The organism is Pseudomonas sp. E1BtOHC1 (assembly GCF_058744285.1).
In genome coordinates this window covers 6,243,138-6,300,042 of sequence record NZ_CP196023.1, presented here as the reverse complement: position 1 = coordinate 6,300,042, position 56,905 = coordinate 6,243,138, and the positions used below count along the sequence as shown (strand labels likewise).

Annotated in this window: 51 protein-coding genes, 1 tRNA gene and 1 pseudogene (1 of these 53 running past the window's edge); 37 read left to right on the top strand and 16 right to left on the bottom strand. The window is 60.6% G+C overall.

The window, feature by feature from the left end; genetic code table 11:
• Window positions 1–32: 32 nt before the first annotated feature.
• Window positions 33–407 carry a histone-like nucleoid-structuring protein MvaT gene (mvaT, locus tag ACSSVC_RS28425; protein ID WP_102860539.1) on the bottom strand — a complete coding sequence of 125 codons (375 nt, stop codon included), beginning with the start codon at window positions 405–407 and terminating at the stop codon, window positions 33–35.
• Window positions 408–753: 346 nt separating this feature from the next.
• Between mvaT and purU the strand changes: the two genes are divergently transcribed.
• Together purU and ACSSVC_RS28415 are read left to right on the top strand one after the other, a co-directional pair.
• Window positions 754–1,602, top strand: coding sequence for a formyltetrahydrofolate deformylase (purU, locus tag ACSSVC_RS28420; RefSeq protein WP_346632455.1), 849 nt, complete (start codon window positions 754–756; stop codon window positions 1,600–1,602).
• Between the two features lie 67 nt (window positions 1,603–1,669).
• Window positions 1,670–1,840, top strand: coding sequence for a hypothetical protein (locus tag ACSSVC_RS28415; RefSeq protein ID WP_346632454.1), 171 nt, complete (start codon window positions 1,670–1,672; stop codon window positions 1,838–1,840).
• A 79-nt stretch (window positions 1,841–1,919) separates the two neighbouring features.
• Here ACSSVC_RS28415 and ACSSVC_RS28410 read toward each other — a convergent pair whose 3' ends face one another.
• Together ACSSVC_RS28410 and ACSSVC_RS28405 are read right to left on the bottom strand one after the other, a co-directional pair.
• Entirely contained in the window at window positions 1,920–2,684 is a 765-nt protein-coding gene (locus ACSSVC_RS28410; RefSeq protein ID WP_371826169.1) for a methyl-accepting chemotaxis protein, read from the bottom strand.
• Between the two features lie 93 nt (window positions 2,685–2,777).
• Window positions 2,778–3,809, bottom strand: a pseudogene (locus tag ACSSVC_RS28405) (HAMP domain-containing protein); the annotation flags it as partial.
• A 194-nt stretch (window positions 3,810–4,003) separates the two neighbouring features.
• Between ACSSVC_RS28405 and ACSSVC_RS28400 the strand changes: the two are divergent.
• A complete protein-coding gene (locus ACSSVC_RS28400) occupies window positions 4,004–5,491 on the top strand; it encodes a helicase HerA-like domain-containing protein (protein ID WP_492611750.1) in 1,488 nt (495 codons plus the stop codon).
• Between the two features lie 15 nt (window positions 5,492–5,506).
• Here the strand turns inward: ACSSVC_RS28400 and ACSSVC_RS28395 are convergent, their stop codons facing one another.
• Window positions 5,507–5,962 (bottom strand): DUF721 domain-containing protein, encoded by a 456-nt coding sequence (locus tag ACSSVC_RS28395; protein WP_123726105.1) that lies wholly within the window; start codon window positions 5,960–5,962, stop codon window positions 5,507–5,509.
• 322 nt (window positions 5,963–6,284) lie between these two features.
• Between ACSSVC_RS28395 and secA the strand changes: the two genes are divergently transcribed.
• The 3 genes from secA (at window position 6,285) to ACSSVC_RS28380 (ending at window position 11,427) form a co-directional block, all read left to right on the top strand.
• Window positions 6,285–9,026, top strand: coding sequence for a preprotein translocase subunit SecA (secA, locus tag ACSSVC_RS28390; protein WP_346632451.1), 2,742 nt, complete (start codon window positions 6,285–6,287; stop codon window positions 9,024–9,026).
• Window positions 9,027–9,146: 120 nt separating this feature from the next.
• Window positions 9,147–10,364, top strand: a complete 1,218-nt coding sequence (gene argJ, locus ACSSVC_RS28385; protein ID WP_346632450.1) for a bifunctional glutamate N-acetyltransferase/amino-acid acetyltransferase ArgJ — start codon at window positions 9,147–9,149, stop codon at window positions 10,362–10,364.
• A 118-nt stretch (window positions 10,365–10,482) separates the two neighbouring features.
• Complete coding sequence (locus ACSSVC_RS28380) at window positions 10,483–11,427, top strand: Nudix family hydrolase (protein WP_346632449.1); 945 nt, start codon at window positions 10,483–10,485, stop codon at window positions 11,425–11,427.
• A 108-nt stretch (window positions 11,428–11,535) separates the two neighbouring features.
• Here ACSSVC_RS28380 and ACSSVC_RS28375 read toward each other — a convergent pair whose 3' ends face one another.
• The 3 genes from ACSSVC_RS28375 to ACSSVC_RS28365 are packed head-to-tail and all read right to left on the bottom strand — an operon-like array spanning window position 11,536 to window position 15,125.
• Window positions 11,536–12,123 (bottom strand): cob(I)yrinic acid a,c-diamide adenosyltransferase, encoded by a 588-nt coding sequence (locus tag ACSSVC_RS28375; RefSeq protein WP_346632448.1) that lies wholly within the window; start codon window positions 12,121–12,123, stop codon window positions 11,536–11,538.
• Window positions 12,124–12,125: 2 nt separating this feature from the next.
• Window positions 12,126–14,162, bottom strand: coding sequence for a sensor histidine kinase (locus ACSSVC_RS28370; protein ID WP_346632447.1), 2,037 nt, complete (start codon window positions 14,160–14,162; stop codon window positions 12,126–12,128).
• A gap of 45 nt (window positions 14,163–14,207) precedes the next feature.
• Entirely contained in the window at window positions 14,208–15,125 is a 918-nt protein-coding gene (locus tag ACSSVC_RS28365) for a putative 2-dehydropantoate 2-reductase (protein WP_492611749.1), read from the bottom strand.
• 143 nt (window positions 15,126–15,268) lie between these two features.
• On the opposite strand from ACSSVC_RS28365, the gene ACSSVC_RS28360 reads away from it, so the two are divergent.
• Complete coding sequence (locus ACSSVC_RS28360; protein ID WP_346632445.1) at window positions 15,269–15,754, top strand: YajQ family cyclic di-GMP-binding protein; 486 nt, start codon at window positions 15,269–15,271, stop codon at window positions 15,752–15,754.
• 136 nt (window positions 15,755–15,890) lie between these two features.
• Complete coding sequence (locus tag ACSSVC_RS28355; RefSeq protein ID WP_346632444.1) at window positions 15,891–16,733, top strand: mechanosensitive ion channel family protein; 843 nt, start codon at window positions 15,891–15,893, stop codon at window positions 16,731–16,733.
• A 278-nt stretch (window positions 16,734–17,011) separates the two neighbouring features.
• Here the strand turns inward: ACSSVC_RS28355 and ACSSVC_RS28350 are convergent, their stop codons facing one another.
• Entirely contained in the window at window positions 17,012–18,352 is a 1,341-nt protein-coding gene (locus tag ACSSVC_RS28350) for an OprD family porin (RefSeq protein WP_102860552.1), read from the bottom strand.
• A 931-nt stretch (window positions 18,353–19,283) separates the two neighbouring features.
• Here ACSSVC_RS28350 and ACSSVC_RS28345 point away from each other — a divergent pair.
• The gene (locus ACSSVC_RS28345; protein WP_492611748.1) at window positions 19,284–19,709 is read left to right on the top strand and encodes an HIT domain-containing protein; all 426 of its coding nucleotides are present in this window, start codon (window positions 19,284–19,286) and stop codon (window positions 19,707–19,709) included.
• A gap of 3 nt (window positions 19,710–19,712) precedes the next feature.
• Window positions 19,713–19,919 (top strand): SlyX family protein, encoded by a 207-nt coding sequence (locus ACSSVC_RS28340; protein WP_346632442.1) that lies wholly within the window; start codon window positions 19,713–19,715, stop codon window positions 19,917–19,919.
• A gap of 66 nt (window positions 19,920–19,985) precedes the next feature.
• Here the strand turns inward: ACSSVC_RS28340 and ACSSVC_RS28335 are convergent, their stop codons facing one another.
• Window positions 19,986–20,591 (bottom strand): cold shock domain-containing protein membrane protein, encoded by a 606-nt coding sequence (locus tag ACSSVC_RS28335; protein WP_346632441.1) that lies wholly within the window; start codon window positions 20,589–20,591, stop codon window positions 19,986–19,988.
• 464 nt (window positions 20,592–21,055) lie between these two features.
• Here ACSSVC_RS28335 and ACSSVC_RS28330 point away from each other — a divergent pair, with 464 nt between their 5' ends.
• The 27 genes from ACSSVC_RS28330 (at window position 21,056) to nadA (ending at window position 49,032) form a co-directional block, all read left to right on the top strand.
• Complete coding sequence (locus ACSSVC_RS28330; RefSeq protein WP_011063023.1) at window positions 21,056–21,529, top strand: Dps family protein; 474 nt, start codon at window positions 21,056–21,058, stop codon at window positions 21,527–21,529.
• Between the two features lie 188 nt (window positions 21,530–21,717).
• On the top strand, window positions 21,718–21,939 hold the full coding sequence (locus ACSSVC_RS28325; RefSeq protein ID WP_010457489.1) for an FmdB family zinc ribbon protein: 222 nt from the start codon (window positions 21,718–21,720) through the stop codon (window positions 21,937–21,939).
• Window positions 21,940–22,034: 95 nt separating this feature from the next.
• Window positions 22,035–23,810 carry an aspartate--tRNA ligase gene (gene aspS / locus ACSSVC_RS28320; protein WP_346632440.1) on the top strand — a complete coding sequence of 592 codons (1,776 nt, stop codon included), beginning with the start codon at window positions 22,035–22,037 and terminating at the stop codon, window positions 23,808–23,810.
• Between the two features lie 112 nt (window positions 23,811–23,922).
• Window positions 23,923–24,669, top strand: a complete 747-nt coding sequence (locus ACSSVC_RS28315; protein WP_346632439.1) for a YebC/PmpR family DNA-binding transcriptional regulator — start codon at window positions 23,923–23,925, stop codon at window positions 24,667–24,669.
• Window positions 24,670–24,798: 129 nt separating this feature from the next.
• On the top strand, window positions 24,799–25,323 hold the full coding sequence (gene ruvC, locus ACSSVC_RS28310; protein WP_011063020.1) for a crossover junction endodeoxyribonuclease RuvC: 525 nt from the start codon (window positions 24,799–24,801) through the stop codon (window positions 25,321–25,323).
• Between the two features lie 114 nt (window positions 25,324–25,437).
• A complete protein-coding gene (gene ruvA, locus ACSSVC_RS28305; RefSeq protein ID WP_123726120.1) occupies window positions 25,438–26,046 on the top strand; it encodes a Holliday junction branch migration protein RuvA in 609 nt (202 codons plus the stop codon).
• Window positions 26,047–27,105, top strand: a complete 1,059-nt coding sequence (gene ruvB, locus ACSSVC_RS28300) for a Holliday junction branch migration DNA helicase RuvB (protein WP_011063018.1) — start codon at window positions 26,047–26,049, stop codon at window positions 27,103–27,105. It abuts the gene before it with no gap.
• A gap of 138 nt (window positions 27,106–27,243) precedes the next feature.
• A complete protein-coding gene (ybgC, locus tag ACSSVC_RS28295; RefSeq protein ID WP_446439192.1) occupies window positions 27,244–27,711 on the top strand; it encodes a tol-pal system-associated acyl-CoA thioesterase in 468 nt (155 codons plus the stop codon).
• Complete coding sequence (gene tolQ / locus ACSSVC_RS28290) at window positions 27,701–28,396, top strand: protein TolQ (RefSeq protein WP_011063016.1); 696 nt, start codon at window positions 27,701–27,703, stop codon at window positions 28,394–28,396. Before ybgC ends, tolQ begins: the two co-directional genes overlap by 11 nt.
• A gap of 13 nt (window positions 28,397–28,409) precedes the next feature.
• Complete coding sequence (gene tolR / locus ACSSVC_RS28285; RefSeq protein WP_011063015.1) at window positions 28,410–28,862, top strand: protein TolR; 453 nt, start codon at window positions 28,410–28,412, stop codon at window positions 28,860–28,862.
• Window positions 28,862–29,923, top strand: coding sequence for a cell envelope integrity protein TolA (gene tolA, locus ACSSVC_RS28280; RefSeq protein ID WP_346632437.1), 1,062 nt, complete (start codon window positions 28,862–28,864; stop codon window positions 29,921–29,923). The genes tolR and tolA overlap by 1 nt, the downstream gene beginning before the upstream one ends.
• 17 nt (window positions 29,924–29,940) lie before the next feature.
• A complete protein-coding gene (gene tolB / locus ACSSVC_RS28275) occupies window positions 29,941–31,221 on the top strand; it encodes a Tol-Pal system beta propeller repeat protein TolB (RefSeq protein WP_015636767.1) in 1,281 nt (426 codons plus the stop codon).
• A 53-nt stretch (window positions 31,222–31,274) separates the two neighbouring features.
• Entirely contained in the window at window positions 31,275–31,772 is a 498-nt protein-coding gene (gene pal / locus ACSSVC_RS28270) for a peptidoglycan-associated lipoprotein Pal (RefSeq protein WP_003227510.1), read from the top strand.
• A gap of 6 nt (window positions 31,773–31,778) precedes the next feature.
• Entirely contained in the window at window positions 31,779–32,603 is an 825-nt protein-coding gene (gene ybgF / locus ACSSVC_RS28265) for a tol-pal system protein YbgF (RefSeq protein WP_123726123.1), read from the top strand.
• Window positions 32,604–32,769: 166 nt separating this feature from the next.
• The gene (gene queE / locus ACSSVC_RS28260) at window positions 32,770–33,417 is read left to right on the top strand and encodes a 7-carboxy-7-deazaguanine synthase QueE (protein WP_123726124.1); all 648 of its coding nucleotides are present in this window, start codon (window positions 32,770–32,772) and stop codon (window positions 33,415–33,417) included.
• A gap of 28 nt (window positions 33,418–33,445) precedes the next feature.
• Window positions 33,446–34,120, top strand: a complete 675-nt coding sequence (queC, locus tag ACSSVC_RS28255; RefSeq protein ID WP_162884155.1) for a 7-cyano-7-deazaguanine synthase QueC — start codon at window positions 33,446–33,448, stop codon at window positions 34,118–34,120.
• 63 nt (window positions 34,121–34,183) lie between these two features.
• Window positions 34,184–34,259, top strand: a tRNA-Lys gene (locus ACSSVC_RS28250).
• Window positions 34,260–34,708: 449 nt separating this feature from the next.
• Window positions 34,709–35,947 (top strand): aspartate aminotransferase family protein, encoded by a 1,239-nt coding sequence (locus ACSSVC_RS28245; RefSeq protein ID WP_492611747.1) that lies wholly within the window; start codon window positions 34,709–34,711, stop codon window positions 35,945–35,947.
• 21 nt (window positions 35,948–35,968) lie between these two features.
• Entirely contained in the window at window positions 35,969–38,845 is a 2,877-nt protein-coding gene (locus ACSSVC_RS28240) for an AMP-binding protein (RefSeq protein WP_492611746.1), read from the top strand.
• A 10-nt stretch (window positions 38,846–38,855) separates the two neighbouring features.
• Complete coding sequence (locus ACSSVC_RS28235; RefSeq protein WP_404937535.1) at window positions 38,856–39,791, top strand: DMT family transporter; 936 nt, start codon at window positions 38,856–38,858, stop codon at window positions 39,789–39,791.
• Window positions 39,792–40,259, top strand: coding sequence for a GNAT family N-acetyltransferase (locus tag ACSSVC_RS28230; protein ID WP_346632432.1), 468 nt, complete (start codon window positions 39,792–39,794; stop codon window positions 40,257–40,259).
• A gap of 113 nt (window positions 40,260–40,372) precedes the next feature.
• Complete coding sequence (locus ACSSVC_RS28225; protein ID WP_492611745.1) at window positions 40,373–41,581, top strand: Coenzyme F420 hydrogenase/dehydrogenase, beta subunit C-terminal domain; 1,209 nt, start codon at window positions 40,373–40,375, stop codon at window positions 41,579–41,581.
• A complete protein-coding gene (locus ACSSVC_RS28220; protein WP_346632430.1) occupies window positions 41,578–42,921 on the top strand; it encodes a 3-phosphoshikimate 1-carboxyvinyltransferase in 1,344 nt (447 codons plus the stop codon). Before ACSSVC_RS28225 ends, ACSSVC_RS28220 begins: the two co-directional genes overlap by 4 nt.
• The gene (locus ACSSVC_RS28215; RefSeq protein WP_492611744.1) at window positions 42,921–43,931 is read left to right on the top strand and encodes a zinc-dependent alcohol dehydrogenase; all 1,011 of its coding nucleotides are present in this window, start codon (window positions 42,921–42,923) and stop codon (window positions 43,929–43,931) included. Before ACSSVC_RS28220 ends, ACSSVC_RS28215 begins: the two co-directional genes overlap by 1 nt.
• Window positions 43,932–43,935: 4 nt before the next feature.
• Complete coding sequence (locus tag ACSSVC_RS28210; protein ID WP_492611743.1) at window positions 43,936–47,004, top strand: AMP-binding protein; 3,069 nt, start codon at window positions 43,936–43,938, stop codon at window positions 47,002–47,004.
• A complete protein-coding gene (locus tag ACSSVC_RS28205) occupies window positions 47,001–47,642 on the top strand; it encodes a thioesterase domain-containing protein (RefSeq protein WP_446439198.1) in 642 nt (213 codons plus the stop codon). The genes ACSSVC_RS28210 and ACSSVC_RS28205 overlap by 4 nt, the downstream gene beginning before the upstream one ends.
• A 331-nt stretch (window positions 47,643–47,973) precedes the next feature.
• The gene (nadA, locus tag ACSSVC_RS28200) at window positions 47,974–49,032 is read left to right on the top strand and encodes a quinolinate synthase NadA (RefSeq protein WP_346632426.1); all 1,059 of its coding nucleotides are present in this window, start codon (window positions 47,974–47,976) and stop codon (window positions 49,030–49,032) included.
• A 63-nt stretch (window positions 49,033–49,095) separates the two neighbouring features.
• On the opposite strand, the gene ACSSVC_RS28195 is transcribed toward nadA, so the two are convergent.
• The 7 genes from ACSSVC_RS28195 to gcsR form a co-directional block, all read right to left on the bottom strand.
• A complete protein-coding gene (locus ACSSVC_RS28195; RefSeq protein ID WP_346632425.1) occupies window positions 49,096–49,584 on the bottom strand; it encodes an RDD family protein in 489 nt (162 codons plus the stop codon).
• Window positions 49,585–49,680: 96 nt separating this feature from the next.
• Window positions 49,681–49,893 carry a cold-shock protein gene (locus ACSSVC_RS28190; protein WP_007977299.1) on the bottom strand — a complete coding sequence of 71 codons (213 nt, stop codon included), beginning with the start codon at window positions 49,891–49,893 and terminating at the stop codon, window positions 49,681–49,683.
• A 392-nt stretch (window positions 49,894–50,285) separates the two neighbouring features.
• Window positions 50,286–51,410 carry a glycine cleavage system aminomethyltransferase GcvT gene (gene gcvT / locus ACSSVC_RS28185; RefSeq protein ID WP_346632424.1) on the bottom strand — a complete coding sequence of 375 codons (1,125 nt, stop codon included), beginning with the start codon at window positions 51,408–51,410 and terminating at the stop codon, window positions 50,286–50,288.
• Window positions 51,411–51,450: 40 nt separating this feature from the next.
• Window positions 51,451–52,827, bottom strand: a complete 1,377-nt coding sequence (locus ACSSVC_RS28180) for an L-serine ammonia-lyase (RefSeq protein WP_492611742.1) — start codon at window positions 52,825–52,827, stop codon at window positions 51,451–51,453.
• A gap of 177 nt (window positions 52,828–53,004) precedes the next feature.
• Window positions 53,005–55,860: an aminomethyl-transferring glycine dehydrogenase gene (gcvP, locus tag ACSSVC_RS28175; RefSeq protein WP_492611741.1), complete on the bottom strand. Its 2,856-nt coding sequence runs from the start codon at window positions 55,858–55,860 to the stop codon at window positions 53,005–53,007.
• A gap of 10 nt (window positions 55,861–55,870) precedes the next feature.
• A complete protein-coding gene (gene gcvH / locus ACSSVC_RS28170) occupies window positions 55,871–56,254 on the bottom strand; it encodes a glycine cleavage system protein GcvH (protein ID WP_102860578.1) in 384 nt (127 codons plus the stop codon).
• A gap of 415 nt (window positions 56,255–56,669) precedes the next feature.
• On the bottom strand, window positions 56,670–56,905 hold the final stretch of the coding sequence (gcsR, locus tag ACSSVC_RS28165) for a transcriptional regulator GcsR (protein ID WP_404937530.1). 1,273 nt of this gene lie beyond the right edge of the window; 236 of the gene's 1,509 nt are visible here — the last part of the coding sequence; its start codon lies beyond the right edge, outside the window — the gene reads right to left on this strand; the stop codon is at window positions 56,670–56,672.

Sequence of the window (56,905 nt, the reverse complement as noted above, 5' to 3'; positions counted from 1 at the left end):
GCTGCAAGAGCCCGGGCGCTCACTGGCAAGGCTTAGCCCAGCAGGGTTGCCCAGCCTTCAACCACATCGCCGCCCCACTTGGCTTTCCACTCTTTCAGAGTCTTGTGGTTGCCGCCTTTGGTTTCGATGACTTCACCATTGTGCGGGTTTTTGTACTGTTTAACTTTACGGGCACGCTTGGTGCCGGTGGTTTTTACTGCGGCACGTGGTGCTTTAACTTTCGAGTCCGGATCCAGCAGGGCGATGATGTCGCGCAGGGACTTGGAGTACTCGCCCATCAGGCTGCGCAGTTTGCCTTCGAATTCCAGTTCGGTTTTCAGTTTGTCGTCTTGGGACAGGTTCTTCAAACGTGCTTGCAGTTCTTTAATGGCTTCTTCTGTAGCACGGTATTCGTTGATCAGGGACATGTGGACTACCTTATTGAGCGCTGAGTGGCTGGGTGACAATGTCGCAATAATAGTCAGAGAGTATGTGCAAGTAAACATAATGCCGCTGTTTTATTTGTCTCTCTTAGTGTGTTTAGGCGTAAAAATCATTTCGGTATTTAATAGGTCGATGGGTTCGATTGCGCTATTCACAAATTAGTTATGCGCTATTGGCAAGTGTCGGTATCTGTCGTCGCAGTGGCAGTCGATAAGGCGTTTGAAGGTGCGTTTGCCAATCTAATCAAGGCCCGGGGCGCAATGGATACTGCAGTTTTTTCGCGTAGTGGCTAGAATGGCGACCTTTGCGAAGTTCTGGAGTTTCCCCCTCATGCGCACCTTTCGGTTGGTGATTTCTTGCCCTGACCGCGTTGGCATCGTTGCCAAAGTCAGTAACTTTCTGGCCTCCCATAACGGTTGGATCACCGAAGCGAGCCACCACTCGGACAACCTCAGTGGCTGGTTCTTCATGCGCCACGAGATTCGTGCCGATTCCCTGCCTTTTGGCCTGGAGGCTTTTCGCGAGGCATTTGCGCCGATCGCTGAAGAGTTCTCGATGGACTGGCGGATCACTGATACCGCCGAGAAGAAGCGTGTGGTGCTCATGGCCAGTCGTGAGTCCCATTGCCTGGCCGACTTGTTGCACCGCTGGCACAGCGATGAGCTGGACTGTGAGATCGTCTGTGTGATCTCCAACCACGATGACCTGCGCAGCATGGTCGAGTGGCATGGCATTCCTTATTACCACGTACCGGTCAATCCTCAGGACAAGGAGCCGGCATTCTCCGAGGTGTCGCGCCTGGTCAAGCAGCACGACGCCGAAGTGGTAGTGCTGGCGCGCTACATGCAAATCCTGCCGCCGGCGTTGTGCAGCGAATATGCGCACAAGGTGATCAACATCCACCACAGCTTCCTGCCGTCCTTCGTCGGTGCCAAGCCTTACCACCAGGCTTCTCTGCGTGGGGTGAAGCTGATTGGCGCCACCTGCCACTACGTCACCGAAGAGCTGGATGCCGGCCCGATCATCGAGCAGGACGTTGTACGAGTCAGTCACAGCGACAGCATCGAGGACATGGTGCGTTTTGGTCGTGATGTGGAGAAGATGGTCCTGGCCCGCGGCCTGCGCTACCACCTGGAAGACCGCGTGCTGGTGCACGGCAACAAGACCGTGGTGTTCTGATTGAAAAAAAACCAGGAGCGGGGGGCAATATCCCGGTCCTGGTTCTGTAAATCACGAGGTCAGCCCGATGACCGATCCACTGGATAAAGCCACTTCCCAGGCCCCTGCCACCCTCGGCGAGGGATGCTTGAGCCGCTACGACCCCGACGAACTTGATGCCGATGACGGCACCGAGTTTCCTGGGGCCGCCCAACTGTGGGAGCAGTTGCAGCAGGAGCCGCCACCGGAGCCGCAGTGAGTGGTTTGCCTGTCATGGTTGGCAATCGGCTCCTCCTCTAGGAGCCGGCTTGCCGACTAAAGGGCCCTGAGGCCCGCCATCAAATCCTGAAGCTGCCCACCAGATGCTTCAAGCGCGCTGCTTGCTGTTCCAGATCGGAGCAGGCCCGCAGTGTCGCTTGGAGGTTTTCCACGCCTTCCTGGTTCAGCGTATTGATTTCGGTGATGTCCATGTTGATGGACTCCACCACCGAGGTCTGTTCCTCAGTGGCAGTAGCCACCGACTGGTTCATGCCGTCGATTTCACCGATGCGCTGGGTCACGCTGTTCAGCCGTTCTCCAGCCTGGTTGGCGATCTCTACGCTGTCCTGGCTGTGACGCTGGCTATTGCTCATGGTGCTCACCGACTCGCGGGCGCCCACTTGCAGTTCCTCAATCATGGTCTGCACCTGCTGCGCCGACTCCTGGGTGCGGTGAGCCAGGTTGCGCACTTCGTCGGCAACCACGGCAAATCCGCGGCCGGCTTCACCCGCACGGGCGGCTTCAATGGCGGCGTTGAGTGCCAGCAGGTTGGTCTGTTGGGAGATGCTGGTGATGACTTCGAGAATCTGCCCGATGTTCACTGTCTTGCTGTTCAGGGTCTCGATGTTGCTGCTGGAGGCGCTGATCATGTCCGATAGCTGGTTCATCGCCTGGATGCTGCGATCCACCACCTGCTGGCCGTCTTCAGCCAGGTTGCGGGCGTCGCTGGCCTGCTGCGAGGCCTGGGCGGCATTACGGGCGATTTCCTGGGCTGCGGCGCCCAGTTGATTGATGGCCGCGGCGACACTGTTGGTGCGACTGGCCTGCTCATCGGAGTTGAGCATCGATGAGTTGGAGGCGCTGACCACCCGCAGAGCTACTTCGTTGACATGCTCGGTGGCGGAGGACACTTCGCGGATCGAACCGTGGATACGTTCGACAAAGCGGTTGAAGGCCGTACCGAGGATGCCGAACTCGTCCTGGTTGTGGATGTTCAGGCGGCGGGTCAGGTCGCCTTCGCCGTCGGCGATGTCTTGCATGGCACGGGTCATTACGTGCAGGGGCTGCATCAGCAAGCGTATCAGCAGGCCCAGCAGGGCGATGGTCAGGGCCACGGCGGTCAGGGTGGCGATCAGGGCCGAGGTGCGGAATTCGCTGAGCATGGCGAAAGCCTTGTCCTTGTCCACCGACAGGCCGATGTACCAGTTCACCGAAGACAGGCCCTTGATCGGGGTGAAGGTGACGATGCGGGTTTTGCCGTCGACGCTGATCTCACTGAGCTCGCTGCTGATGCGCGGGGTGTCCTGGGGATAGACGTCCTTGAGATTCTTCATCACCAGGTTCTTGTCCGGGTGCACCAGGATCTTGCCGTCGGCGCTGATCAGGAAGGCGTAGCCCATGCCGTCGAAGTCCAGGGCATTGATGCTGTCGGCAATCACCTGCAGGCTCAGGTCGCCGCCCACTACACCAATCCGCTGGCCGGCCTTGAGCACGCTGTCGACAATCGAGATCACCAGTTGGCCGGAGGCCAGGTCGATATAGGGTTCGGTCAGTGCCGAGCCGTTGGTGCTCTCGGCACTCTTGTACCAGGGGCGTGCGCGAGGGTCGTAGCCGTCGGGCATCTTGCTGTCCGGGCGGATGATGAAGGTGCCGTCCTTGTTGCCCAGGTAAGCCCCCATGAAGGTTGAGCTCACGGACTTCTGTTCCAGCAGGTTGCTGACATTGGTCGGGTCGGGGTTGAGAGCCACCGATTGCGAGATGTTCTCGATCAGCAAGGCGCGGCCGGCGAGCCAGGTCTGAATATTTTTTGCCGTAACGTCGCCCATTTCCTGAAGATAGTTGTCCAGATCATCACGAATGGCGTTGCGTTGCAGGTAATCGTTGTAGAGCGTGAATAGCGCAAATGCAGCTATGACGATCAGCGAGGCGGCAAGCAGGATCTTGTGGCTGAAGCGCAGATTTTTGTTCATGGCTTGGTGTGTCCGCTAAGGTCTTTGAGTCCAGGGCATCGGGTTGGAAAAGCGCGCAAAATGGGCGGTGTTATAAGTAAGCTGATATCTCCATCTATCCCAAAGGAATTACCTGACCTTTATTTCAGATACTTCTGATCCATCATTTCTTCATATCGACCGTGTAAGGCCAAAGATTAACCAGGGGTGACAAAATGCCTGACTCATCGCAACTCGTTATCGGTGCCGACCTTGGTGGTCAGCCGATCGCTCAGGCCATGCGCCTGGCCAACCGCCATGGTCTGGTGGCGGGTGCCACCGGTACTGGCAAGACCGTGACCTTGCAGCGCCTGGCTGAGGCCTTCAGTGACGCCGGGGTGGCGGTATTCGCCGCGGATATCAAGGGCGATCTGTGCGGGCTGGGGGCGGCGGGCAATCCACAGGGCAAGATCGCCGAACGGATCGCCGGCATGCCGTGGCTTGAACATAAGCCTCAGGCGTATCCGGTAACACTGTGGGATATCCATGGTCAGTCCGGCCATCCCTTGCGCACCACCTTGAGCGAAATGGGCCCGCTATTGCTGGGCAGCCTGCTTGAGCTCACCGACAGTCAGCAGTCGGCGCTGTATGCGGCGTTCAAGGTGGCGGACCGTGAAGGGCTGTTGTTGCTGGACTTGAAGGATCTCAAGGCGCTGCTCAATCACCTCAAGGACCACCCTCAACTGCTGGGAGATGATGCGGCGCTGATGACCACTGGGTCCAGTCAGGCGCTGTTGCGGCGTCTGGCGACCCTGGAGCAGCAAGGCGCGGAAGCTCTGTTCGGCGAGCCCGCGTTGCAACTGGAAGACATTCTGCAGCCAGCTGCCGATGGCCGTGGACGGATTCATCTGTTGGACGCGAGTCGTTTGGTGCACGAGGCGCCGAAAGTCTATGCGACCTTCCTTTTATGGCTGCTGGCTGAATTGTTCGAGCAATTGCCGGAACGTGGTGATGCGGACAAGCCTGTACTGGCCCTGTTTTTCGATGAAGCCCACTTGCTGTTCGCAGGCACTCCCAAGGCTCTGCAGGATCGATTGGAGCAGGTGGTACGGCTGATTCGCTCCAAGGGGGTGGGGGTGTATTTCGTCACCCAATCGCCAGGGGATCTGCCGGACGATGTGCTGGCTCAACTGGGGCTGCGTATTCAGCATGGCTTGCGGGCGTTCACCGCCAAGGAGCAGAAGTCGTTACGGGCTGTGGCCGATGGTTTCCGTCCAAACCCGGACTTTGACGCGCTGGCGGTGCTCACTGAGTTGGGCATTGGCGAGGCGTTGGTAGGGACCCTGCAAGACAAGGGGACGCCGGAGATGGTGCAGCGCGTGCTGGTGGCACCACCGCAATCGCGAATCGGACCGTTGACGGAGACCGAACGCAAGGCCCTGATCGCCAGTTCGCCGTTACAGGGCCGTTATGACAAGCCTATCGATCGCGAGTCTGCCTATGAGGTGCTGATGGGGCGCAAGGACCTGGCGCCTGAAGCGCAGGCGACGCCCGACGAGCCCGTCGCTGAAGAACCGAGCCTGGCTGATCGGGCGGGTGAGTTCCTCGGCACTGCCGCCGGGCAGGCATTGAAGTCGGCCATGCGTCAGGCGGCCAATCAGTTGGGTCGGCAATTGGTCAGGGGCCTGATGGGGTCGTTGCTGGGCGGCAGCAAGCGGCGCTGAAGCCTGGCGTCTGGATCAGCCCCGCGGTTTGGCGTGGCTGGCCAGGCGCTCCAGGGCGGCGCGCAGATTGGGATCGGTGATGCCTTCGGCTGTGGCCTGGATGGTTGCGGCGGCGTTGTTCGACAGATCCATGGTATGCCCCGCTGCGCCCTGTTGGACCGTGGGTGGCTGGACCTTGAACAGGATGCGCGTGAGGTTGCTGAACTCATTGAACTCCAGCAGTTGGCGCTGCAGGCGTTTTTGCTGATAGCGCAGACGCGTAGCCCAGTGGCCATCGGTCACGATCAGCAGCAAGCTGCCTTCTCGCCAGGAGGCGACGTGGCAATGTTCGCGAGCGGCCGGTTGCAATTGGCTCTCCAGCAGGCGCTGCAGATGCGCCAGGCGCTGGGCGTGGCCGAGTATGGCTTTGAGTGGCTTGGCTTCGCGAAGAAGAACGGCGGGCGCGCGTGCCGTAAGGGGGCGAAATGCCATGATCAGAAACCTGAAGTTACAGAGGCGCCATGGTAGCAGAAAGCACCCGGGGCACCGGGCTCATTGCTTTTTCGTACTTTGACTACTTTCTGGCGCTTTGCTGATCGTAATCATTAAGTTCTGTGGTCAATGGGCTTGAAGTTCGGCAAAAAGCCCTTATTTTAGGTGAGCCCCGTCACAGCGCTGTGCCAGCATCGTGGAATAACGCCACTTTCCTCACCATCGTTTCCGGGTAGAATGCTCGTTCGCATGCGGCCATGAGGGCTGCTCGGGCGACTCACGGGGCCGCCCTCCAACCCTATGTGTGGAAGATCCTGCCGATATGTTTGCGCCTTTGTTAAAGAAACTTTTTGGAAGCAAGAACGAGCGTGAAGTCAAACGCATGCTCAAGACGGTACAGATCGTCAATGCCTTCGAAGAGCAAATGGTGGCCCTTTCGGACGATCAATTGCGTGCCAAGACCGCCGAGTTCAAGGCCCGTATCGCCAAGGGTGAAACCCTCGACAAACTGCTTCCCGAAGCCTTCGCGGTCGCCCGTGAAGCCGGTAAGCGCATCATGGGTATGCGTCACTTCGACGTGCAGTTGATCGGTGGCATGACCTTGCATGAAGGCAAGATCGCCGAGATGCGCACCGGTGAGGGCAAGACCCTGGTAGCCACCCTGGGTGTGTACCTCAACGCATTGTCCGGCAAGGGCGTGCACGTTGTGACGGTGAATGACTATCTGGCGCGTCGTGACGCCAACTGGATGCGCCCGCTGTACGAATTCCTCGGCCTGAGCGTCGGCGTGGTTACGCCGTTCCAGCCGCCTGAAGAGAAACGTGCCGCCTACGCCGCCGACATCACTTACGGCACCAACAACGAATTCGGTTTTGACTACCTGCGCGACAACATGGCTTTCAGCATGGAAGACAAGTTCCAGCGCGAGCTCAATTTTGCCGTGATCGACGAAGTCGACTCGATCCTCATCGACGAAGCCCGTACTCCGTTGATCATTTCCGGTCAGGCTGAAGACAGTTCCCGCCTGTACACCGAAATCAACAAGCTGATCCCGCGCCTGGAGCAGCACATCGAGGAAGTGGAAGGCCAGGTCACCAAGGCCGGTCACTTCACTGTCGACGAGAAGACCCGTCAGGTCGAGCTCAACGAAGCCGGTCACCAGTTCATCGAAGAAATGCTGACCCAGGTCGGCCTGCTGGCGGAAGGCGAAAGCCTGTATTCGGCCCACAACCTGGGCCTGCTGACCCACGTTTATGCCGGCCTGCGTGCCCACAAGCTGTTCAATCGCAACGTCGAATACATCGTTCAGGATGGTCAAGTGGTCCTGGTGGATGAGCACACCGGCCGTACCATGCCGGGTCGTCGCCTGTCCGAGGGCCTGCACCAGGCCATCGAAGCCAAGGAAAACCTCAACATCCAGGCCGAGAGCCAGACCCTGGCCTCGACCACTTTCCAGAACTACTTCCGTCTGTACACCAAGCTGTCCGGCATGACCGGTACCGCCGACACCGAAGCCTTCGAGTTCCATCAGATCTACGGCCTGCAGGTGATGGTGATTCCGCCGAACAAGCCGCTGGCTCGTAAGGACTACAACGACCTGGTGTTCCTGACCGCGGATGAGAAATACGCCGCGATCATCAACGACATCAAGGAATGCATGACCCAGGGCCGTCCGGTGCTGGTGGGGACCGCGACCATCGAAACTTCCGAGCACATGTCCAACCTGCTCAACAAGGAAGGCATCGAGCACAAGGTCCTGAACGCCAAGTTCCACGAGAAGGAAGCGGAAATCATCGCCCAGGCCGGTCGCCCGGGAGCCTTGACCATCGCCACCAACATGGCCGGTCGTGGTACCGACATCCTGCTGGGCGGCAACTGGGAAGTGGAGGTCGCCTCCCTGGAGAACCCGACTCCGGAGCAGATCGCCCAGATCAAGGCCGACTGGCAGAAGCGTCACCAGCAAGTGCTGGAGTCCGGTGGCCTGCAGGTAATCGCTTCCGAGCGTCACGAATCGCGCCGTATCGACAACCAGCTGCGTGGTCGTGCCGGTCGTCAGGGTGATGCCGGTTCCAGCCGCTTCTACCTGTCCCTGGAAGACAGCCTGATGCGTATCTTTGCCTCTGACCGGGTGAAGAACTTCATGAAGGCATTGGGCATGCAGTCCGGCGAGGCGATCGAGCACCGCATGGTGACCAATGCCATCGAGAAGGCCCAGCGCAAGGTGGAAGGCCGCAACTTCGACATCCGCAAGCAATTGCTGGAGTTCGACGACGTCAACAACGAGCAGCGTAAAGTGATCTATCACATGCGCAACACCTTGTTGGCGGCGGACAACATTGGCGAAACCATCGCCGATTTCCGCCAGGACGTGCTCAATGCCACAGTCAGTGCGCATATTCCGCCGCAATCGCTGCCCGAGCAGTGGGACGTGGCCGGTCTGGAAGAGTCGATCCAGAGCGGTTTCGGTGTAAGCCTGCCGATCCAGCAATGGCTCGACGAAGACGATCACCTGTACGAAGAAACCCTGCGCGAGAAGCTGCTCAACGAGTTGATCGCTGCGTACAACGAGAAAGAAGACCAGGCCGGTGCCGAAGCGCTGCGTTCTTTCGAGAAGCAGATCGTACTGCGGGTACTGGATGACTTGTGGAAAGACCACCTGTCCACCATGGACCACCTGCGCCACGGTATTCACCTGCGCGGTTATGCGCAGAAGAACCCGAAGCAGGAGTACAAGCGCGAGTCCTTCACCCTGTTCTCCGAGTTGCTGGATTCCATCAAGCGCGATTCGATCCGGGTCCTGTCCCATGTGCAGGTCCGCCGTGAAGATCCGGCCGAAGAAGAGGCGCGTCTGCGTCAGGAAGCCGAGGCACTGGCCCAGCGTCTGCAGTTCGAACACGCCGAGGCTCCGGGTCTGGATCAGCCGGAAGCGCTGGAAGAGGGGGTTGATGTTGATGTCGCCCTGGCCACCGCGCCGGTGCGCAATGAGCAGAAACTGGGCCGCAACGAACTGTGCTACTGCGGTTCGGGCAAGAAGTACAAACACTGTCACGGCCAGATCAACTAAGATCCTCGCCAGACACTGAAACACCCGCGCCGTGACGGCATCCGCCGTCGCGGCGTTTTTCCATTTGCAACACCGTCTTTTGAGACGACGGTGCAGACACCTGATAAGAGGAGCGCATTCATGGCTGTTGGTCTTGGTCCTTTGCCTACGTTGCACCCGGTTGCCGGTTTCGAGCTCGGCATCGCTTCGGCCGGCATCAAGCGCCCCGGGCGCAAGGATGTGGTGGTCATGCGCTGTGCCGAAGGCTCCACCGTGGCTGGAGTGTTCACGCTCAACGCGTTCTGCGCGGCACCGGTGATCCTGGCCAAGCAGCGTGTGCAGGGGCCGGTGCGTTATCTGCTGACCAACACCGGTAATGCCAACGCTGGTACCGGCGAGCCGGGCCTGGCTGCTGCAACCCGTACCTGCGCCAAGCTGGCGGAGCTGACCGGCGTCGATGCCAGCGCTGTGCTGCCGTATTCCACCGGCGTGATTGGCGAGCCGCTGCCGGTAGAGAAAATTGAGGGTGCTCTGCAAGCCGCGCTGGATGACCTGTCCGTGGACAACTGGGCGGCCGCGGCCACCGGGATCATGACCACCGACACCCTGCCCAAAGGCGCCAGCCGTCAGTTCCAGCACGATGGCGTGACCATCACCGTGACCGGTATCAGCAAGGGGGCGGGGATGATCCGTCCGAACATGGCCACCATGCTCGGCTACATCGCCACCGATGCCAAAGTCTCCCGGGAAGTGCTGCAGAACCTGTTGCTGGACGGTGCCAACAAGTCTTTCAACCGCATCACCATCGACGGCGATACCTCGACCAACGATTGCTGCATGCTGATCGCCACTGGTCAGGCCAAGCTGCCGGAAATCACCCAGGCCGAGGGGCCGCTGTTCGCTGCCCTGAAACAGGCGGTGTTCGAGGTTTGCATGGAAGTGGCCCAGGCCATCGTCCGTGACGGCGAAGGTGCAACCAAGTTCGTCACCGTTGAAGTCAACGGCGGCGGCACTCATCAGGAATGCCTGGACGTGGGCTACACCGTAGCTCACTCGCCGCTGATCAAGACGGCCCTGTTCGCCTCCGATCCGAACTGGGGTCGCATCCTCGCCGCTGTGGGCCGTGCTGGCGTCACGGATCTGGATGTCAGCAAGATCGATGTATTCCTCGGCGAAGTCTGCATTGCCAGCCGCGGCGCGCGGGCTGCCAGTTACACCGAGGCCCAGGGCGCGGCAGTGATGCAGCAGGAAGAAATCACCATTCGCATCGAACTGGGTCGTGGTACGTGCAGCGAGACCATCTGGACCACGGACCTGTCTCACGAATACGTGAAGATCAACGCGGAATACCGCACTTAAAAACCTCTCCGGCAACGCCGCTCCACCCACTGTAGGAGCCGGCTTGCCGGCGAAGCGCACATATCAACGCCTGGCCTGTAAGGGCCAGGCCCAATGCCTGATCAGAGGAAACAGTGCGGTGAAACGAGTACATGTGGCTGCGGCCGTCATCCGGGATGCCACCGGCAAGATCCTGATTGCCCGGCGTGCCGATACTCAGCATCAAGGTGGCCTGTGGGAGTTTCCCGGAGGCAAGGTCGAGGCCGGTGAAGCGGTACAAGCCGCGCTGGCCCGTGAACTGCAGGAAGAGCTGGGCATCGTCGTACAGATGGCGCGCCCGCTGATCAAAGTGCAGCACGACTATCCGGACAAACAGGTGTTGCTGGATGTCTGGGAAGTCTCGGCGTTCAGTGGCCAAGCCCACGGCGCGGAAGGGCAGCCCCTGGCGTGGGTCAGCCCTCGTGAGTTGGCCGATTATGAGTTCCCCGCAGCCAATCAGCCGATTGTCGCTGCAGCGCGTTTACCCGCTCACTACCTGATTACCCCGGAAGGCCTGGAAACCCCGACCTTGCTGCGTGGCATGCAGAAGGCCATCGCCCAGGGCTGCAAGCTGATTCAGTTGCGGGCTCCTGGTGGCTACGATCCCCAGTACCGCGATCTGGCAGTGGACGCAGTGGGCCTGTGTGCGGGCAAGGCGCAGTTGATGCTCAAGGGGCCGTTCGAGTGGCTAGGGGATTTCCCTTCTGCCGGCTGGCACATTACTGCGGCGCAATTGCGCAAGTACGCCAGCGCCGGGCGGCCTTTTGGCAAGGATCGCTGGCTGGCCGCCTCCTGCCATAACGCCGAAGAGTTGTCCCTGGCGCAGCAGATGGATGTGGATTTCGTGACCTTGTCCCCGGTACAGCCGACCCAGACTCACCCCGATGCCCAACCCCTGGGCTGGGAGCAGGCGCAGCAGTTGATCAGCAGTTTCAACAGGCCCGTCTATCTGCTGGGGGGCGTGGGGCCTGCCGAATGTCAGCAAGCCTGGGAAGCCGGTGCTCAAGGTGTTGCCGGTATCCGCGCCTTCTGGCCGCAGGACTGAAGACATCCTCTGTGGCAGCGCTGGCTAGCAGCCGTCTATGCAGGAACTGGCTTGCCAGCGAAGGCGTCGTTGGGCGTTGTGCAAACCTTTTCGCCGGCAAGCCGGCGCCTACGCAGAGGGGGTGGGTTTGGCGGCGGCCTGCCAGAGGATTTCGGCGATGCCTTGGCGCTTGGCAATCAGGCGTGCGGCGACAAACAGCAGGTCCGACAGGCGATTGATGTAGGCCAGTCCTACTCCCTGCAAGGGTTCCACCGCATTCAGGTGTTGGCAGCGACGCTCGGCGCTGCGAGCCAGGCTGCGGCAAACATGGGCCTGGGCGATCAGTGACGAACCACCGGGCAGGATGAAGTTCTCCAGGGGGCCCAGCTCTTCATTCCAGACATCGATGGCCGCCTCAAGACGCTCCACCTCGGCCTCGTTGAGTGCTTGATACACCGGCATTGCCAGTTCGCCCCCCAGATCGAACAGCCGGTGCTGACAGGGTGCCAATACCTCGATGACTTCCTTGAAGCCCGGGCAGGTATCAACCTGCTCCTCCAGGCCGGCCAGGAGCAGTCCCAGCTGGCTGTTCAAGGTGTCGACTTCACCAATGGCTTCCACTCGAGGATGATCCTTGGCAACCCGGCGGCCGTCTCCGAGCCCGGTTTCGCCTTTGTCGCCGGTGCGGGTGTAAATCTTCGACAAGCGAAAACCCATGCTTAGTTCTCCAGTGGTAGGGGTTCTTGAATCTGGGGCTGGCTGCTGGCCAGGGGCAGGCGCAAGGTAAAGCAGGTGCCTTGGCCCCGGGTCGATTGCACTTCCATTTGCCCCTTGTGGTTGTTGGTGATGATGAAGTACGACACTGAAAGTCCGAGTCCGGTGCCCTGGCCGATCTCCTTGGTGGTGAAGAAGGGCTCGAAGGTGCGTTTGCGAACGCTCTCGCTCATGCCGATACCGTTGTCTTCCACCTGGATTTCCGCCCAGGGAGGATTGAGTCGGGTACGCAGGATGATGCGTCCCGGTTCGCTGTCGTCATCGCGCTGATGAATGGCCTGGGCTGCGTTCTTCAGCAGATTGAGCAGCACCTGCTCCAGTTCGTTGGCGGTGCCCGGGACCGGGCCCAGATTCGGGTCGAACTGGCGAATGATGGCCTGGCCCTTGAAGTCGAAACCTATGGCCAGGTCGAAGTCGTTGCTGGCGATTTCTACCGCCTGGTCGATCAGTGCCGGCAGGTCGCACGGCGCCATCTGCCGATTGCTGCGTCGGCTGAAACTGAGCATGTGGGTGACGATTTTTGCTGCCCGGGCCCCAGCTTGTTGAATGCCGTCCAGCAGGAGTGGTACTTCACGGCTGTCCAGGTAGCGATTGACGGTTTGCAGTTCGACGCCGATCTGCTGCGCATGTTCGAGGTTCTTTGGCAGTTCGGGCGATAGCCGGCGGCGAATGTTCTGCACGTTGTGCAGGATCGCTCCCAAAGGGTTGTTGATCTCGTGGGCCATGCCGGCCGCAAGACCACCCACCGAAAGCATCTTCTCCGATTGCACCATCATTTCTTCCAGGGACAGGCGCTGGGTGATGTCGTCGATCCGGATCACCACGCCGCGTCCGGCGCCGCCCATCAGTGGGTAGAAGGTCAGGGCATAGTGCTTGGCCTCCTCATCCTTGAACCAGGTCACCCGCTCGACCTTGGTGACGGTGTGTTGCTCGACGGTTTCCTTGAGTTGCGGCAGGAACGGTTTGAGGGGTTCGAAGGCGAGGAAGATCGGCTGGTTCAGGGCTTCGTCCAGGCGGGTGCCGGACAGGGCGCTGGCCTCCTGGTTCCATTGGGTAACGTACAGCTGTTCGTCCAGCGCGATCAGCGCCGAGGGCATGGAGTCGATGATGCTGTTGAGGTAGTTCTGGAAGCCGGTGAGCTTCTTCTCGATCTTGCTGCGCACCTGGACTTCCAGTTCCAGCTTGCGGTTGGTATGGCGGGTTTCTTCCGCCAGTCCCTGGGCCTGATCGTAGGCGGCCTGGGAGTCGTCCCGGGCACGCTTGAGCTGTTGCTCCCGGGCTTCGATACGCGACAGCATGGTGTTGAAGGCTTCCGCCAGGCTGCCGATTTCATCGTGGTTGCCCCGGGAGGCGCGCAGCGAGTAGTTCTCCTCGCGAGTCACCTGACGCGAAAGCACTTCGAGCTGGTGAATCGGTTGGGTGATCAGGCGCTTGATCTGCCGCGCGATGATCAACCACAGCAACACGCTGAAAATGAGGATCCCGAGGCTTGCGGTGAGGGTGCCAGTGTAGAACGCCATTGGCAGTTCGCTGGTGGCCACCAGCAACAGATGGCCTGGCGCCTGGCCCGGGCGAGGCAAAGCGATCACTTGGTTGCTGCGAAATTCGGTCAGTTGCCAGGCTTCGATGTGCCGGTAGCGTTCGGGCAGCTTGAGGTGCTCTCCGTGTTGCAGTTGGGCCAGACGCATGCCCTTGCCGTCATAGAGGGCGGCCGCGCGCAGCGGGGTATAGCTGTCCAGCTCGCTGAGCAGCTTTTGTGCATCTTCGGGAGAGTTCAGAGCCTGTACCGCCAAGGCCGGGTTGGAGACCAGCCGGCCGATGGTCTGCAGTGCCTGGGGCGCCATGCTTTCCTGGGATATCCAGTAAGCGGCGCTGATAAAGGTCAGATTGGCGACCAACAGCACGGTGGTCAACAGGACAAGCAGGGCGGCCAGGAGCTTTTGGCCCACGGGCAGGTTTTCAAGACGCTGGCGCAATGGCATCGGCTATATCGCTGGAGATGAGCAAGTGGGCAGCGTAGCCGCTGCTCAGGCGCTGGGCAATCCGCGTAGACGCAGGTGTCTCACCAGGCGTTGCTGCAACTGTTGCAGATGAGGCAGCTGCAAGCGGTGACGGGCCGCGGCCTGGCAGGCATAGCCCAGTAAATAGCTGATTTCGGTCCGTCGTTGACTGGCCACATCCTGATACATCGAGGAGTAGTTGGCGGCGGTGGCCTGGATGACCCGTTCCACCTCTTGCTGCAGGTTTTCCGCCGCGGTGGGTTGTCCGCAGCATTGCAACAACTCGCTCAGCTCGGCGCACAAGGTTGCCACTTCACATTGGTGTTGCTGCAGGCCGCCGTTGCGGCAGTCGTGCAGCACCGTCAAAGGATTGATTGCACAATTGAGCGCCAGCTTGCGCCAGAGTCGGGTCAGTATCTGGGTGCTCCATTCGTGAGGAATGCCACTGGCGCTCAACTCATCCAGCCAGATCGGTGGGGTAGGGTGGCCTGAGTCGCCAAGCCAGGTGTAGCCATGGCCGGCAAAGACCACACGCCAGTCACCATCGCGAAATGCGCCTTCGGTGCTGGAGGCGGCGATGCAGCGCGCGTTGGGCACTCTGGCGGCCACCGCGTCCTGGCTGCCCAGGCCATTTTGCAGCAGGATCAGTTCGGCGCCCTGGGCCAGGCGGGGGGCGATACTGGCCACCGCCGCTTCGGCGTCGTAGGCCTTGCACGCCAGCAGCAGGCGGTGGATAGGTGCGGGGCTATCGCAGGTTTCCCCGGGAATCGCCTGCAAGCTGCTTTGGCCCTGCTCTACCAGGGTCAGGCCGCCCGCCGCCTGATAGGCCTGTAGGCGTGCCTGATCGCGCAGTATCAGGCGTACCGGCAAGCCGGCGCGGGCCAGGCGGGTGGCCCACAAGGTGCCGAGGCTGCCGGCGCCGAGAACATGCCAGGTCGTGGACATCAAGTTTTCGCTCTGTTTGGCAGCCCCGCAGAGGGCGCGCGGTGAAGGAGGGGAAAGACCCGTTATAATGAGCGCGGATTTTAACCGCAAGCCGGGCGTGTTCGATGTTTTGAACAGCGCCCCTTTTTATTTGGAGAGATTACATGCCGTCGTTTGACGTGGTATCCGAACTGGACAAGCACGAAGTCACCAACGCGGTGGAAAACGCCGTCAAGGAACTGGACCGCCGCTATGACTTGAAGGGCAAGGGTAGCTTCGAGTTCAAGGAAAAGGATCTGGCCGTCAACCTGACCGCCGAAGCCGAATTCCAGCTCGAGGCCATGATCGAGATCCTCAAGCTGGCCCTGGTCAAGCGCAAGATCGACGTGCAGTGCCTGGAGGTCAAGGACGCCTACGCCTCGGGCAAGGTGATGAAGCAGGAGGCCGTACTCAAGGAAGGTATCGATAAAGAGTTGGCGAAGAAGATCGTCGCTCATATCAAGGATGCCAAGCTGAAAGTACAGGCTGCCATTCAAGGCGAGCAGGTACGCGTCACTGGCAAGAAGCGCGACGATCTGCAAGAGGCCATCGCCGCTCTGCGTGCCAAAGAATTCGGCATGCCGCTGCAGTTCAACAACTTCCGCGACTGATCCGCTTCTCCGGGAACCTCTAGAGCTTTTTGGCGTCCGAGGCCGGAGCAATGGCAGAAACGATTGAGCTCCAGGCGAGCCGGTCGTTCTGCCGGTCAGTCAAGCACGCCGTAACCCCGGGAATCTGGAGAGATAGATGGATTTGAACGCTGAAGTAGACAACCTGGTCCGGGCTTCCCAAGCCTGGATTCCCATGATCATGGAATACGGCAGCCGTGTGCTGCTGGCGGTACTCACCCTGGCCATCGGCTGGTGGCTGATCAACAAGTTGACTCATAAAGTGGGCAAGCTGCTGGCGCTGCGCAATGCCGATCTGGCGTTACAAGGCTTTATCAGCAGCTTGGCCAACATCATTCTCAAGGTGCTGCTGATCGTCAGTGTGGCCTCGATGATTGGTGTAGAAACCACCTCTTTCGTCGCCGCGATCGGTGCCGCCGGTCTGGCCATCGGCCTGGCCTTGCAAGGCAGTCTGGCGAACTTCGCCGGCGGGGTGCTGATCCTGCTGTTCCGTCCGTTCCGCATTGGCGATTTCATCGAAGCTCAGGGCATCAGCGGTAGCGTGGACAGCATTCAGATCTTCCACACCGTGCTGCGTACCGGTGACAACAAGACGGTGATCGTGCCCAACGGCAATCTGTCCAACGGCATCATCACCAACTACAACCGTCAGCCGACCCGCAAGGTAGTGTTCGACGTGGGTGTGGATTATGACGCGGACCTGCAGAAGGCCCGTGAAGTGTTGCTGGAGCTGGCCAAGGATGAGCGTGTACTGGCCGATCCGGCGCCAGTAGCAGTGGTTTCCACTTTGGGCGACAGCGCGATTACCCTGTCATTGCGGGTGTGGGTCAAGACGGCGGATTACTGGGATGTGATGTTCCGGTTCAATGAATTGTCCCGTGATCGCTTGAAGGCGGCAGGTATTGATATTCCCTTTCCACAGCGAGTCATTCGTGTGGTTCAGGAAGCGGCAACGCAATAAGTCAGTTTTATGAGTTGGCCGTTCGGTCAACTAGTGCTGTTCAAGACAAGGGGCTATCAGCCCCTTGTTTGTTTTCACGGGCGGCCATTGATAACTATCAAGTTGCAATCAGCGTCAGCGGACAACAACTATTGATGCTTGCCTGCTTAGTTAGCTTGCTATTTAGTTTGTCTTTTCGTCGCCAATGTTTTTTGCAAGCATAAAAAAACCGCCGACCTGATTCAGGGCGGCGGTTTTTATTTTAACTGCGTGTTAGTGCATTCAGCTGAGCACTGAAATTACAAGATGCTCAGTGGATACTCTACGATCAGACGCAGGTCGTTCAGGTTGTCGTAGTTGGTCGCGCGGTAATCGCTGTTGGTACCACGATAGATCGCGTTACGCAGACGGAAGGACAAGTCCTTGGCCGGGCCTTCCTGCAGTACGTACTTGGCTTCTACGTCCCACTCGTGCTCTTTGCCATCGCTGGAGTCGGCAACGGTAACGTTGCTGCCACGAATGTAGCGGGTCATGAAGCTCAGGCCAGGTACGCCGAAGGAGGCCATGTTCAGGTCGTAGCGCGCCTGCCAGGATTTCTCGTCTTCACCAACGAAGTCGGAGATCTGCACGGAGTTGGCTACGTAAACGGTACCGCCACCGTCGACGCCGTAGTTGTAACCGGTTTTACCAGCGGACTGCTGGAAGGCCAGGGTGAACTTGTGGGCTTCGATGCTATAGGCGGCTGCCAGGCTCCAGACGCGGTTGTCCAGGTCGCCGGCCAGTTTCTTGCCGTCGTCCTTGCTGCGGTAGCCGTTGAAGTCGAAGTTCAACGACTGTTTGTCGCTCAGTGGCAGGGTGTAGTTGACGTTGACGTACTGCTTCTTCCAGTAGTCTTCAACGTCGGAGGCGTGCACGGCGAAAATGAAGTTCTCAAGACCCGAGTAGGTGAAGCCAGCGATGTTCGCTGCGCTCAGCCCTGGGTTTTGCTTGCCGGTGACACGGCTGCGACCGTTGATGCTGTCACGGCCCATGCCGGTTTGCGCGCTCAGAGCGGTGAAGCGACCGGCGCTCAGTTCCAGACCCTTGATCTCGTTGCTGGTGATCAGGGTACCGGTGGCGACTTCAGGCAACAGACGGCCGTCGTCGGTGGTGAAGACCGGGCTGGATACGAACTGGTTGCCGTATTTCAGAACGGTGTCGGAGATGCGGAATTTCGCTGCCGCGCCCAGTTTGGACTGAGTGTTTTCCGGTTCGCCGGAACCATTGGTAGCGAACAAACCGTTACCGGCACGACCTGCGCCGCCGTCGAGTTTCACGCTGCCCATGGCCATGGCATCGACACCGACACCGACAGTGCCCTGGGTGAAGCCGGATTGATAGTTGAGCAACTCGCTGATACCGGTGTCTTGACGGTAGCCGCTGGTTTTATCGTCAGTACCAGTGGTGTAAGTACCGTTACCACGACGCACGTTGCCCACGCCGTCTTTATAGTCACGGTTCATGTACATCGCACGGGTTTTCGCGGTCAGGGTGCTGTCTTCGATAAAGCCCTTTGCGTCGTCCTGGGAGGACGCGATTGCGAACTGCGAGGTGCCTGCTGATACAGCCAGGGCGATCATGCTCCACTTCATCACGCGCATCGTGATTTGCTCCTTTGGTTTTTAGAAGAGTACTGCCGTCCCACCTGTTTTATTATCTGGGCGGCTCTTTCTTTTTGTGTCGGCGCAAACTTATATCACGCTGACAATGTTGGCGATACTTGCCTATCTATCCTTTCAGCTTCTTTACGACCCTGTCGCAAATTGCTCGATCGGTGTCGCAATTCTGCAGTCAGTCTGTATCCGGACCAACAACTTATGCAGTGTTCTTCGAAGCAATATCACGAGGAATTAAGCCCCCCATGCACACACTCTACAAAGCACCGCGGGGCAACCCTGCCACTATTATTATGAGTCTGTGATGGGCCACTTCGGATGGCCCGCCGCAGACGATGTCGGGTTGAATGCAACAAGCGTGCACAAATCGAATTTGCTCCGTCTTTTTTCTTCTGGGCGGCATGCCGACCTGTAAAAACCGCATAAAATCGCCATTTCAAGCGTCTTTTTGTTTGGCTTGACGCGATGCTCTTCCTGGTGCAGGACTGTGCAATAAGTTGCACAGCGTGCCAAAACGTTACCGCTGCACACTGCAAAGTGAGTAAACGGCGGATGCTTGAGGAATTTAGCGTAGACCGCCTGTGCGATTCTGGTGCAAAACTTTTGCAACGCTGTGCACGGTTCATACAGTAGTGGGCAGATAGAGTGAGGAACATCAATGGCTTAGCCAGTCACTTTTTGGGCATTTTCTGCGTGTTGTGCGCAAATGGTGCGAGATGCAGGAAAGTGTTCTGCTATGGGGCGTGGCTCTTGCATTGAAGTCGGCTCCTTGCCGGGAGTAAGAAGGCGCTATCGGGGCTCAGGCTCATTGACCATGAAGCCCAATGCATTCGCAGGTATGCTGCGCGTCTGTCGCCTGGCGAGTGTCGTTGATGCTGAGGGCCAGGCTGGAATGAGCTGAGCGGGAGTAAGCGCGGTGTTCACTTTAGATTCACGGCTGCAACAAGACACATTGCCTATCGGGGATTTCCCCCTCTGTCGGTTGCTGCTGTCCAATGACGCAAACTATCCCTGGTTCATCCTGGTGCCACGTCGAGAAGATATCAGCGAGTTGTTTCAGCTGGATGTCACCGACCAGCAGCAACTGTTGCAGGAAACCACGGTTCTGGCTGAAGTGCTCAAGGACTCCTTCGACGCCGACAAGATGAATGTGGCAACCCTGGGTAACGTGGTCAGCCAGTTGCATATGCATGTAATCGTGCGTAAGCGCGATGATGTGGCTTGGCCTGCGCCGGTATGGGGCAAGCACCCGGCCAAACCTTACAATTCGCAGCAGGTTGCGGCGATCCGTGATCGGCTGCGGGTGGTGTTGGCCAATGATTTCCAGTTTCTGGAGGGCTGAGTCATGAGTCTGGAAGAACGTGTAACCGATCTGGAGAGCCGCCTGGCGTTCCAAGACGACACCATTCAAGCCTTGAACGATGTTCTGGTATCGCAACAGAAGATTGTGGAACGCCTGCAGTTGCAGATGAGTGCCTTGCTCAAGCGTCAGGAAGAAATGGTCGGGCAGTTCGAATCTTTCGAGGAGGAGGCGCCGCCCCCGCATTATTGAGGGAGAGCAGCTGTCTTTGAGGTATAAAAAAACCGCGCCTTGGCGCGGTTTTTTTGTGGGCGCGGATCAGCGGCGCGGCAATGCAGCGATGACATCTTCGGCTTGCAGGCCCTTGTCGCGGTTCATCACCGAAAACTCTACGCGCTGGCCTTCTACCAGGACACGGTGGCCTTCTCCGCGAATGGCGCGAAAGTGTACGAAGATATCGTCGCCGGAGTCCCGGGAGATAAAGCCGAAACCCTTGGACGTGTTGAACCACTTCACGGTGCCGGTATCGCGGTTGCTCATGTCGTAGGCAGGCGCTGCGGAGGCCGCCGGTGAGGACTTGTAAAAGCTGATGGCCAGATGCAGGACCACGGCGAGCAGAGCGGTCAGCAGGCTGACCAGGACCGCCGGTTGGCCACCAATGACTGGCATTGGTGCCAGCAGGGTGAGGGTTTGCAGGACGACGACCAGTACCAGCAGGGCGCTGACCAGATTCTGCAGATGATGGCGCGAGCCTTTGTTCCAGTAAGGGATAACTGGAGCGAGGATCAGGTTGAGCAGGCCGAAAAGGGCCAGGTAAATAGCATCGGGTTGTTGCAGGTAGGGAATTGCGTCGGATCTAAGGCTCGGAATCAAGGACAGCAGCAAAGCTGCAATGCCTGTCAGCAGGTGGACGATTTTCAACATTTTGATTAACTCACGTTAAGAAGGAAGCACAAGGAAGAGCTGATCACGCACGGTTCGCTTCTGAACAAATAGGTGAGGCGGTGGTTACGTACGCGGTGTCAGCCTATGCGCGCTGGCCGAAGAAATAGGCAACAGCGACACGGGCTCTATTTAACAGCAAAGCCCAGGCCTTCTCAAATCAGTAGCGGCCCTCGGCGGGAGGCTGGAAATGCAGCGGGGCAGGTGGTGGATTCGCAGCATCGGGCAAAGACCTGTTCTAGACGGATGGCAGAGGTTTTTTCAAGGAACGTCGGTTTTCCCCTGCTGTCAGAGCTGGCTCGAACTCAACGCTTAAAAGCCTTGGCTGGGCCGCGAGACAATCCACCGCAGGCGGATCGACGATCCGGGTCGGCGGGGGAGCAGTACTCTTGCTAGAGTGGTCCGGCAGCTGATTGGGTGAATCCATCCCGTTAACGGAGAGAAACATGGCAATTGATATCGGTATCAGCGAAGAAGATCGTAAATCCATCGTCGACGGTCTTTCCCGTCTGCTTTCGGATACTTACGTGTTGTACCTGAAAACCCATAACTTCCATTGGAACGTCACCGGCCCACAATTTCGCACCCTGCACCTGATGTTCGAAGAGCAATACAACGAACTGGCCCTGGCCGTTGACCTGATTGCCGAACGTATCCGTGCCTTGGGCTTCCCGGCTCCAGGCGCCTATTCCATTTATGCCCGACTGTCCTCGATCAAGGAGGAGGAGGGCGTGCCGGCGGCTGAAGAAATGATCAAACAGCTGGTGGCCGGTCAGGAAGCGGTAACCCGCACCGCCCGCGGCATCTTTCCGTTGCTGGACAAAGTCAGCGATGAGCCGACCGCGGATCTGCTGACCCAGCGTATGCAGGTGCATGAAAAAACCGCGTGGATGCTGCGCTCTCTGCTGGAAAATCGTTAAGCCTGTAATAGCGAATGGCGTCCAAGGCGTCATTCGCACCTTTTCGCAGCGTCCGCTATCTATATGGTCATACGGCTGCACAGGGCCGATTTAATGGATATAATCCCGCTCTTTGCTAGGTAGCCCGAGCTTTGGCGTGGGCTCTGGCTGTAGTTCAAGCAGTAATCTGGATTGCCGAGACGCTCCCCATGCCCATGTACGACTACCAATGCGCTTCCTGTGGTCATCAGTTGGAAGCCATTCAAAAGATCAGCGCCGCGCCGCTGGTCGACTGCCCTGCCTGCCAGGCGCCTGAACTGAAAAAGATGCTGTCCATGCCCGGTTTCCGCCTCAGTGGTACTGGCTGGTATGAAACTGACTTCAAGACCGGCTCCAAGAAGAACCTGGCCGGTGGCGACAAAGCTGACTAAGTTGAACGACACGCGCGAGTTCTTGCACTATCCGGCACCTTGAGGTGCGCAAGGCCTCCATCGAATTTCGAATTACGAGAAGTGAAACCACTACCATGATGCGCAGCCATTATTGCGGCCAACTGAACGAAAGCCTGGAAGGTCAGGAAGTAACCCTTTGCGGATGGGTCCACCGTCGCCGTGACCATGGCGGAGTGATTTTCCTCGATATCCGTGATCGTGAAGGTCTGGCCCAGGTGGTGTTCGACCCGGACCGCGCTGAAACCTTCGCCGCCGCCGACCGCGTGCGCAGCGAATACGTAGTCAAGATCACCGGTAAGGTGCGTCTGCGTCCGGCCGGTGCCGGCAACGCCAACATGGCTTCGGGCATGATCGAAGTGCTGGGCTACGAGCTGGAAGTGCTGAACGAAGCGGAAACCCCGCCGTTCCCGCTCAACGAATACTCCGACGTGGGTGAAGAAACCCGTCTGCGCTATCGCTTCATCGACCTGCGTCGTCCGGAAATGGCCGAGAAGCTGCGCCTGCGTTCGCGCATGACCACCAGCATCCGTCGCTACCTGGACGAGAACGGTTTCCTCGACGTGGAAACCCCGATCCTGACTCGCGCCACCCCTGAAGGTGCTCGCGACTATCTGGTGCCGAGCCGTACCCATGCCGGCAGCTTCTTCGCTCTGCCGCAATCGCCACAGCTGTTCAAGCAGCTGCTGATGGTGGCCGGCTTCGATCGCTACTATCAGATCGCCAAGTGCTTCCGCGACGAAGACCTGCGTGCCGACCGTCAGCCTGAGTTCACTCAGATCGACATCGAGACCAGCTTCCTCGATGAAAAAGACATCATGGGCCTGACCGAAGGCATGATCCGCAACCTGTTCAAGGAAGTGCTGGATCTGGAATTCGGCGAATTCCCGCACATGACTTTCGAAGAAGCCATGCGTCGCTATGGTTCCGACAAGCCGGACCTGCGCAACCCGCTGGAACTGGTGGACGTTGCCGACCAGCTCAAAGAAGTGGAATTCAAGGTGTTCAGCGGCCCGGCCAACGATCCGAAATGCCGTATTGCCGCCTTGCGCGTTCCAGGCGGGGCGAGCATGCCGCGCAAGCAGATCGACGATTACACCAAGTTTGTCGGCATCTACGGTGCCAAGGGCCTGGCCTACATCAAGGTTAACGAGCGCGCCAAGGGTGTTGAAGGTCTGCAATCGCCGATCGTGAAAAACATCCCGGAAGCCAACCTGAACGTGATCCTGGATCGCGTGGGTGCGGTCGACGGCGATATCGTGTTCTTCGGTGCCGACAAGGCCAAGATCGTCAGCGAAGCCCTGGGCGCCCTGCGCATCAAGCTCGGTCACGACTTGAACCTGCTGACCTGCGAATGGGCTCCGATGTGGGTGGTCGACTTCCCGATGTTCGAAGAAAACGACGACGGTAGCTTCACCGCCTTGCACCACCCGTTCACCGCGCCGAAATGCTCGCCTGAAGAACTGGAAGCCAACCCGGCTACCGCTCTGTCGCGCGCTTACGACATGGTGCTGAACGGCACCGAGCTGGGTGGCGGTTCGATCCGTATCCACCGCAAGGAAATGCAGCAAGCGGTATTCCGCCTGCTGGGTATCAGCGAAGCCGAGCAGGAAGAGAAGTTCGGCTTCCTGCTGGACGCCCTCAAGTACGGCGCGCCGCCGCACGGTGGCCTGGCCTTCGGCCTGGACCGTTTGGTGATGCTGATGACCGGCGCCCAGTCGATCCGTGAAGTGATCGCTTTCCCGAAAACCCAGAGCGCGGCCTGCGTCATGACTCAGGCACCGGGTCTGGTGGATGCCAAGGCTCTGCGCGAGCTGCACATCCGCCTGCGCGAACAGCCCAAGGCTGAGTAAGCCGGCCCGATAAGGCGCACCTTCGGGTGCGCTTTTTCTATGGGTCGAGTTTTTGTTGCCCGCACCCGCCAAGTGGCGTGGGCAATGTTTCAAAGAGAATTTGGAGCAAGTTATGGCAGGTCATTCCAAGTGGGCGAACATCAAGCACCGCAAAGAGCGTCAGGATGCCAAGAGAGGCAAGATCTTCACCAAGTGGATTCGTGAGCTGACCGTTGCCGCCCGCCAGGGCGGTGGCGATCCGAACTCCAATCCGCGTCTGCGCCTGGCCCTGGACAAGGCTCTGGGCGCCAACATGAGTCGCGATATCATCGATCGTGCCATCGCTCGTGGTACCGGTGCTGCCGGCAGCGACGACGTGGTCGAGCTGACCTATGAAGGCTATGGCCCCAACGGCGTGGCGGTGATGGTCGAGTGCATGACCGACAACCGCAACCGCACCGCGGCGGCTGTGCGTCATGCCTTCAGCAAGTGTGGCGGCAACCTGGGCACGGACGGTTCGGTGGCCTATCTGTTCGAGCGCAAGGGGCAGATCACCTTCGCCGAAGGTGTCGATGAAGACGCGTTGATGGAAGCGGCGATGGAAGCCGATGCCGACGACGTGGTCAGCAACGAAGACGGCTCCGTCGATGTGTTTACCTCGTTCGCCGGTTTCTATGGCGTGCGCAATGCCCTGGATGCGGCGGGTTTCACTGCTGCTGACGCGGAAATCGTCATGCTGCCTACCACCAGTGCCGAACTGGATCTGGAAGGTGCGGAAAAGGTTCTCAAGCTGATCGACATGCTGGAAGACCTGGATGACGTGCAGAACGTTTATTCCAACGCAGATATTCCGGAGTCGGTTGCCGAGCAGCTCGGCTGATCCAACTGCACTAACCTTGAAGCCGGATGTGCGAAGCCGCGATGATTGCGCGGCAGGGTACTTCCGGCTTCTGCCTTTTCGCTGTTCCGGTCATGGCCGGCAAGCCTCTTTATTCAAGCAGCAGGCGTTATGACTCTTATTCTTGGCATCGACCCCGGTTCGCGCATTACCGGTTATGGCGTGGTTCGAGACACGGGGCGCGGCTGTGTGTACGTGGCCTCCGGTTGCATCCGTACCGGCGCCGGCGAGCTGCCCGATCGGCTGCAGATCGTCTATCGCGGTGTTCGTGAGGTCATCCAGACCTACGGTCCGGTGACCATGGGGATCGAGAAGGTGTTCATGGCGCGCAACGCCGACTCGGCGCTGAAGCTTGGCCAGGCACGTGGCGCGGCAATTGTCGCCGGCGCCGAAGAAGGGCTGGAGATTGCCGAGTACACTGCCACCCAGGTCAAGCAGGCCGTGGCCGGCACCGGCGGCGCCAATAAGGAGCAGGTGCAGATGATGGTCATGCACCTGCTCAAATTGACCACCAAACCGCAGATCGATGCCTCGGACGCCCTGGCCATTGCCATCTGTCACGCCCACACCCGTTCCAGTCTGTTGCCCCATGGGTTGGGAACGGCACGCAGTCGTGGCGGTCGCTTGCGTCTCTGATAGCATCAGCGCAGTCATTTTAAGGGTTGAGCGTTGTACGCCTGGGTAGCCGGCGCAGACGCTCGCCCAACGAGTCGCCAGCTGCGGGCTGGCCATCGCCTAAGGATCTGAAACGTGATTGGACGCTTGCGCGGCACCCTGGCTGAGAAACAGCCGCCGCACCTGATTCTTGATGTAAACGGGCTGGGGTACGAAGTCGAAGTGCCGATGACCACCTTGTATCGCTTGCCGTCGGTCGGCGAACCCCTGACCTTGCACACCCATTTGGTCGTCCGTGAGGACGCGCAGTTACTCTACGGCTTCGCCAGCAAGCGCGAGCGAGACTTTTTTCGCGAGTTGATCCGTCTCAATGGTGTAGGCCCGAAACTGGCCCTGGCCTTGATGTCCAGCCTTGAGGTGGATGAGCTGGTGCGCTGCGTGCAAGCTCAGGACACTTCGGCCTTGACCAAGGTGCCTGGTGTCGGCAAGAAGACCGCCGAGCGCTTGCTGGTGGAACTCAAGGACCGTTTCAAGGCCTGGGAAGCCGTACCGAGCATGTTTGCCCTGGTGCCAAACCAGCCGGATGCGCCAGTGCCGGTGGCCAGCGCCGAGTCGGATGCGGTCAGTGCGCTGATCTCCCTGGGCTACAAGCCGCAGGAGGCCAGTAAGGCGGTATCTGCGATCAAAGACAAAGGCTTGAGCAGTGAAGACATGATCCGCCGAGCCCTGAAGGGAATGATTTAAGTGATTGAAGCTGACCGTCTGATCGCCGCCACGGGGCCCCGTGAGCGCGAGGAAATCCAGGATCGGGCGATTCGCCCGGTCAGTCTGGCCGACTACATCGGCCAGCCCAGCGTGCGCGAGCAGATGGAGCTGTTCATCCAGGCCGCCCGTGGGCGCAACGAATCCCTGGATCACACCCTGATCTTTGGCCCTCCGGGGCTGGGCAAGACCACATTGGCCAATATCATCGCCGAGGAAATGGGCGTATCGATCAAGAGCACTTCCGGCCCGGTGCTGGAGCGCCCAGGCGATCTGGCGGCGCTGCTGACCAATCTTGAGCCCCATGATGTGCTGTTCATCGACGAGATTCATCGGCTGTCGCCGATCGTCGAGGAAGTGCTGTACCCGGCCATGGAGGACTTTCAGCTCGACATCATGATTGGCGAAGGCCCTGCGGCGCGTTCGATCAAGCTGGACCTGCCGCCGTTCACTCTGGTGGGGGCGACCACGCGTGCGGGGATGCTGACCAATCCGTTGCGCGATCGTTTCGGTATCGTTCAGCGCCTGGAGTTCTATAGCACCGCAGACCTGGCGACCATCGTCAGTCGTTCCGCCGGTATTCTCGGGCTGCCGCTGGACCCGGAAGGCGCCTTCGAGGTGGCTCGGCGCGCCCGGGGTACGCCGCGGATCGCCAACCGCCTGTTGCGTCGGGTACGGGACTTCGCCGAAGTGCGGGCCAAGGGGCATATCACCAAGCCGATCGCTGATCTGGCACTGAACCTGCTGGACGTTGACGAGCGTGGCTTCGACCACCAGGACCGGCGTCTATTGCTGACCATGATCGAGAAGTTCGACGGTGGCCCGGTGGGCGTCGACAGCCTGGCTGCGGCCATCAGCGAGGAGCGCCATACCATCGAGGATGTGCTGGAGCCATATCTGATCCAGCAGGGCTACATCATGCGTACCCCTCGTGGTCGTGTGGTAACCCGGCACGCCTACCTGCACTTCGGGCTAAACATTCCGTCACGAATGGGAGACATGCCCGTGGTAGACGAATTCCTCGATGCCGTGGACGATTAATAACCCGCGCCTTGTCGATTTATTCGGGGTTTGTGCTGTCCTAGGGACTGGCATCGTTAAAACTTCACGAAAAGTCGTTCAAGAATGAAAAAACAGTTGCCTGGCCGGATTGGCAACCTGAGGAGTAAGCACTAGAGTATGCGCGCGCAAAACGGGCTTGAGCCGTTCGCACATCGTTGTCGCGTTTATTACGAGGACACCGATGCCGGCGGCATCGTGTATTACGTTAATTACCTTAAGTTTATGGAGCGGGCTCGAACCGAGCGGCTACGACACCTGGGCTTTGCCCAATCGCAGCTGGCAGGGGAGAACCTGTTATTCGTCGTGCATTCCAGCGAAGCGCGTTATCACGCGCCGGCGCGACTGGACGACGAGCTTCTGGTCAGTGCCCATGTCACCGAATTGAACCGGGTCAGCCTGCGTTTCACTCAGCAGGTCAGGCGATCCACGGATAATGCGCTGCTCTGTGAAGGGCAGTTTTTGGTGGCCTGTGTGCGCGCCGACACTTTCAAACCCCGCGCCATTCCAGACGCTCTGCGTACGGCCTTTGCCGACGAGAGCAGCGCGGGTACACACTCAGAGCAGGAGATAAAGCGTGGAAGCTAACGTCGTCGACCATTCCTCCATGTGGAGCCTGGTCAGCAATGCCAGCGTTGTAGTGCAGTTGGTAATGCTGACCCTGGTTGCCGCATCGGTGACTTCATGGATCATGATCTTTCAGCGCAGCAATCTGCTGCGCGCCGGTCGACGTGCCCTGGAGAGCTTCGAAGAGCGCTTCTGGTCCGGTATCGACCTGTCCAAGCTGTACCGTCAGGCGGGCAGCAACCCAGACCCGGACTCCGGTGTCGAGCAGATTTTCCGTGCCGGTTTCAAGGAGTTCTCCCGTCTGCGCCAGCAACCGGGCGTCGATCCTGAAGCCGTCATGGAAGGCGTAGCCCGCGCCATGCGTGTAGCGATTTCCCGCGAAGAAGAAAAGCTCGAGCAGAGCCTGCCGTTCCTCGCCACCGTCGGTTCGGTCAGTCCATACATTGGTCTGTTCGGTACCGTCTGGGGGATCATGAACTCTTTCCGCGGCCTGGCTCAGGCCCAGCAAGCGACCCTGGCCACTGTGGCCCCGGGTATCGCCGAAGCCCTGATCGCTACGGCCATCGGTCTGTTCGCGGCCATCCCGGCGGTGATCGCCTACAACCGTTTCGCCGCTCGTGGCGAGACGCTGATCAGCCGTTACTACACCTTCGCCGACGAGTTCCAGGCGATCCTGCACCGTAAAGTGCACACCAGCGAAGAGTGAGCAGGTAAACCCCATGGCCCGAGTTCGCCACAAACGCAAGCCGGTTGCCGAGATGAACGTGGTGCCCTACATCGACGTGATGTTGGTACTGCTGGTTATCTTCATGGTGACCGCGCCGATGCTCAACCAGGGCGTGAAAGTTGACCTGCCCAAGGTTTCCAGCGAAGCCTTGCCCCAGGACAACAACACCCAGGTGCTGACCATCTCGATCAAGGCTGACAAGACCTATTACTGGAACCTTGGCAGTGAAGTCGATACCGAAAAGCAACAGGACAAGGCGATGACCTTGCCGCAGATGACCGACGCAGTGACCAAGATCATTCGTGCCGGCAATGAAGGCGGCAAACACACCCAGGTGTTCATTCGCGGTGATAAATCCGTCGACTACGGCGCCGTGATGGGTGCCATGGGCGGCCTGCAGAAAGCCGGAGTCGGTAACGTTGGCTTGATTACCGAGGCGCCCTGATGCACCAACAGCGAGAGCCGTCCGCCTCGGAAAGCTACTTCTGGCCTAGTGTCTGGGCAATTGCCCTGCACGTGCTGGTGTTTGGCATGCTGTTCGTCAGCTTTGCCATGACTCCGGAACTGCCCCCGGCCAAGCCGATCGTTCAGGCGACCCTGTATCAGCTGAAATCGAAGAGTCCGGCGACCACCCAGACCAATCACAAGATTGCGGGTGAGGCGAAGAAATCCGCCGCGCGTCAGACCGAAGCCGAGCAGTTGGAGCAGAAAAAGGTCGAGCAGGAAGAGATCAAGGCTGCGGAACAAAAGAAAGAAGAGGCTGCTCAAAAAGCCGAGGAAGCGAAAAAGGCCGACGAGGCCAAGAAAGCTGACGAAGCGAAGAAGGCTGATGAAGCCAAGAAAACCGCGGAAGCGAAAAAGGCTGAAGAGAAACAATTGGCTGATATAGCCAAGAAGAAATCTGAAGAAGAAGCCAAGAAAGCCGCTGAAGAAGAGGCCAAGAAAAAGGCCGCTGAAGAAGCGAAGAAGAAAATCGTCGAAGACGCGAAGAAGAAAGCCGCGGAAGACGCGAAGAAAAAAGCCGAAGCAGACGAGGCGAAGAAAAAGATCGCCGAGGATGCGAAGAAAAAAGCTGCCGCCGACGCCGCGAAGAAAAAGGCCCAGGAAGCAGCGCGCAAATCTGCCGAAGAGAAAAAGGCCCAGGCCTTGGCGGACTTGCTTTCCGATAAGCCGGAGCGTGAAGCCACGAAATCGGATGAGGTGGGTGACAGTGTCGCGGGCAGTTTCGATGACCTGATTCGTATCCGTGCAGCGGAAGGCTGGGCTCGTCCACCTTCGGCGCGCAAGGGCATGACGGTGGAACTGCGGATCGGCATGTTGCCTGATGGCACGGTGACCACGGTCAGCGTGATCAAGTCCAGTGGTGATGGTCCGTTCGACGCTTCGGCGGTGGCGGCAGTCAAGAACATTGGGCGTTTGACAGAAATGCAGGGTTTGAGTCCGAAGGATTTCGCGCCCTATCGTTCATTCAAGATGACATTCACACCTGAGGATCTAGCCTTGTGAGAAACCTTCTTCGAGGAATGCTTGTCGTTATTTGCTGTATGGCAGGGATAGCGGCAGCGGATGAAAAAAACATTCTGGTCACCAGTGGCAGCGACCGGGCAACGCCTATCGCGGTAGTGCCATTCGGCTGGCAGGGCGGCAGCGTGCTGCCGGACGACATGGCGCAGATCATCGGTGACGACCTGCGCAACTCGGGTTACTACGCACCGATTCCAAAGCAGAACATGATCAGCTTGCCGACCCAGGCCAGCGAAGTCATTTTCCGTGACTGGAAAGCACTGGGCGCCCAGTACGTAATGGTCGGCAGCATTGTTCCGGCGGGCGGTCGCCTGCAGGTGCAATACGCGTTGTTCAACGTCGCCACCGAGCAGCAAGTGCTGACCGGCAGCGTGTCGGGCAGCGTCGACCAACTGCGGGACATGTCGCACTACATCTCCGACCAGTCCTTTGAAAAACTCACCGGCATCAAGGGAGCGTTCTCGACGCGCCTGTTGTATGTGACGGCTGAGCGCTTCTCGGTGAACAACACCCGTTACACCCTGCAGCGTTCGGACTACGACGGCGCACGGGCGGTGACTCTGTTGCAGTCCCGCGAGCCGATCCTGTCGCCGCGTTTCGCTCCTGATGGCAAGCGCATTGCGTATGTGTCGTTCGAGCAGAAGCGTCCGCGGATCTTCGTCCAGCACATCGACACTGGGCGTCGTGAGCAGATCACCAACTTCGAAGGCTTGAACGGTGCGCCTGCCTGGTCGCCTGATGGCACTCGCCTGGCATTCGTTCTGTCCAAGGATGGCAACCCGGATATCTATGTGATGAACATGGCATCCCGGCAAATCAGCCGTGTCACCAGTGGTCCGGGCATCAATACCGAGCCGTTCTGGGGCAAGGATGGTTCCACCATCTATTTCACTTCCGACCGTGGCGGCAAGCCGCAGGTCTATAAAAGCAACATCAATGGCGGTGGCGCCGAGCGTGTGACCTTTATTGGTAACTACAACGCCAACCCGAAACTTTCTGCTGACGAAAAGACCCTGGTAATGATTCACCGCCAGGACGGTTTCACCAACTTCCGGGTGGCGGCTCAGGATTTGCAGCGCGGTAGCGTAAAAATCCTTACAGACACCAACCTTGATGAGTCAGCTACTGTTGCGCCCAACGGCACCATGGTAATCTACGCCACCCGCCAGCAGGGCCGGGGAGTCTTGATGCTCGTGTCCATTAATGGACGTGTGAGGCTCCCGCTTCCTACCGCTCAAGGCGAAGTCAGAGAACCGTCCTGGTCCCCTTACCTGAACTGACGCGGCGCTACAATGTTTCACTTAACACACTGGGGTTCATTAGGAGTTTCACGATGGAAATGTTGAAGTTTGGTAAGTTTGCTGCGCTGGCTCTGGCCATGGCTGTGGCTGTAGGTTGCTCCTCCAAAGGTGGCGACAACGCCGGCGAAGGCGCTGTTGATCCAAACGCTGGTTACGGCGCTAACACTGGTGCTGTTGATGGCTCCCTGAGCGAAGAAGCTGCTCTGCGCGCAATCACCACCTTCTACTTCGAATACGACAGCTCGGACCTGAAGCCAGAAGCCATGCGCGCTCTGGACGTTCACGCCAAAGACCTGAAAGCAAACGGCGCTCGCGTTGTTCTGGAAGGCAACACCGACGAACGTGGTACTCGTGAGTACAACATGGCACTGGGCGAGCGTCGTGCGAAAGCCGTTCAACGCTACCTGGTTCTGCAAGGCGTTTCCCCAGCTCAGCTGGAGCTGGTTTCCTACGGTAAAGAGCGTCCAGTTGCTACTGGCCACGACGAGCAGTCCTGGGCTCAAAACCGTCGCGTCGAACTGCGTAAGTAATTCGTCATGCGAACGTGCCGTCGTGCTGTAACTATTTTGGCTCTCAGTCTCACGCCGCTTGCGGCGTGGTCTGCGGTTCCTGTGGTCGATAACAACTCCGGCTATAACAATAGCGGGAGCAGTTATCCGCCAGCGGGTTATGGCACGAACGGCGCCTATGCCGGGGGAGGGGTTTCGACCCCTGTCTCGGCACAGGGCGAGCTGTTCCAGCAACTGCAGCAAATGCAGGAACAGATTGCACGCCAACAGGGTGTGATCGAAGTTCTGCAAAATGATGTAGCGCGCATGAAGCAAGAAAGCCTGGAGCGATACCAGGATCTTGATCGGCGCATAGGAAGCGGTGTTGCACCTGCCGCAACTCCTGAGAATTCTTCTGCCGGTGGCGATACCAATGCCGCCGGTGCCGCAGCCGGCGCTGCTGCCCAGGCACCAGCCGCCAGCAGCGAACCCGGTGATCCGGCCAAGGAAAAGCTCTATTACGATGCTGCCTTCGATCTGATCAAAGCCAAGGATTTCGACAAGGCCAGCCAGGCTTTCTCGGCATTCCTGCGCAAGTACCCCAACAGTCAGTACGCTGGCAACGCACAGTATTGGCTGGGTGAAGTGAACCTGGCCAAGGGTGATCTGCAAGGTGCAGGTCAGGCGTTCGCCAAGGTTTCCCAGCTGTATCCGAAGCACGCCAAGGTGCCGGACTCGCTGTACAAGCTGGCTGATGTAGAGCGCCGCCTGGGTCATACCGACCGGGTCAAAGGCATTCTGCAGCAGGTGGTAGCCCAGTACCCAGGCACTTCCGCCGCTCAGTTGGCACAACGGGATCTGCAACGCATGTAAATGCGTTGGTAGCCGTTACAAGAAACCCGCGCTTGCCGCGGGTTTTTTCGTTAGAATCCATGCCCTTTTTCTGAAACACGCTTCCTGGGATCTGCGCGATGGCGGGGTTCCTTGAAGTGCCTGACGGAGGCGGACAGCCTGTTTAGCTGTTACGCCCGTGGCGACTATGCAAGACACATTGAGAATCACCGAAGTTTTCTACTCGTTGCAGGGGGAGACTCGGACTGCCGGGCTGCCCACGGTTTTTGTGCGCCTGACCGGATGTCCGCTGCGTTGCCAATACTGCGACAGTGCCTACGCCTTCAGCGGTGGCACCCAACGTACCCTCGACAGCCTGCTGGAGCAGGTTGCCGGTTTTCGCCCGCGTTACGTCTGTGTCACCGGCGGTGAGCCGCTGGCCCAGCCCAATGCCATTCCCTTGCTCAAGCAGCTGTGCGATGCCGGTTATGAAGTGTCGCTGGAAACCAGTGGTGCTCTGGATATCTCCGCGGTGGACCCGCGAGTCAGCCGGATTCTCGACCTGAAGACTCCCGGGTCCGAGGAGTCCCACCGCAATCGCTACGAGAACATCGAGCTGTTGACGGCCAACGATCAGGTCAAGTTTGTCATCTGTTCCCGCGAGGACTATGACTGGGCCGTGTCCAAGCTGATCCAGTACGGCCTGGAGCGACGTGCCGGTGAAGTGCTGTTCTCGCCCAGCCACCATGACCTGAATGCACGGGACCTGGCGGACTGGATCGTCGCTGACAACCTGCCGGTGCGCCTGCAACTGCAACTGCACAAATACCTTTGGAATGATGAGCCGGGGCGCTGATATGACTGAGCAAGCACAGAACCAAGCATTGACCGAAAAACGTGCAGTGATCCTGCTCTCCGGCGGCCTGGACTCGGCCACCGTGGTGGCCATGGCCCGGGCCGAAGGCTACCGCTGCTACACCATGAGTTTCGATTATGGCCAGCGCCATCGTGCCGAGTTGCACGCTGCCGAGCGCGTGGCTCGCGACCTGGGCGTGGTGGAGCACAAGGTGATTGGCCTGAACCTCAACGGTATTGGCGGTTCGGCGCTGACCGACAGTTCCATTGATGTGCCGGAAACGCCCGGTGAAGGTATTCCGGTTACTTATGTGCCGGCACGCAACACCGTGTTCCTGTCCCTGGCCCTTGGCTGGGCGGAAGTTCTGGAGGCGCGGGATATCTTCATTGGCGTCAACGCCGTGGATTACTCCGGCTACCCGGATTGCCGTCCCGAGTTCGTCGAAGCTTTCGAGCGCATGGCCAACCTGGCGACCAAGGCCGGTGTCGAAGGGCAGGGCTTCCGTATCCAGGCGCCTCTGCAGAACCTCAGCAAGGCCGAGATCATCAAGGCTGGGGTACGCCTGGGAGTGGATTACGGGCTGACGGTTTCCTGCTATCAGGCGGACGACAGGGGGCACGCGTGCGGCAAATGTGACAGCTGCCGTCTGCGTGCGGAGGGCTTCAATGCGGCCGGAATCAGCGATCCAACACCTTATTTTTGATTTTTTTCACATAGGGTGTTGAATTCCCGTTAGAAATCAGTATTATACGCGCCACCACACAGCGGGTCGTTAGCTCAGTTGGTAGAGCAGTTGGCTTTTAACCAATTGGTCGTAGGTTCGAATCCCACACGACCCACCATATTTGGCGGTTTAGAAAATCCGGAAGGCCCACGAAAGTGAGGATTTCCGGGTTTTTTTTTGCTTTGCAAAAAACCGTGATCCCGCCCCTCAGCTGCTCAGCTTGCCGTCCTCCCATCGCTCAAATATCGACTCTTCTGCAGAGGCTGGCCTTTTGCTGCTAGCCGGACTCCTCTCTAAAAACCTTGATAAATTCAGGGGCTTTATCTGAATTCCCCCTTTTTTTCAGTGGTTATCGCTTTAAATTCGAAATAAGTGCGGGTCTCGTTGACAGTGCAAATGCCTCCCGCGTAAATCTTGCCGCCATTGCCGACAGGGGTTGCGTCCCTGGCAAGGAGAACACGTACCAGGGTCGGTAACTTCGCAGTCAGCAGGGCTTTGCCCTGCCTGCACGAATCTGTCCCTGAGTATGTGCGTGAGTCACAAGCCCGGCTTACTCAAGGTGACAGGATGTTCACAGAAGCGGTTGCAATATCCGTTAAGCGCAGCGCCCCCTCCAGCCCTTCCGTTGTTCGTGGCAAGGGATGTTTTCTTTACGATGAGCAGGGCCAATCCTTTCTCGACATGTCCGGTGGCAGCGGTGCCGCCAACCTGGGTTATCAGCGCGATGACCTGGTCGAGGTCCTCAAGCGTCAATCCGAACTGCTGATTCATACCGGCTGGAACATCGACAACCCACAGCGCCATGAAGTGGTGGCCAAGCTGGCGGGCCTGGTGCCCTACGCGCAAGCTTCGGTGTTTGCCGCGGTCACCGGTGCCGAGGCGATCGAGGTGGCGCTGAAAATCGCCCGCGCCGCTACTGGACGCCAGGGCGTGGTGTATTTCCACAATGCCTTCCATGGCAAGACCCAGGGCGCCTTGTCGGTGACCTCCAACCGCAGTTTTCGCAAGCACCTGGCCGGTGGCGACAGCCTGCAACTGACCGCCATGACCCTGGATTATGACGCCGACCAGGACCCGGCCCGAGCCGCCCTGTGGCGCGAGCAACTGGCCGAGGATCTGCGCCAGGCGCAGCAGGCCAATCGCTTGCCGGCGGCGCTGATCATCGAGCCGATCCAGGCGGCGGAAGGCATGTACCCGGTGCCCCTGGCGTTGCTCGAAGCGATTGTCGAACTGGGCAAGACCTTCGGCGTGATCACCATCTTCGATGAGATCTACACCGGTTTCGGTCGCACCGGGACACCATTTTTCAGCAACCCGCAGCTACTGCCGGACTTGCTGGTCCTGGGCAAGGCCCTGGGCAACGGCTTGCCGATTTCTGCAGTGGTGGGCCGCCCGGAGTTGGTGGATTGCCTGGGGTATGCCGAGCATTCCTCCACCTTCACCCTGATGCCCCTGGCCTGCGCCATGGCCTCCAAGGTGCTGGACATCTATCACCAGGAACAACCCTGGGAGTGGGCGGCGAGCAACGGTGCCTATCTGCGCCAGGCCCTCGAGGAACTGGGGACGCAGGATTCGCGGGTGGCCAATGTGCGCGGTCGCGGCATGATGCTCGCCTTTGACTTCGAGGGGATCGGCAGCACCGGCGATGTACTGGCGCTGCGTAACCGCCTGCTGGAGCACGGCGTGATCGTGCGCACCGGCGGACGCAACCCGGCGACGGTCAAGCTGACCCCACCACTGAGCATCTCCCGACAGGAAATCCAGGCATTCATGCGGACGCTGCAGGGCGTTTGCCGCTCCCTCTAAAAACAACAAGGCAGGGATATCATGTTGCAGGCTTTTGCCCGCATGGCGGGTACCGATGTTGCAGATGCAGGAATCATTGATGTCCAGGGCAGCCTTGGTTTTGCCGAGCTCGACCAGCTGCGCGAGGCCTTCAGTGCCGAGCTGCAAGGGCTGTCGCAGCCGGTGGTGGCGCTGTATGCCAGCCATGGCCGGGCCCTGTATGCGGCGCTGATCGCGGCCTTGTCCGCTGCCCGGCGAGTGGTGTTCATTGACCCGGCGAGCAACCTGGACGAGCTGGCGCCGGTGCTTGAGCGCCTGGGCGTGAATCTGATCCTCAATGGCACAACCCGGCCCGGCCCGCAGCTGAGCGCCTCCTTGCCGGTGCTCGACCTGCTGCACTTGCAGCCCCGGCCTGTAGCCTCTGGCCGTGAATACCCGCTGCGCTGCCAGGAATACGTGATCTTCACCAGCGGCTCCACCGGCGAGCCCAAGGCCATAGTGCAGCGCATCGAGGCCTTGGATCGGCACATCGACAACTACATCGGCTATGTCGGTATCGGCTCCGGGCAGCGTGTCCTGCAACTGGCTTCCGCTGGCTGGGACGCCGGCCTGATGGACATCTTCGCCAGCCTGAAGACCGGCGCCACCCTGTGCAGCCTCAATCCCCGGGAACATGACTTCGCCGCCGTCGAGGCAATGATCGCTGAGCATGACATCGACGTGCTGCACATGACCGTGCCCTACCTGCGAGCCTTCTATAGCGACGCCAGCGCCACTTACACTCGGCCCAAGCGGCTGGTGATCGGCGGCGAGATCATCCACCCCTCGGACATCCAGCGTTTCAACCATGCCTTTGCGCCAGGTTCGCAATTGTTCAACGCCTACGGGCCGACCGAATGCACCACCGCGCTCTACGCCAGGATCGACCAGGGGCAGACCCTGCAGGAGCCGACCTGGGCCCTGGATCGGCCGGTGGAGGGCGTAACCCTGGACATTGCCCAAGAGCCGGAGCAGCCCTATGGCGAGGGTGTGGGTGAACTGCTGCTCTATTCCTCCCTGGTTGCCCGGCGCCTGGACCCGGCCAGCGGGCTGATCGTCGAGCTGACCCAGCCCAGCCCTACGGACCCGCAGCGCCCGTGCTACGCCACTGGCGATCTGGCGTGCCGCCTGCCCAATGGCGCCATCCGCTTGCTGGGGCGCAAGGATTCCATCGTCAAGGTCAACGGGCAGAAGGTCAGCCTGGTTCAGGTGGAGTCGGAGCTCAAGGCCCTGGCCCAGGTGCAGGAAGCCTGCGTGATCGCCCATCAGGTGGGGGACAACGTGGCCCTGGTGGCCTTTGTCATTGCCCGCGATGCCAGCCTCGGCGAAGACCTGCTGCGTCAGGCCGCCAGGGCCGCGCTACCGGCGCACAGGGTGCCGGCGCGGTTCATGCTGGTAGAGCGTTTCGCCCTGAACCGCAACAACAAGATCGACCGGCAGGCGCTCGCGCAATTGGCGGCCAGTGCCATGGCATCAGTGTCAGTGCAGGCCGCATCGGAGCCTTTGTGGCAAGCCATCGGCCAGGTGCTCGGCGGGCAGAGTGCGGATCCGGCCAGGAGTTTTATCGACAATGGCGGTGATTCGCTGCGGGCCTTGCAGGTGGTCGCCACGCTGAAGAGAAAAGGCCTGGTGCTGGACCTGGAGGAGCTGCTGTCGGATCAGGCGCTGGGGCAGTTGCAGCTGCAACCGGTGAAGGCCAAGGCCCGTCCCGGGGTTTCCCAAGCACAGGCCATTGGCTTGCCCAATCGGCGTTTTCTACTCAGCCGCGGGATCAGCGACCTGGACCACTGGAACCAGGCCCTGGTGCTGGATATCGCCGCGGGCGAGGAGCCTGGGCGGGTCAGTCAGGCGTTGCGGGCGATATTCAGCCATCACTTCATCGAGCAAGGTGTACAGGACCTCGGGTTACTGCCCGCCACGACAGACCTGCAGCAAGCCGTGGCCCAGACCTGCGCGACCATCTCCCTGAGTCAGGGGCAACGCTTGTGTTTCAGTCAGCAACAGGATGCCGATGGCCACCACCTGATCATTGCCGGGCATCAGTTCCAGGTCGATCGGTACTCCTGGATGCTACTGGTTTCCGAGCTGGACGAATGCCTGGGGCAGGGCCTGGAGTGCATGCAGCGCTGGGCCCGACCCACGGCTTTCGAGGAGTGGCAGCAGACCTACCAGCGTGAGCATGCCGCTGCTACCCATGAGGCGTTCTGGGAGGCGCTGCCCTGGAGCCGCTGCACACAGTTGACGGCGCAGCCGCCCGAGTTTCCCCGGCGCGAGGCGTTTCGGCGTGCCGAGCTGTCGCTGGGGCCGGTCGGCGACCTTGCGCAGTGGGCCCAGGGCGTGGTCGAGACCAGCCAGCTGTTGCTGGCGGCGATCCTTCGCGCCATGAGCCAGGGCGACGACAATCCGTTCCAGAAAGTCCATGTGCTGGATCACGGCCGGGCCCTGGACAAGAGCGGCGCCGAGCTCAACAGCGTGTTCGGCTGGCTGACGGTGATCTATCCCCTGGTGTTGCAGGTCGCCAGCCTGGACCTGCAGGAGATCGCCGGCGCAATCAAGGCCAGCCAACAGGCCAGCCAGGGGATCGCCCACAGTTTCGGCAACCGCTACTTCGCCACGCCCGAGGCCGAGCGGCTCAAGGGCCTGTTCGATTGTGGCTACAGCTACAACTTCCTCGGCGCCGTGGAGAACCAACCCGGGGCCCGGGTCGGCGTGCATCCATTGAGCCTGCAGTTGATGCAAGGCAGCCCCAGCCATCACCTGGAGTTCACCGGCTACCTGGCCGCGGGCGAGCTGTTGCTGAAAATCGATTACGACCCGCAGGTCTTCGGCGCCGAGCGCCTGGAGTCGCTGCTGAGCGGGATCGCCACGGCCTTGAACTAGAGAAACCTCCATGAACGCCATGCCCGATAACAACAAGAAACCTCGTTCACTGGTTGCCGTGCTGATGTTTCTCGGTTGCCTGCTGATCTGGTCCACCAACTGGATCGCCATCTCCCTGCAGGTGGAGCGCAGCGACGTCGGCTCTTCGCTGATGCTGCGCTTCCTGATCGCCTATGGGGTGCTGTGGTTGTGGCAACGGCTGTTCGCCGGTCCCCGGCAGCCAGTGACACGCAAGGCCTACCTGCTGATGGCCACGGTGGGGGCGGTGTACTTCTATGCCGGCATTGGCCTGGCCTACCTGGCCACTGCCTATCTGGGCGCCGCGCAGATGGCCTGCCTCAGCGCCTTCGTGATTTTCTTCATCATCGGTCTCAAGCGTGTGTTCCTGCAGGTGCCGGTTGCCTTGCACAACCTGCTCGGCGCAGTGGTGAGCATCGCCGGACTGGGGCTGTTCATGCTTGGCGATCCGGGGCGGCCGCTGTCGCTGGCCGGGGTGGCGCTGGGGCTGACGTCCTTTCTGGCAGTGGCCATCGCCTCGGTGCTTTCCGAACATATCCAGAAGACCTTCCAGCTCGGCACCCTGCACATCAACAAGGTGGCGTCCGGCTGGGCCTGCGCTCTGTACGCCATCAGCCTGCTGCTCAGCGGCCATGGGCTGCAGCTTCCCGGAACCCTGGCCGACCTCGGCATCCTGCTGTACCTGGGGGTGGTGTGTTCGGCGCTGGTGTTCGTGCTGTTCATCGACCTGATCAAGCGCATGGGCGCCGAGAACGCCGGCTACGTCGGCGTGTTGTACCCGATCGGTGCGAGCTACCTGTCGGCATGGCTGGGGGAGACGCCCCTGAGCCTGCACCTGATGCTAGGCAGTGCCTTGGTGATGCTGGGCAGCCTGATCAACTTCAAGTTTCGCTACCACCCCGCCCCCAAGAAAGTGGAGTTCAGCTGAATGAGCAACGTACGGATACGCCAGGCAACCACGGACGATCTGATCGGCATTTTCGAGGCCCACCGCAACTCGGTAGAGCGCCTGTGCACCTCTGAATACAGCGATCAGCAGATCCGCATGTGGCTTGATGGGCGCTCCCCGGAAACCTACCGCGAAGCCGTGGAAAAGGGCTCGTTGTGGCTGGCCGAGGGCGAGCAGATCGAAGGTTTCGTCGAGCTTGACGGCAACGAGGTCAGCAAGCTGTTCATTCGTGGCGACGGTGCCAGGCGCGGTATCGGCAGCCGCTTGCTGGAGGTGGCGCTCGCCCGGCTGCGGGCCAGTGGTGCCAGCTCCGCCTACCTGGAGGCGACCCTGACGGCCGAAGGCTTCTATGCCTACCACGGCTTCCAGAAGATCGGCGAAGGCACTTTCAGCCGTGGCAACAGCCCGGTGTCCATCGAAATCATCAAGATGGAACGCCCGCTTTGAGCTGACCGTCAGCGGCCACTTCAGTACTGCAGGTTCTGCCCGCACCCGATTCACGGGGGCGCGGCCGGCTGCACCCGGAAAACGGCACACGAGGCTTATCCAAGATGACAGGGATGTTATTGAAACTAACGGTGCTCGATCAGAATCTGTGTGCCGGTTGCGGCGCCTGTGCCCTGGTGTGTCCAGAGCAAGTGATCAGCTTCGACCCGGACCGGGTGGTGCCTTTGCTGGAGGGCATCGGCGACAGTTGTGGAAGTTGCACCGAGTGCCTGGCGGTCTGTCCGGGCTTGCAGCCGGATACCGATCGCGCCGAGCTGGAGCTGTTCGGTCGTACCCGCCGCACCGATGAGCGCTGGCTGGGAATCAGTCGCCAGGCCATCGGCGCGCGCTCCACCGATCCGCAGATTGTCCGGCGCTCCGCCAGTGGCGGTACCGCCACCACCTTGTTGCTGACCGCTCGGGAACACTTCGCCGTGGACCTGACCCTGACCATGGGCCGTCACCCCGAGCAGGGCTGGCGCAGCGCCCCGCAGCTGGGCAGCGCGGCGCAGGCGATCATCAACAATGCCCAGTCCACCTACCAACTGGCGCCCTACCTCAATGCCCTGCGTGAAGTTTACGAACAGCAGCCAGAGGCCCGCATCGCCCTGGTGGGGCTGGCCTGCCACGTGCAGGCGATCCGCAAGTTGCAGCGCCGGGACACGGCCATCGGCCATTGGGCCCGCAGCCAGATCGTCTGCGTGATCGAAACCGCCTGTTCCTCCAACACCTTGCCGGCCGGCACCCGCAGCATCATCAGCGAAGTGCTGGGCCAGGACCCGCAACAGGTCCGCGACATCAAGTACCGCGAAGGCGATTACCCCGGGCGCCTGCAAGTCACCCTGCTGGACAGCCAGACCTTCGGCATCGATTTCTGGGAAATCCTCGGCAAGCTCAAGGACAACAAGACCTTTCGCTGCCTCAGTTGCGGTGACTGGATGAGCGGGCTGGCCGACGTCAGCGTCTGTGACGGCGACCCGAACATCTTTGAAGCCAGCCTCAACGGTTCCGAGGAGCAGAAACACGGCCGTGCGCTGATCCGTACCGACACGGGCCAGGCCCTGGTGGACAGTGCCATCGCCCACGGCCGGCTGGAAAGCTGGGGCGTCGACCTGAGTGGCTTCAACCTCGGCCTTGAGCGCAAGAAGAACCGCCGGCGCTTCTACGAAACCCAGCCGCTGGCGCTGCCCGCCGGCCCCGGCGTGGGCGACCACTTCGAGGGCGAAGCGCTGGTGGACGACGCCGAACTGATCAACCCCGCCAAGTACAGGAGTACCCAATGATCGATTATCCGGACCGGCCCATCGATTTCACCCTGGACCGTGAACAGCAGGTCTGGGTCAACATCGATGGCTACCTGCCGTCGGACAAGTCCATCAGCCACCGGATGATCCTGTTCGCTGCGCTGGCTCGGCACCCGGTGCGCCTGCGGGATTTGAACCGGGGCAAGGCGGTGACCCTGCTGCTCGATGCCCTGCAGCAACTGGGCCTTGAGGTCACGCCGGGGCAAGCGCCACAGACCCTGGAGATCAGCGGTGAGTTCGCCCAGGCAACCCATGATCGGCGGGTCGACCTGGGGCCCTCCAGCGCTGCGGCGCGGCTGTTGATCGGGATGCTGGTGGGGCTCAATGTGCCGTGCATCGTCGACGGCGACGAGACCCTGCGCAATCGCCCCTTTGACTGGATCGTCGAACCCTTGAACCAGATGGGCGCCCACCTGGAGTACCTGGGCCGGCCGGGAGCACTGCCGATCCGCATCCACCCGGCATCGTTCCAGGGCGGTGCGGCGCAGATCCGGATTGGCAGTGCCCAGGCCATCAGTACCTTGCTGTTCGCCGGGGTCGCGGCACGCAAGCCAATGTCGATCCGTTACCCGGTGGTGGCCCGGGATCACACCCAGCGCATCATCAACAGTTTTGGCGACTGGCTGCAGGACGAGCAATTGCAGATCCACTATCAGCCCCGCGACTGTGCGATTCCCGCCGAGATAAGCGTTCCCCGCGACCCGTCGGCCATTGCCTATCCTGCCGCGCTGTTCCTGCTGTGCAACCGCTACCAGGAGCAGCAGTGCCTGAGCTTCGACAACGTATGCCTGAATCCGACGCGCCTGGGCTTCTTCAACTGGCTGCTGGCCTGCGGTTTCAACCTGACCCTGGAAGTGGACAGCATTCGCCATGGCGAGCCGGTGGGGCGTCTGCTACTGCGCGGCGGTGGCCGGCCCAGGGCCCATGACTTGCGCGACAAGCACCAGTTCCACGCGATGATCGACGAGGTGCCGCTGGCCCTGGCCATCAGCTGCGTGCTGCCGGGAAGTGCGACCTTCAGTGACCTTTACGAACTGACCTTCAAGGAGTCGGACCGGATCGCCGCCACCCGCAGCATGCTCAATGCCCTGGACCTGGACTATCGGGTCGAGGGCTACGACGTGCACGTCTCGGGTGGGCAGACACCGCGAGTGCAGGGGGCGATCCCGACCTTCGGCGACCATCGCCTGTCGATGACCGCCCATGTGCTACTGCTGGCCCACGGGCTCAAGGCCACCATCCTCGAAGGGCATTGCTACCAGACTTCCTTTCCAGGGTTTGCCCAATGCCTGGATCGCCTGACCGGACGGGAGGCCTGATGCGCGCCGATCGCTACACACTCACAGCCTGTGGCACCAATGGCGTGATCGCCGTTGAGGCGCCGCTCGCCGAACTGGCGGCTACCGAAGTGCGGGTGGCAGTGGACTACTCCATGGTCAGCCCGGGGACCGAGCGCCACTACCTGCAGCAGGTCCGCGAGACGGGCGAGCAGTTGCCGCTGGGCTACTGCGCGGTCGGGGTGGTTCGTGCGGTCGGGGCCCAGGTTGCAGGCTTGCAGCCGGGGGACCGGGTGGTGGCCATGGGCTGGAAGATCGCCACCCATTCCAACTGGATTCAGGTGCCGCAGCGTCTGGTGTGCAAGGTGCCGCCGTCACTGACTCAGGACCAGGCGATTCTCGCCACCCTGGGCGCCACGGCCGTGCACGCGGTGGACCGTGCGCAATTGCTGGCGGGGGAACAGATTCTGGTGGTGGGCATGGGCCTGGTGGGCAAGATGCTGGGCCTGGTGGCGGCCTGTCATGGCGCGCAGATCTGGGTTGCCGACCTGAACCCGGCCGCCATCGATCCGGGCCTGCCGGTGCAGGTGCTCGACCTGCTGGCCGAGCCTGGGGCGATGGCCGGGCGCTTCACCCGGATCTTCCTGTGCATCGATGGCGATATCAGCGCCTTGTTTGCGCGCTTGCTGGCCCTGCTCGCCCCGGAGGGCAACGGGCAAACCCGTTCGCGGCTGGTGAATGTCGGGCGAGTCAGCCTGACCCTGGAGCTCTCGCCGCAAATGGGCAACATCGACATCGTCAACGTTTCCCGCTGCGGCAACGGTTATCGCGACGACGCTTACCATCATGGCCTCAAGAACGTGCAGTGCCCGGTGGGGGAAGCCAGTGTGGAGCGCAATATCGCGCGCTGCCTTGACTACCTGGTGGCCGGCAAGGCCTGGCTGGAGCACTTGCAGCGAGTCGAGATGGACCTGGAGCAGGCATTGCAGACCTACAACAGCGCGGCGTTCTTCGCCCCTGGAATCAACCTGATCAAGCACAGGGAAGGGTAACGGCATGGGCCACCTATCTATTGCTTCGCGCCTGAATGAAGTCTTCGCCCACCACGCCACGGACACCGCGCTGAGCTGCAACGGCGCACGACTCAGCTACCGGGAGCTGGAGCAGCGCTCGGCTCGGGTGGCGGCGCGGCTGCTGGGCCTCGGCCTGTCACCGGGCAGCACCCTGGGCCTGGAAGTGGAGCGTTCGATCGAACAACTGGTGCTGCTGGTGGGCATGGTCCGGGCAGGCCTGTCGTACTGCTATCTGGACCGCAGCAATCCGCCCCAGTGGAACCAGTCGGTCTGTGAGCGCAGCGGCGTGCATTGGCGCATCACCCAGGATGTGGCCGGTGGCCCAGGGTACCTGGCACTGGAGTCATTGCTGGCGCCGACGGACGAGGCACCGTGCTGGCCGCAGCTAACCGGTGCCGAGCCGGTGTACGTGAACTTTTCCAGCGGCACTACCGGCGCACCAAAGATCATTCCCTGCACCCATCGTGGGGTGTTGGGCTTTTGCGACCGCCCGCGACACTTTCCGCTGCAGCCGGGCTTTCGCATGCTCTATGCCTCGAACCTGACTTTTGATGCCTCGCAGTTCGAGATCTGGACCGCGCTGCTCAATGGCGGCGAGCTGCATATCCATGTCCCTGGTCCGCTGACCCTTGGGCACCTGCGGCGTTACATCCATGACGCTGGGGTCGACAGCCTGTGGCTGACCTCGACCCTGTTCAATACCTTCATCGACATCGATCGCGACTGGCTGCGGGGCGTCCAGCGGCTGATGGTCGGCGGCGAGGTACTGTCCGCGGGGCATATCCAGCAGGCCTATGCCGCCGCCGACGGGCTGACGCTGTACAACGGTTATGGCCCCACGGAAAACACCATGGGCACCTGTGTCTATGCCATTCCCCGGGACGTTGACAGCACCCGGGAGATCCCCATTGGCCATGGCGTGGACGATGCTGTGCTGTTGCTGATGCGTGCCGACGGGCAGGAATGCGACGTGGATGAGCCCGGCGAATTGCTGATTGCCGGGGGCGGGCTGTCCCCCGGTTATCTTGGGGACGTCGCGCTGACCCGGGAGCGCTTCATCGAACTGCCGTGGCAGGGCCAGACGCTGCGTTGCTACCGCAGCGGCGATCTGGTGTCCCGCGATGGCCAGGGCCTTTATCACTTTCACGGCCGCAGCGATGACCAGATCAAGTTGTGTGGCCAGCGCCTGTCGCTGACTGAAGTGGCTGCGGCCTTCAAGCGTTACCCGGGAATGCTCGACTGTGCGGTGCTGCTGGATGATCTGCGGAGCGAGGCCCAGTTGCTGCTGGTGTACCTGGAAGCCCCAGGGGTCGAGCCCGGGGCGCTGGCCGAGTATGGTCGGCAACGCCTGCCACCGTTCATGGTGCCGCAGCGCTTTGTCGGGCTTGAACGTTTTCCCCTGCGGGCGTCCGGCAAGCTGGATATCGCTGAACTGAAGCAGCGTCTGTGCTGTGAACATCCGACCGGTGAAGCGGACGCGTCGGTGGCGGGGCGGTTTCTCGCGCGCTTCGGCGTGTTGGCCCATGACCGTCAGCGCAGCTTCTTCGACAACGGAGGCAACTCTCTGGGGGCGATCAAGCTGGTGGACACGGTGAACCGGCACCTGGGCCGGGAGGGCCTGGGTCTGGAGCAGTTCTACCGCATGAGCAGCCTGCAGCAGTTGCTGGACTGGCTGCAGGCGCAGCCTGCTTTGGCGTCGTTGCTGGAAAGGGGTACCGAGCAGTACTACGTCACGCCACTGCAGCAGGAGTCCCTGTCCGAAGCCCATGCAGGGTTTTCGATCAGCACCCACCTGGGGCGTTTTGCCGTGGTCCGCGCCACCTCCGCCAGCCAGGCCCGGGAGGCGCTGCACAGCGTTCCCGAGCCGTTGCAGGCGGCTGGCGACAGTCGCTGGATCGGCCTGAACAAGAGTCAGCTGTCGATGGTCTATGCCGAGCTGTTGCACAAGGACCTGCGGGCCAACAACGTGCTCTATCTGTTCCGGCCCGAGCAGTTGCCGGCCGCCGGGGTGGACCTGGCGACGCTGGCCCAGGGGCTGAAGCAGCGCTATCCGCTAACGGCCTGTCGAGTGGCACGGGTCGAGGGCGAGTACTGTTTTGACCTGGCTCCCGAGCCGCCTGCGCGCCTGTGGCAGGACGCCGTGGCGGAGTTCCCCAGCCAGGAGGCCTGCGTGGAACACTTCCTCCAGCGGCCGCTGTCGTTGTTCGAGCAGGACCTGTGCAGCCTGTTCAAGGTGCGCGTTGACGGCGTCCTGCACCTGGGGCTGTGGCTGCATCACATTCTCGGCAATCACGTCGGACAACTGAGCCTGCTGCGCAGTGTTGAGCAGTTGGCGCAGGACCCGCAGTTGATATCGGAGGGGGCGGATTTCTCTTTTATCGGTAACAACCTGATGCAGGCCGAGGACTATGAGCGCCTGGCAGATGCCGGCACCGAGGCCTGGGAGCAGGAGGCCGACGAGTATGCGCCGCTGGCCGATGCCGCGGCGCCGGTGACCACCGCCCAGGCCGTACAGATGCGGACGCGGTTGGCCATGGACCCGCTGAAGCTGGCCTCGCCACAACGCCTGTTCCACCTGTTGCAGGCATTTCGCCAGGGCTGTGCCGGGGGACTGGGGATCGAAGCGCCTATCGTCAATCTGCTGTTCGCCTGGGCCGAGCGTGCGGTGATCAGCGGTTTCTCCACTTACACCGTGCCGGTGCCACTGACACCGCAGCGATTTGCCGAGGGTTGCGAGCCGCAGGCCACCCAGGATTACCTGAATGCCAAGCTGGCCCGCGCGGCGCTCGGCTATGAGGAGATACTTGCTGCGCTGGGCTTGTACGGCTTTGCCCCGGCGTTTCTGTGCAACTTCGTCGAGTTGCCGGCCAGTGATGCACAGTGGCTGCAAACCCGGATCGCCAACCCGGTCACGGAGTGGCCCAAGACCCTGCTCGATCTGACGCTGGTCAAGTCGGCCCAGGACTGCGAGGTGCTGCTCAACAGCTATTTGCCAGAGCCGCAGGCCCGGGCCTTCCTTGAGTGTTTTGTTGCGGCGGGGGAGCGGGGATGAAGCTGATCTGCTTTCCCGACTTCGTCGGCCATCCGATCTGTTTTTCCGCCCTGGGGCGGGCGCTCAAGGGGCGGGTGTCGCTGGTGCAGGTCAACTACAGCGACTACTGGCCCTATTCCAGTGTCGACGCCCTGGCCCGAAACATTGCCCAGGAGCACGACCTGAGTACAGTGGACGCGGTACTTGGTTATTCCTTCGGCGCCTATGTGGCCGCTTGTTGCGTGGCACAGCGGAGCCCGGCGAGTGCGCCGCAGCCCGTATTGCTGGTGGACCCGCCACGGCTGTCCGAGCTACGAGGACTGGCCCCGGCCGCCATTGCCCAACGCCTGGAAGCCGACCCGCAGTACGCCTACATCGACGACCTGGTGGATGCGCAGTTGGTCAGCCGCGACTGCGTCCACGGCAATATCCTGTTGCTCTCAGAGTGGCAGGCCGTGCCGCTGACGGGAGTCGCGGTGGATGTGCTGCTGTCCGCCGGTCGCAGCGCCGAGGCGCTGGCCCAGGGCTTGGGCCTCGATCCGGCCCAGGACAATCGCTATTGGCGGGATGAGCAGAGTCACCATGGTTCGGTGATCAACAGCACCGACGTGGCGACCTGGCTTCTGGATCGCGCTGCCGTGCCGCGAATCGCTTGGTGAGCGGTTGTGGGCTGTTCGGGGGGCGTGAAGTTCCTGTCGGGTCGTTCCTCGTACTTCCTGGTGGTGCACGCCGGACCGGGGCTGGGTAGTGCCCTGTCCGACCAGCGGGCCAGGGCGTAGCTTGGGGGCGTGCGGGCAGATACGGAGCCGGCGGGGCAGGGCATGGCTGTTGGGCAGAATAGGCTTTTGAATACCCTGGATATTCTGTAGCCTTGCGCGGCTCCAATGCTGTCCGTACCTGATGAACTCACTCTCCCGGCGGGGCCCTAAGCGGTCCGGAGCCGGTGGTATACTCGACTTTCGCGCCCAAGCGCCTGCAGGTCTTGCGAACATGACGCAAATTTCTGAACGCCTTCTGGTTCAAGCCCACCTCGACGCCAAGCAGCCCAAACCCTTGAGCGCTGAGCAAGAGGCCCATCTGCGCACCGCCATCGCTGCCGAGCTCAAGGCTCAGGATGCGGTGCTGGTTGCACATTTCTATTGTGATCCGGTGATTCAGGCCCTGGCCGAAGAAACCGGTGGCTGTGTTTCCGACTCCCTGGAAATGGCGCGCTTCGGCAATGCCCACCCGGCCAAGACCGTAGTGGTTGCCGGTGTCCGCTTCATGGGCGAGACGGCGAAGATTCTCAATCCTGAAAAACGCGTGCTGATGCCGACGCTGGAAGCCACTTGCTCTCTCGATCTGGGTTGCCCGGTGGATGAGTTCTCGGCTTTTTGCGATCAGCACCCTGAGCGTACCGTGGTGGTGTATGCCAACACCTCGGCAGCGGTCAAAGCCCGCGCCGATTGGGTGGTCACCTCCAGTTGCGCCCTGGAGATCGTCGAAAGCCTGATGGATAACGGCGAGAAGATCATCTGGGGCCCGGACAAGCACCTGGGCACTTATATCCAGCGCCAGACCGGTGCCGACATGCTGCTCTGGGACGGTGCATGCATCGTTCATGAAGAGTTCAAGTCCAAGCAACTGGAAGACATGAAGGCGCTGTACCCAGAGGCGGCTATCCTGGTGCACCCGGAGTCCCCCAGCTCGGTGATCGATCTGGCTGACGCCGTTGGCTCCACCAGTCAGTTGATCGCTGCCGCGCAGCGTCTGCCGAACAAGACATTCATCGTCGCTACCGACCGCGGCATCTTCTATAAGATGCAGCAGCTGTGCCCGGACAAGGTGTTCATCGAGGCGCCTACTGCCGGTAACGGTGCGGCGTGCCGCAGTTGCGCCCATTGCCCGTGGATGGCCATGAATACCCTTGAGCGTACCTTGCAGTGCCTGCAGCAGGGCAGCAACGAGATCCATGTGGACCCGGCGCTGGTCCCCAATGCCGTTCGGCCGCTCAAGCGCATGCTGGACTTTACCCAGGCGGCGCGGATGAAACTGGCGGGTAACGCCTGATCGGTTTTCTCCCGTGGTCATGAAAACGCCCCGATCTGTCGGGGCGTTTTTGTGAGTGGCGGGCTATTTCTTTTTCTTGGGGATGCGCACCAGCTGGGTATTGGAATAGATGTCGTGCCAACTGCGTTTCTGCTTGTCCACCAGTACCCAGAAGAAGCCCAGGCCGGCGCACAGCCAGGACGCGATGGACACCATGAAGCGCAACAGGGCCTGCCACAGACTGATGCGGCTGCCATCGGCGTTCTGCACCCGAATGCCCCAGACCTGCATGCCCAAGGTCTGTCCGGAATGGGTCCAGAACTTGGCGAAGAAGCCGAACAGCACGAACAGCAGCACGGTGGAGTACAGTGGGTCGCCGTCCAGGGCTCCAGATTCGGTCAGGGCACGCATCCGCGCTTCGCCGATGATTTGCATCTGGATCAGTTTGTAGATGCCGCCCGTGACAATCAGCAGGGCGACGCAGAGTAGAAAATCATAGAACATCGCTGCCAGGCGACGACCCAGACCGGCGGCGGGGAATTCGCCTTGGGGGCTTAGCAGATGTTTCGACATGACAGGCTCTCGACTGAAAAAAGAAGCCATTTTACGGAATTGCGCGCACAAAAAAGCCCCTGATGTCAGCATCAGGGGCTTTTTCGTTACAGACGATTAAGCTTCTGCTTGTACTTCGTCAGCCTGCATGCCTTTCTGGCCTTGCACAGCGATGAAGGTCACTTTTTGGCCTTCTTTCAGGCTCTTGAAGCCGTTGCCCTGAATGGCGCGGAAGTGTACGAACAGATCCGGACCGCTTTCTGGAGTGATAAAACCAAAACCTTTCTCGTCGTTAAACCACTTGACGGTACCGCTCTGACGTTGGGACATTTCTTATTTCCTTTGACGCTAAAAAATTAATGACAGTCTCCTTCTCATGAAAGAGTACTGGGCTGGGTTGCAGGAAAGTAAGAGACGTCGAACGGGTTGTAGCAAACTTGTTAGCTACTGCCCAGGTCACGATTCCAAGCGACCCATGCAAACACAGTGGGGAAACTCTACGCCAACTATGGGAGAAAAAACAAGCCCCGCGAAGCCCCGGTTTTACTCAGCTTACCGAGGTTTGGCGGAACTAGCGTGCAGGGCTTATTCGATAGAGTTGTTCAATTGTTTTCAGGCGTTATAAGTAGAGTTCAGTATCGAAAATATGCACTGTTTTATGGCGGTTGCGTTACAGATTAGTGCACTTTTAACGCAACCGCGTTACTTATAGAAACAGTCCTTTAGCCACGGTAGTAGCGTTGTGGCACGAATGGCATTTTGCTTACAAGCATTGGCACCTTTTTCCCACGAACTATCGCAGCAACTGGCGTATCAAGTGCACTGTGCTTCACGTCGAGGTAACCCATGGCCAATGGACCGCCCAAGGTCGGGCCGAAGCCGCCGCTGCAGACGCTGCCGATGATGTTGCCTTCAGCGTCGACGATTTCCGCGCCTTCTCGTACCGGCGTCCGTTCCTGGGGCAGAAGGCCGACGCGTTTGCGACTGACCCCCTCCTGTTGTTGGGAAAAGATCGCCTGGGCCCCGGGGAAACCGCCAGCGCGGGCGCCGTCGGTGCGGCGGACCTTGGAGATAGCCCACAGCAGGCTGGCCTGGATCGGCGTCGTGTCGCTGTTCATATCGTGGCCATACAGGCACAGACCGGCTTCCAGGCGCAGGGAGTCACGGGCGCCCAGCCCAATGGCCGCCACTTCCGGCTCGGCCAGCAGCGCCCGGGCGAGTTTTTCCGCCTGATCAGCCGGCACCGAGATTTCGAAGCCATCCTCCCCGGTGTAACCCGAACGGCTGACAAAACAGTCGGCTCCCAGCACCTGCACCGGCTTGAACTGCATGAAGGTCATCGTCGCCACTTCCGGTGCCAGGCGTGCCAGCACGGTGACCGCTGCCGGGCCTTGCAGTGCCAGCAGGGCGCGCTCTTCGAACAGGGGTTGAATGTCGCATTGATCGCCGATGTGCTGGCGCAGATGGGCCAGGTCCTGCTCCTTGCAAGCGGCGTTGACCACCAGGAACAGTTGCTCGTCGCCCAGGTTGGCGACCATCAGGTCGTCGAGGATGCCGCCCTGTTCGTTGGTGAACATGGCGTAGCGTTGCATGCCCACCGGCAAGTCGATGATGTCTACCGGCACCAGGGTTTCCAGAGCCTTGGCGGCATTGGCACCGCTCAAGCGGATCTGCCCCATGTGGGACACATCGAACAGACCGGCGTGCTCACGGGTGTGCTGATGCTCTTTCATCACCCCAAGCGGGTACTGCACCGGCATGTCGTAGCCGGCGAAAGGCACCATGCGGGCGCCGAGTTCCAGGTGCAGGCTGTGCAATGGGGTTTTCAACAGTGTTTCGGTGGACATGGGCAACTCCTGAAAAATGTGCGGATGCGTCGCTTGGGCATCAGCACTCGATAATGTTCACGGCCAGACCGCCACGGGCGGTTTCCTTGTATTTGCTTTTCATGTCGGCGCCGGTCTGGCGCATGGTGCGAATGACCTTGTCCAGGGAGACGAAATGCTGCCCGTCTCCGCGCAGGGCCATGCGCACCGCGTTGATGGCTTTCACCGAACCCATGGCATTGCGCTCGATGCAGGGCACCTGCACCAGGCCGCCAATCGGGTCGCAGGTCAATCCCAGATTGTGTTCCATGCCGATTTCCGCCGCGTTCTCCACCTGCTGCACGCTGCCCCCGAGCACCTCGCACAAGGCCCCGGCCGCCATCGAGCAGGCCACGCCGACTTCACCCTGGCAGCCGACTTCGGCACCGGAGATCGAGGCGTTTTCCTTGTACAGAATGCCGATGGCGGCCGCAGTCAGGAGAAAGCGCACCACCCCGTCTTCGTTGGCGCCGGGTATGAAGCGTATGTAGTAATGCAGCACCGCGGGAATGATCCCGGCTGCACCGTTGGTGGGGGCGGTGACCACTCGCCCGCCGTTGGCGTTTTCTTCATTCACCGCAAGGGCGTAGAGGTTGACCCAGTCCAGCACCGACAGGGCATCGCGCAAGGCCGCTTCCGGGTGCTTGCACAACTGGCGGTGCAGGGCCGCGGCACGACGCTTGACCTTGAGTCCGCCGGGCAGAATCCCTTCATTGCGACAGCCAGCATCCACGCAGTCCTGCATCACCTGCCAGATCTTCAGCAGTCCGGCACGGGTTTCCGCTTCCGGGCGCCAGGCGCTTTCATTGGTCAGCATCACCTGGCTGATGGACAAACCGTAGGTGCTGCAGTGTTGCAGCAGTTCCTTGGCGTTCCTGAAGGGGAAGGTCAAGCGGGTGGTGTCTTCGACGATGCGGTCGGCACCGGCGGCGTCTTCGTCGACAACGAAACCGCCACCGACCGAGTAGTACTCACGGCTACGGGTCTGCAGGCCGGCGCTATCGAAGGCGCGAAAGATCATGCCGTTAGGGTGATAGGCCAGGGGTTTGCGGATCATTGCCAGGTGTTCTTTCTCGTTGAACGCAATGCTGTGTTCGCCGAGTAGATCGATACGTCCGCTGCCGCGTATCTGCTGCAGGCGTGCGGCGATGTTTTCGGTATTCACGGTGTCCGGGTGTTCACCTTCCAGGCCCAGCAGCACCGCTTTGTCGCTGCCGTGGCCTTTACCGGTGGCGCCCAGCGAGCCGTACAGCTCGACCTTGACGCAGGTGGTGCTGGCCAGCAGCTGATCGCGACGCAGGCCTTCGACAAAACGCGCGGCGGCGCGCATCGGGCCGACGGTGTGGGAGCTGGAGGGGCCGATGCCAATCTTGAACAGGTCGAACACGCTCAGGGACATGTTGGTTCTCCGGTTTCTTATTGTATTGATCGGCAGGCAAGCACTTGCAGGAGCGTGTTTGCCCGCGATCCAGGCGACGCGGTTCTACCCGATTGATGCGTTGCTCATCGCTGGCGAGCCGGCTCCTACAGGTATACGCGGTATCTGCAGGGGCACGGCTCTCCAGTGATGGACGGCTCAAGCGTCCTGGTAGCTTTCGATCGACGGGCAGGCACACACCAGGTTGCGGTCGCCAAACACGTTGTCGACCCGGCCAACCGGCGGCCAGTACTTGCCTTCGATCAGCGACGCTACCGGATACACGGCCTGCTCACGGCTGTACGGATGGGACCATTCGCCCACCAGTTCTGCCGCCGTGTGCGGAGCGTTTTTCAGTGGGTTGTCGTCCTTGTCCAGGACGCCGTTTTCCACGGCGCGGATTTCTTCGCGGATGCGGATCATGGCGTCGCAGAAGCGGTCCAGTTCTTCCTTGGATTCGCTTTCGGTCGGTTCGATCATCAGCGTACCGGCCACCGGGAACGACATGGTCGGCGCGTGGAAGCCAAAATCGATCAGGCGCTTGGCCACGTCATCGACGCTGATGCCGCTGCTGTCTTTCAAAGGACGCAGGTCGAGGATGCATTCGTGGGCCACCAGGCCGTTGCTGCCGGTATAGAGCACTGGATAGTGTTCTTCCAGGCGGCGCGAAATGTAGTTGGCATTGAGGATGGCCAGCTGCGAAGCGCGCTTGAGACCGGCACCGCCCATCATGCGGATGTACATCCAGGTGATCGGCAGGATGCTGGCGCTGCCGAAGGGGGCGGCACAGACCGCGCCTTTCTTGTTTTCCAGCGCAGCATGGCCAGGCAGGAAAGGCGCCAGGTGCGATTTGACGCCGATTGGGCCGACACCAGGACCGCCACCGCCGTGGGGAATGCAGAAAGTCTTGTGCAGGTTCAGGTGGGACACGTCGCCACCGAACTTGCCCGGTGCGCAGAGGCCGACCATGGCGTTCATGTTGGCGCCGTCGATGTACACCTGGCCGCCGTTGTCATGAATGATGCCGCAGATTTCGCGGATGCCTTCTTCGAACACGCCGTGGGTCGACGGGTAGGTGATCATCAGTGCGGCGAGGTGCTCGCGGTGCTCGATGGCCTTGGCTCGCAGGTCCTCGATATCCACGTTGCCCCGAGCGTCGCAGGCGGTGACCACCACGCGCATGCCGGCCATGTTGGCGGTGGCCGGGTTGGTGCCGTGGGCCGACGATGGAATCAGGCAGATGTCGCGACGGTCATCGCCACGGCTCTGGTGATAGGCACGAATGGCCAGCAGACCGGCGTACTCGCCCTGGGAGCCGGCGTTGGGCTGCAGGGAGACGGCGTCGTAGCCGGTCGCGGCGCAGAGCATCGCTTCCAGCTCGGTGGTCAGTTGCTGGTAGCCGGCGCTTTGCTCGGCCGGGGCGAAGGGGTGCAGCGCACCGAACTCGGCCCAGGTGATCGGGATCATTTCGCTGGCGGCGTTGAGCTTCATGGTGCAGGAGCCCAGCGGGATCATGGTGCGATCCAGGGCCAGGTCCTTGTCCGCCAATTTGCGCAGGTAGCGCATCAGCTCGGTTTCCGAGTGATAGCGGTTGAACACCGGGTGGCTGAGGATCGCCGACTGACGCACCAGGGCGGCGGGAATGCTGCTGGTGACCGAAGCCGCCAGTGCGGCGAAGTCCGGCGCGGCCTTGCCTTCGCCCAGCAGGTTCCACAAGCCTTCAACGTCGGCCTGGGTGGTGGTTTCGTCCAGGGACAGGCCCAGGCGCTCGGCGTCGATGACCCGCAGGTTGATACCCTGGGCGCGAGCCTTGTCGTGCAGCGCGGCGGTGCGGGCACCGGTATGCAAGCTCAAGGTGTCGAAGAAGTTGTCCTGCTCCACGGCCAGACCCAGGTCGCCCAGGCCTTTGGCCAGGATCGCGGTCAGTTGGTGGATGCGCTGGGCAATCTGGATCAGGCCTTTGGGGCCGTGGTACACGGCGTACATGCTGGCGATGTTGGCCAGCAGTACCTGGGCGGTGCAGATGTTGCTGGTGGCTTTCTCACGGCGGATATGCTGCTCGCGGGTCTGCATGGCCAGGCGCAGGGCCGGCTTGCCGAAACGGTCTACCGAGACACCGACCAGACGGCCCGGCATGTCGCGCTTGAAGGCATCGCGAGTCGAGAAGTAAGCCGCATGCGGACCACCGAAGCCCAGCGGTACACCGAAGCGCTGGGCGCTGCCGATGGCCACGTCGGCACCGAACTCACCTGGCGGGGTCAGCAGGGTCAGGGCCAGCAGATCCGCGGCCACGGCCACCAGGGCGTTGGCGGTGTGGAAGCGCTCGGCCAGTTCGCGGTAGTCGAACAGGTCACCGTTGCTCGCCGGGTATTGCAGCAGGGCACCGAAGAACGGGCTGACATCGGTCAGTTTGCGCTCATCGCCCACCACCACGTTGATCCCCAGGGGCTCGGCACGAGTGCGCAGTACGTCCAGGGTTTGCGGGTGGCAATGCACGGAAGCGAAGAAGGCGTGGCTGCCCTTGTTCTTGCTCAGGCGCTTGCAGAAGGTCATGGCCTCGGCGGCGGCAGTGCCTTCGTCCAGCAGCGAAGCATTGGCGATGGGCAGACCGGTCAGGTCGCTGATCAGGGTCTGGAAGTTCAGCAGGGCTTCCAGGCGACCTTGGGAGATTTCTGGCTGGTAGGGGGTGTAGGCGGTGTACCAGGCCGGGTTTTCCAGCAGGTTGCGCAGGATCGGCGAAGGCGTGTGACAGCTGTAGTAGCCCTGGCCGATGTAGGTCTTGAACAACTTGTTCTTGTTGGCGATGGCCTTGATCGAGGCCAGGGCCTCGGCTTCGCTCTGGCCATGGCCCAGGTCCAGTACGCTGGTGCCCTTGATGCTTTCGGGAATCACGCTGGCGCTCAGGGCTTCCAGGGAGTCGAAGCCCAGGCTGTTGAGCATGGCTTGCTCATCGCCCTGGCGCGGACCGATGTGGCGCGCGATGAATTCGTTGGCGGTAGTCAGGTTGACGGTCATGACGGGCTCCTCAGGCTTCGGCGCTGGCTTTGATCAGGCGGTCGTAGGCGTCCTGATCCAGCAGTTGGCCGACAGCGGCGGCATCCGCGGGAATGAAGCGGAAGAACCAGCCTTCGCCCAGCGGATCTTCGTTGACCAGTTCCGGGCTGTCTTCCAGGGCCGGGTTAGTGGCGACCACTTCCCCGTCCAGGGGCATGTACACACCGCTGGCGGCCTTCACCGATTCCACGGTGGCGGCTTCGGCGCCCTTGTCGTAGCTCTGCAGCTCCGGCAGTTGCACAAACACCACATCACCCAGGGCGTTCTGGGCGAAAGCCGTGATGCCGACGGTGACACTGCCATCCGCTTCGCTACGCAGCCATTCGTGATCTTCAGTAAAACGCAACTCGCTCATGGAAACTCCTCAAGGGCCAGACTCGTCTGGTGGACGCGATTGAATGCTCGTGCAGGGCCGAGCCGAATGGCAATGTCCATAGCAAGAACACGGCCAATATTGATTTGTTCTTTTAAGATCAATGATTTGAGCGTTTTATCGAAAAGCCTGAAGGGCTTGCTTGTAGCGAAATCGCTACATCTGGCCCTGTAGAAAAAAGGCTTTGAGGATCAAAGCCTTGCACGGCAGCGATTACAAGGATGTGTAGCGAAATCGTTCCGCTGTAGCGCTTTCAGTACAGTTGCAGGTCGCTTCTAGAACGGTAGACGCGGCGGGGAGGTAGGAGCTGGCTTGCCAGCGAAAGCGCCCTTAAGAGCGACACAGGGCTTGAGGGCCTCTTCGCCGGCGAGCCGGCTCCTACGGATGAGGGGGCAGGTCAGGCCTTGCCGGGGATGCCGTACTTGCGCAGGCGATGGGCGATGGCCGTGTGGGAGGTTTGCAGGCGGTTGGCCAGTTGCCGGGTCGAGGGGTAGTTGACGTAGAGGGTTTCCAACAATTCCTTCTCGAAGGCTTCCACTGCCTGTTCCAGGCTCTCGACTTCGGCATCGTTCTGCCGTGCCACCGAGGTGCCGGCGATGTCCAGATCACCGATGTCCACCAGATTGCTTTCGC

Bases quoted from the DNA above. Each gene is read 5' to 3' on its own strand.
- ACSSVC_RS28220 (WP_346632430.1), top strand. From the start codon at position 41,578: ATGATCGATTATCCGGACCGGCCCATCGATTTCACCCTGGACCGTGAA.
- ACSSVC_RS28360 (WP_346632445.1), top strand. From the start codon at position 15,269: ATGCCGTCGTTTGACGTGGTATCCGAACTGGACAAGCACGAAGTCACC.
- ACSSVC_RS28195 (WP_346632425.1), bottom strand. From the start codon at position 49,584: ATGTCGAAACATCTGCTAAGCCCCCAAGGCGAATTCCCCGCCGCCGGT.
- ACSSVC_RS28325 (WP_010457489.1), top strand. From the start codon at position 21,718: ATGCCCATGTACGACTACCAATGCGCTTCCTGTGGTCATCAGTTGGAA.
- ACSSVC_RS28190 (WP_007977299.1), bottom strand. From the start codon at position 49,893: ATGTCCCAACGTCAGAGCGGTACCGTCAAGTGGTTTAACGACGAGAAA.
- ACSSVC_RS28395 (WP_123726105.1), bottom strand. From the start codon at position 5,962: ATGGCATTTCGCCCCCTTACGGCACGCGCGCCCGCCGTTCTTCTTCGC.
- ruvC (WP_011063020.1), top strand. From the start codon at position 24,799: ATGACTCTTATTCTTGGCATCGACCCCGGTTCGCGCATTACCGGTTAT.
- ACSSVC_RS28240 (WP_492611746.1), top strand. From the start codon at position 35,969: ATGTTGCAGGCTTTTGCCCGCATGGCGGGTACCGATGTTGCAGATGCA.
- ACSSVC_RS28370 (WP_346632447.1), bottom strand. From the start codon at position 14,162: ATGCCATTGCGCCAGCGTCTTGAAAACCTGCCCGTGGGCCAAAAGCTC.
- ACSSVC_RS28205 (WP_446439198.1), top strand. From the start codon at position 47,001: ATGAAGCTGATCTGCTTTCCCGACTTCGTCGGCCATCCGATCTGTTTT.
- aspS (WP_346632440.1), top strand. From the start codon at position 22,035: ATGATGCGCAGCCATTATTGCGGCCAACTGAACGAAAGCCTGGAAGGT.
- tolR (WP_011063015.1), top strand. From the start codon at position 28,410: ATGGCCCGAGTTCGCCACAAACGCAAGCCGGTTGCCGAGATGAACGTG.
- nadA (WP_346632426.1), top strand. From the start codon at position 47,974: ATGACGCAAATTTCTGAACGCCTTCTGGTTCAAGCCCACCTCGACGCC.
- ACSSVC_RS28215 (WP_492611744.1), top strand. From the start codon at position 42,921: ATGCGCGCCGATCGCTACACACTCACAGCCTGTGGCACCAATGGCGTG.
- ybgF (WP_123726123.1), top strand. From the start codon at position 31,779: ATGCGAACGTGCCGTCGTGCTGTAACTATTTTGGCTCTCAGTCTCACG.
- ACSSVC_RS28235 (WP_404937535.1), top strand. From the start codon at position 38,856: ATGAACGCCATGCCCGATAACAACAAGAAACCTCGTTCACTGGTTGCC.
- ACSSVC_RS28225 (WP_492611745.1), top strand. From the start codon at position 40,373: ATGTTATTGAAACTAACGGTGCTCGATCAGAATCTGTGTGCCGGTTGC.
- ACSSVC_RS28230 (WP_346632432.1), top strand. From the start codon at position 39,792: ATGAGCAACGTACGGATACGCCAGGCAACCACGGACGATCTGATCGGC.
- tolB (WP_015636767.1), top strand. From the start codon at position 29,941: ATGCTTGTCGTTATTTGCTGTATGGCAGGGATAGCGGCAGCGGATGAA.
- tolA (WP_346632437.1), top strand. From the start codon at position 28,862: ATGCACCAACAGCGAGAGCCGTCCGCCTCGGAAAGCTACTTCTGGCCT.
- gcvH (WP_102860578.1), bottom strand. From the start codon at position 56,254: ATGAGCGAGTTGCGTTTTACTGAAGATCACGAATGGCTGCGTAGCGAA.
- purU (WP_346632455.1), top strand. From the start codon at position 754: ATGCGCACCTTTCGGTTGGTGATTTCTTGCCCTGACCGCGTTGGCATC.
- ACSSVC_RS28315 (WP_346632439.1), top strand. From the start codon at position 23,923: ATGGCAGGTCATTCCAAGTGGGCGAACATCAAGCACCGCAAAGAGCGT.
- ACSSVC_RS28355 (WP_346632444.1), top strand. From the start codon at position 15,891: ATGGATTTGAACGCTGAAGTAGACAACCTGGTCCGGGCTTCCCAAGCC.
- gcvT (WP_346632424.1), bottom strand. From the start codon at position 51,410: ATGTCCACCGAAACACTGTTGAAAACCCCATTGCACAGCCTGCACCTG.
- ACSSVC_RS28245 (WP_492611747.1), top strand. From the start codon at position 34,709: ATGTTCACAGAAGCGGTTGCAATATCCGTTAAGCGCAGCGCCCCCTCC.
- ACSSVC_RS28365 (WP_492611749.1), bottom strand. From the start codon at position 15,125: ATGTCCACGACCTGGCATGTTCTCGGCGCCGGCAGCCTCGGCACCTTG.
- ACSSVC_RS28330 (WP_011063023.1), top strand. From the start codon at position 21,056: ATGGCAATTGATATCGGTATCAGCGAAGAAGATCGTAAATCCATCGTC.
- mvaT (WP_102860539.1), bottom strand. From the start codon at position 407: ATGTCCCTGATCAACGAATACCGTGCTACAGAAGAAGCCATTAAAGAA.
- ACSSVC_RS28335 (WP_346632441.1), bottom strand. From the start codon at position 20,591: ATGTTGAAAATCGTCCACCTGCTGACAGGCATTGCAGCTTTGCTGCTG.
- ACSSVC_RS28400 (WP_492611750.1), top strand. From the start codon at position 4,004: ATGCCTGACTCATCGCAACTCGTTATCGGTGCCGACCTTGGTGGTCAG.
- ACSSVC_RS28375 (WP_346632448.1), bottom strand. From the start codon at position 12,123: ATGGGTTTTCGCTTGTCGAAGATTTACACCCGCACCGGCGACAAAGGC.
- argJ (WP_346632450.1), top strand. From the start codon at position 9,147: ATGGCTGTTGGTCTTGGTCCTTTGCCTACGTTGCACCCGGTTGCCGGT.
- ybgC (WP_446439192.1), top strand. From the start codon at position 27,244: ATGCGCGCGCAAAACGGGCTTGAGCCGTTCGCACATCGTTGTCGCGTT.
- ACSSVC_RS28180 (WP_492611742.1), bottom strand. From the start codon at position 52,827: ATGTCCCTGAGCGTGTTCGACCTGTTCAAGATTGGCATCGGCCCCTCC.
- gcvP (WP_492611741.1), bottom strand. From the start codon at position 55,860: ATGACCGTCAACCTGACTACCGCCAACGAATTCATCGCGCGCCACATC.
- ACSSVC_RS28340 (WP_346632442.1), top strand. From the start codon at position 19,713: ATGAGTCTGGAAGAACGTGTAACCGATCTGGAGAGCCGCCTGGCGTTC.
- secA (WP_346632451.1), top strand. From the start codon at position 6,285: ATGTTTGCGCCTTTGTTAAAGAAACTTTTTGGAAGCAAGAACGAGCGT.
- ACSSVC_RS28350 (WP_102860552.1), bottom strand. From the start codon at position 18,352: ATGCGCGTGATGAAGTGGAGCATGATCGCCCTGGCTGTATCAGCAGGC.
- ACSSVC_RS28415 (WP_346632454.1), top strand. From the start codon at position 1,670: ATGACCGATCCACTGGATAAAGCCACTTCCCAGGCCCCTGCCACCCTC.
- ACSSVC_RS28410 (WP_371826169.1), bottom strand. From the start codon at position 2,684: ATGCTCAACTCCGATGAGCAGGCCAGTCGCACCAACAGTGTCGCCGCG.
- queE (WP_123726124.1), top strand. From the start codon at position 32,770: ATGCAAGACACATTGAGAATCACCGAAGTTTTCTACTCGTTGCAGGGG.
- pal (WP_003227510.1), top strand. From the start codon at position 31,275: ATGGAAATGTTGAAGTTTGGTAAGTTTGCTGCGCTGGCTCTGGCCATG.
- ACSSVC_RS28210 (WP_492611743.1), top strand. From the start codon at position 43,936: ATGGGCCACCTATCTATTGCTTCGCGCCTGAATGAAGTCTTCGCCCAC.